The organism is Streptomyces sp. NPDC059255 (genome assembly GCF_042752355.1).
Lineage (GTDB): Bacteria > Actinomycetota > Actinomycetes > Streptomycetales > Streptomycetaceae > Streptomyces.
Window position 1 is genome coordinate 1 of the sequence record NZ_JBHYZP010000011.1, and the last position, 55,181, is coordinate 55,181.

Annotated in this window: 54 protein-coding genes (1 of these 54 running past the window's edge); 26 read left to right on the top strand and 28 right to left on the bottom strand. The window is 71.5% G+C overall.

Annotation, left to right across the window (positions count from 1 at the left end):
• Positions 1-129: 129 nt before the first annotated feature.
• The 3 genes from ACFXKG_RS15585 to ACFXKG_RS15595 all read right to left on the bottom strand — a co-directional run bounded on the left by ACFXKG_RS15585 (position 130) and on the right by ACFXKG_RS15595 (position 3,959).
• A complete protein-coding gene (locus tag ACFXKG_RS15585) occupies positions 130-2,397 on the bottom strand; it encodes an ATP-binding protein (RefSeq protein ID WP_384838039.1) in 2,268 nt (755 codons plus the stop codon).
• A complete protein-coding gene (locus tag ACFXKG_RS15590) occupies positions 2,394-3,068 on the bottom strand; it encodes a DUF4255 domain-containing protein (RefSeq protein WP_384838042.1) in 675 nt (224 codons plus the stop codon). The genes ACFXKG_RS15585 and ACFXKG_RS15590 overlap by 4 nt, the downstream gene beginning before the upstream one ends.
• Before the next feature lie 252 nt (positions 3,069-3,320).
• On the bottom strand, positions 3,321-3,959 hold the full coding sequence (locus ACFXKG_RS15595) for a LuxR C-terminal-related transcriptional regulator (protein WP_384838045.1): 639 nt from the start codon (positions 3,957-3,959) through the stop codon (positions 3,321-3,323).
• Between the two features lie 116 nt (positions 3,960-4,075).
• Here ACFXKG_RS15595 and ACFXKG_RS15600 point away from each other — a divergent pair, with 116 nt between their 5' ends.
• Entirely contained in the window at positions 4,076-7,000 is a 2,925-nt protein-coding gene (locus ACFXKG_RS15600; RefSeq protein WP_384838048.1) for a LuxR C-terminal-related transcriptional regulator, read from the top strand.
• A 332-nt stretch (positions 7,001-7,332) separates the two neighbouring features.
• Here ACFXKG_RS15600 and ACFXKG_RS15605 read toward each other — a convergent pair whose 3' ends face one another.
• From ACFXKG_RS15605 to ACFXKG_RS15615, 3 genes are all read right to left on the bottom strand, one after another.
• The gene (locus ACFXKG_RS15605; protein WP_384838051.1) at positions 7,333-8,109 is read right to left on the bottom strand and encodes a hypothetical protein; all 777 of its coding nucleotides are present in this window, start codon (positions 8,107-8,109) and stop codon (positions 7,333-7,335) included.
• Between the two features lie 139 nt (positions 8,110-8,248).
• The gene (locus tag ACFXKG_RS15610) at positions 8,249-8,701 is read right to left on the bottom strand and encodes a hypothetical protein (protein WP_384838052.1); all 453 of its coding nucleotides are present in this window, start codon (positions 8,699-8,701) and stop codon (positions 8,249-8,251) included.
• Positions 8,702-8,816: 115 nt separating this feature from the next.
• Complete coding sequence (locus ACFXKG_RS15615; RefSeq protein ID WP_382895673.1) at positions 8,817-8,939, bottom strand: hypothetical protein; 123 nt, start codon at positions 8,937-8,939, stop codon at positions 8,817-8,819.
• A 330-nt stretch (positions 8,940-9,269) separates the two neighbouring features.
• Here ACFXKG_RS15615 and ACFXKG_RS15620 point away from each other — a divergent pair, with 330 nt between their 5' ends.
• From ACFXKG_RS15620 to ACFXKG_RS15630, 3 genes are read left to right on the top strand one after another with little or no spacing between them, the layout of a single operon-like run.
• Entirely contained in the window at positions 9,270-9,527 is a 258-nt protein-coding gene (locus ACFXKG_RS15620) for a hypothetical protein (RefSeq protein WP_384838055.1), read from the top strand.
• A complete protein-coding gene (locus ACFXKG_RS15625; RefSeq protein ID WP_384838058.1) occupies positions 9,502-10,035 on the top strand; it encodes a DUF6879 family protein in 534 nt (177 codons plus the stop codon). The genes ACFXKG_RS15620 and ACFXKG_RS15625 overlap by 26 nt, the downstream gene beginning before the upstream one ends.
• Positions 10,036-10,062: 27 nt before the next feature.
• On the top strand, positions 10,063-10,926 hold the full coding sequence (locus ACFXKG_RS15630; RefSeq protein WP_384838061.1) for a helix-turn-helix domain-containing protein: 864 nt from the start codon (positions 10,063-10,065) through the stop codon (positions 10,924-10,926).
• On the opposite strand, the gene ACFXKG_RS15635 is transcribed toward ACFXKG_RS15630, so the two are convergent.
• Complete coding sequence (locus tag ACFXKG_RS15635) at positions 10,826-11,785, bottom strand: AraC family transcriptional regulator N-terminal domain-containing protein (protein ID WP_384838064.1); 960 nt, start codon at positions 11,783-11,785, stop codon at positions 10,826-10,828. The genes ACFXKG_RS15630 and ACFXKG_RS15635 overlap by 101 nt on opposite strands.
• A gap of 87 nt (positions 11,786-11,872) precedes the next feature.
• On the opposite strand from ACFXKG_RS15635, the gene ACFXKG_RS15640 reads away from it, so the two are divergent.
• A complete protein-coding gene (locus ACFXKG_RS15640) occupies positions 11,873-12,883 on the top strand; it encodes an aldo/keto reductase (RefSeq protein ID WP_384838067.1) in 1,011 nt (336 codons plus the stop codon).
• Between the two features lie 192 nt (positions 12,884-13,075).
• Here the strand turns inward: ACFXKG_RS15640 and ACFXKG_RS15645 are convergent, their stop codons facing one another.
• Both ACFXKG_RS15645 and ACFXKG_RS15650 read right to left on the bottom strand, forming a co-directional pair.
• Entirely contained in the window at positions 13,076-13,507 is a 432-nt protein-coding gene (locus tag ACFXKG_RS15645) for an ester cyclase (RefSeq protein WP_384838070.1), read from the bottom strand.
• Between the two features lie 184 nt (positions 13,508-13,691).
• Positions 13,692-14,942, bottom strand: coding sequence for an ROK family protein (locus ACFXKG_RS15650; RefSeq protein ID WP_384838073.1), 1,251 nt, complete (start codon positions 14,940-14,942; stop codon positions 13,692-13,694).
• 189 nt (positions 14,943-15,131) lie between these two features.
• On the opposite strand from ACFXKG_RS15650, the gene ACFXKG_RS15655 reads away from it, so the two are divergent.
• Genes ACFXKG_RS15655 through ACFXKG_RS15670 form a run of 4 tightly spaced genes read left to right on the top strand, consistent with a single transcriptional unit; the run spans position 15,132 to position 19,738 of the window.
• Positions 15,132-16,100 carry a carbohydrate ABC transporter permease gene (locus ACFXKG_RS15655; RefSeq protein ID WP_384838076.1) on the top strand — a complete coding sequence of 323 codons (969 nt, stop codon included), beginning with the start codon at positions 15,132-15,134 and terminating at the stop codon, positions 16,098-16,100.
• A 40-nt stretch (positions 16,101-16,140) separates the two neighbouring features.
• A complete protein-coding gene (locus ACFXKG_RS15660; RefSeq protein ID WP_384838463.1) occupies positions 16,141-17,082 on the top strand; it encodes a carbohydrate ABC transporter permease in 942 nt (313 codons plus the stop codon).
• A 26-nt stretch (positions 17,083-17,108) separates the two neighbouring features.
• Entirely contained in the window at positions 17,109-18,482 is a 1,374-nt protein-coding gene (locus ACFXKG_RS15665; RefSeq protein WP_384838080.1) for an ABC transporter substrate-binding protein, read from the top strand.
• 56 nt (positions 18,483-18,538) lie between these two features.
• Positions 18,539-19,738, top strand: coding sequence for a Gfo/Idh/MocA family protein (locus ACFXKG_RS15670; RefSeq protein ID WP_384838082.1), 1,200 nt, complete (start codon positions 18,539-18,541; stop codon positions 19,736-19,738).
• A 93-nt stretch (positions 19,739-19,831) separates the two neighbouring features.
• Here ACFXKG_RS15670 and ACFXKG_RS15675 read toward each other — a convergent pair whose 3' ends face one another.
• Positions 19,832-20,239 (bottom strand): RidA family protein, encoded by a 408-nt coding sequence (locus ACFXKG_RS15675; protein ID WP_384838085.1) that lies wholly within the window; start codon positions 20,237-20,239, stop codon positions 19,832-19,834.
• Between the two features lie 109 nt (positions 20,240-20,348).
• On the opposite strand from ACFXKG_RS15675, the gene ACFXKG_RS15680 reads away from it, so the two are divergent.
• Positions 20,349-20,729: a winged helix-turn-helix transcriptional regulator gene (locus ACFXKG_RS15680; protein WP_384838088.1), complete on the top strand. Its 381-nt coding sequence runs from the start codon at positions 20,349-20,351 to the stop codon at positions 20,727-20,729.
• A 26-nt stretch (positions 20,730-20,755) separates the two neighbouring features.
• Here the strand turns inward: ACFXKG_RS15680 and ACFXKG_RS15685 are convergent, their stop codons facing one another.
• The 5 genes from ACFXKG_RS15685 to ACFXKG_RS15705 form a co-directional block, all read right to left on the bottom strand.
• Positions 20,756-21,040 carry a hypothetical protein gene (locus ACFXKG_RS15685; RefSeq protein ID WP_384838091.1) on the bottom strand — a complete coding sequence of 95 codons (285 nt, stop codon included), beginning with the start codon at positions 21,038-21,040 and terminating at the stop codon, positions 20,756-20,758.
• Positions 21,041-21,152: 112 nt separating this feature from the next.
• Positions 21,153-22,574, bottom strand: a complete 1,422-nt coding sequence (locus ACFXKG_RS15690; RefSeq protein ID WP_384838094.1) for a PTS ascorbate transporter subunit IIC — start codon at positions 22,572-22,574, stop codon at positions 21,153-21,155.
• 424 nt (positions 22,575-22,998) lie between these two features.
• Positions 22,999-23,283: a PTS sugar transporter subunit IIB gene (locus tag ACFXKG_RS15695; RefSeq protein ID WP_382895699.1), complete on the bottom strand. Its 285-nt coding sequence runs from the start codon at positions 23,281-23,283 to the stop codon at positions 22,999-23,001.
• Positions 23,280-23,744: a PTS sugar transporter subunit IIA gene (locus ACFXKG_RS15700; protein WP_384838097.1), complete on the bottom strand. Its 465-nt coding sequence runs from the start codon at positions 23,742-23,744 to the stop codon at positions 23,280-23,282. Before ACFXKG_RS15700 ends, ACFXKG_RS15695 begins: the two co-directional genes overlap by 4 nt.
• 29 nt (positions 23,745-23,773) lie before the next feature.
• Positions 23,774-24,502: a GntR family transcriptional regulator gene (locus ACFXKG_RS15705; RefSeq protein WP_384838099.1), complete on the bottom strand. Its 729-nt coding sequence runs from the start codon at positions 24,500-24,502 to the stop codon at positions 23,774-23,776.
• A gap of 192 nt (positions 24,503-24,694) precedes the next feature.
• Here ACFXKG_RS15705 and ACFXKG_RS15710 point away from each other — a divergent pair, with 192 nt between their 5' ends.
• Both ACFXKG_RS15710 and ACFXKG_RS15715 read left to right on the top strand, forming a co-directional pair.
• The gene (locus ACFXKG_RS15710; protein ID WP_384838102.1) at positions 24,695-26,833 is read left to right on the top strand and encodes a transketolase family protein; all 2,139 of its coding nucleotides are present in this window, start codon (positions 24,695-24,697) and stop codon (positions 26,831-26,833) included.
• Positions 26,830-27,498 (top strand): HAD family hydrolase, encoded by a 669-nt coding sequence (locus tag ACFXKG_RS15715; RefSeq protein ID WP_384838105.1) that lies wholly within the window; start codon positions 26,830-26,832, stop codon positions 27,496-27,498. The genes ACFXKG_RS15710 and ACFXKG_RS15715 overlap by 4 nt, the downstream gene beginning before the upstream one ends.
• Positions 27,499-27,855: 357 nt before the next feature.
• On the opposite strand, the gene ACFXKG_RS15720 is transcribed toward ACFXKG_RS15715, so the two are convergent.
• Positions 27,856-31,146, bottom strand: coding sequence for a BTAD domain-containing putative transcriptional regulator (locus tag ACFXKG_RS15720; RefSeq protein WP_384838108.1), 3,291 nt, complete (start codon positions 31,144-31,146; stop codon positions 27,856-27,858).
• A gap of 165 nt (positions 31,147-31,311) precedes the next feature.
• Between ACFXKG_RS15720 and ACFXKG_RS15725 the strand changes: the two genes are divergently transcribed.
• Positions 31,312-33,465 carry an ATP-binding protein gene (locus ACFXKG_RS15725; protein ID WP_384838111.1) on the top strand — a complete coding sequence of 718 codons (2,154 nt, stop codon included), beginning with the start codon at positions 31,312-31,314 and terminating at the stop codon, positions 33,463-33,465.
• Here the strand turns inward: ACFXKG_RS15725 and ACFXKG_RS15730 are convergent.
• Both ACFXKG_RS15730 and ACFXKG_RS15735 read right to left on the bottom strand, forming a co-directional pair.
• Positions 33,437-34,045 carry a hypothetical protein gene (locus tag ACFXKG_RS15730; RefSeq protein WP_384838114.1) on the bottom strand — a complete coding sequence of 203 codons (609 nt, stop codon included), beginning with the start codon at positions 34,043-34,045 and terminating at the stop codon, positions 33,437-33,439. The genes ACFXKG_RS15725 and ACFXKG_RS15730 overlap by 29 nt on opposite strands.
• On the bottom strand, positions 34,042-35,217 hold the full coding sequence (locus ACFXKG_RS15735; RefSeq protein ID WP_384838466.1) for a hypothetical protein: 1,176 nt from the start codon (positions 35,215-35,217) through the stop codon (positions 34,042-34,044). The genes ACFXKG_RS15730 and ACFXKG_RS15735 overlap by 4 nt, the downstream gene beginning before the upstream one ends.
• Before the next feature lie 289 nt (positions 35,218-35,506).
• Between ACFXKG_RS15735 and ACFXKG_RS15740 the strand changes: the two genes are divergently transcribed.
• From ACFXKG_RS15740 to ACFXKG_RS15750, 3 genes are all read left to right on the top strand, one after another.
• A complete protein-coding gene (locus tag ACFXKG_RS15740) occupies positions 35,507-36,544 on the top strand; it encodes a PucR family transcriptional regulator (RefSeq protein WP_384838469.1) in 1,038 nt (345 codons plus the stop codon).
• Between the two features lie 172 nt (positions 36,545-36,716).
• The gene (locus ACFXKG_RS15745) at positions 36,717-37,232 is read left to right on the top strand and encodes a hypothetical protein (RefSeq protein WP_384838116.1); all 516 of its coding nucleotides are present in this window, start codon (positions 36,717-36,719) and stop codon (positions 37,230-37,232) included.
• Positions 37,233-37,392: 160 nt separating this feature from the next.
• Positions 37,393-38,859: a flotillin family protein gene (locus ACFXKG_RS15750; RefSeq protein ID WP_384838119.1), complete on the top strand. Its 1,467-nt coding sequence runs from the start codon at positions 37,393-37,395 to the stop codon at positions 38,857-38,859.
• Positions 38,860-38,983: 124 nt separating this feature from the next.
• Here the strand turns inward: ACFXKG_RS15750 and cynS are convergent, their stop codons facing one another.
• From cynS to ACFXKG_RS15765, 3 genes are all read right to left on the bottom strand, one after another.
• Complete coding sequence (cynS, locus tag ACFXKG_RS15755; protein ID WP_384838121.1) at positions 38,984-39,427, bottom strand: cyanase; 444 nt, start codon at positions 39,425-39,427, stop codon at positions 38,984-38,986.
• A gap of 245 nt (positions 39,428-39,672) precedes the next feature.
• On the bottom strand, positions 39,673-39,855 hold the full coding sequence (locus ACFXKG_RS15760) for a CsbD family protein (RefSeq protein WP_384838123.1): 183 nt from the start codon (positions 39,853-39,855) through the stop codon (positions 39,673-39,675).
• Between the two features lie 203 nt (positions 39,856-40,058).
• Positions 40,059-40,919: a helix-turn-helix transcriptional regulator gene (locus ACFXKG_RS15765; protein WP_384838126.1), complete on the bottom strand. Its 861-nt coding sequence runs from the start codon at positions 40,917-40,919 to the stop codon at positions 40,059-40,061.
• A 518-nt stretch (positions 40,920-41,437) separates the two neighbouring features.
• Between ACFXKG_RS15765 and ACFXKG_RS15770 the strand changes: the two genes are divergently transcribed.
• The 4 genes from ACFXKG_RS15770 to ACFXKG_RS15785 all read left to right on the top strand — a co-directional run bounded on the left by ACFXKG_RS15770 (position 41,438) and on the right by ACFXKG_RS15785 (position 44,385).
• Positions 41,438-42,277, top strand: coding sequence for a glycosyltransferase family 2 protein (locus tag ACFXKG_RS15770; RefSeq protein ID WP_384838472.1), 840 nt, complete (start codon positions 41,438-41,440; stop codon positions 42,275-42,277).
• A 240-nt stretch (positions 42,278-42,517) separates the two neighbouring features.
• Positions 42,518-42,907 carry an alpha/beta hydrolase family protein gene (locus ACFXKG_RS15775; RefSeq protein WP_384838129.1) on the top strand — a complete coding sequence of 130 codons (390 nt, stop codon included), beginning with the start codon at positions 42,518-42,520 and terminating at the stop codon, positions 42,905-42,907.
• Positions 42,895-43,467 carry a dihydrofolate reductase family protein gene (locus ACFXKG_RS15780; RefSeq protein WP_384838132.1) on the top strand — a complete coding sequence of 191 codons (573 nt, stop codon included), beginning with the start codon at positions 42,895-42,897 and terminating at the stop codon, positions 43,465-43,467. The genes ACFXKG_RS15775 and ACFXKG_RS15780 overlap by 13 nt, the downstream gene beginning before the upstream one ends.
• 66 nt (positions 43,468-43,533) lie before the next feature.
• Entirely contained in the window at positions 43,534-44,385 is an 852-nt protein-coding gene (locus ACFXKG_RS15785) for a LysR substrate-binding domain-containing protein (RefSeq protein WP_384838135.1), read from the top strand.
• 77 nt (positions 44,386-44,462) lie between these two features.
• Here ACFXKG_RS15785 and ACFXKG_RS15790 read toward each other — a convergent pair whose 3' ends face one another.
• A complete protein-coding gene (locus ACFXKG_RS15790; RefSeq protein ID WP_384838138.1) occupies positions 44,463-45,098 on the bottom strand; it encodes a TOPRIM nucleotidyl transferase/hydrolase domain-containing protein in 636 nt (211 codons plus the stop codon).
• Between the two features lie 146 nt (positions 45,099-45,244).
• Between ACFXKG_RS15790 and ACFXKG_RS15795 the strand changes: the two genes are divergently transcribed.
• From ACFXKG_RS15795 to ACFXKG_RS15805, 3 genes are all read left to right on the top strand, one after another.
• Positions 45,245-45,637 (top strand): hypothetical protein, encoded by a 393-nt coding sequence (locus ACFXKG_RS15795; protein ID WP_384838140.1) that lies wholly within the window; start codon positions 45,245-45,247, stop codon positions 45,635-45,637.
• Positions 45,638-45,740: 103 nt separating this feature from the next.
• Positions 45,741-46,157 (top strand): hypothetical protein, encoded by a 417-nt coding sequence (locus ACFXKG_RS15800; protein WP_384838142.1) that lies wholly within the window; start codon positions 45,741-45,743, stop codon positions 46,155-46,157.
• Between the two features lie 258 nt (positions 46,158-46,415).
• A complete protein-coding gene (locus ACFXKG_RS15805; RefSeq protein WP_384838145.1) occupies positions 46,416-46,877 on the top strand; it encodes a pyridoxamine 5'-phosphate oxidase family protein in 462 nt (153 codons plus the stop codon).
• Positions 46,878-47,009: 132 nt separating this feature from the next.
• Here ACFXKG_RS15805 and ACFXKG_RS15810 read toward each other — a convergent pair whose 3' ends face one another.
• The 3 genes from ACFXKG_RS15810 to ACFXKG_RS15820 all read right to left on the bottom strand — a co-directional run bounded on the left by ACFXKG_RS15810 (position 47,010) and on the right by ACFXKG_RS15820 (position 48,897).
• A complete protein-coding gene (locus tag ACFXKG_RS15810; RefSeq protein ID WP_384838148.1) occupies positions 47,010-47,495 on the bottom strand; it encodes a GNAT family N-acetyltransferase in 486 nt (161 codons plus the stop codon).
• Between the two features lie 245 nt (positions 47,496-47,740).
• Positions 47,741-48,199, bottom strand: a complete 459-nt coding sequence (locus ACFXKG_RS15815) for a hypothetical protein (protein ID WP_384838151.1) — start codon at positions 48,197-48,199, stop codon at positions 47,741-47,743.
• Complete coding sequence (locus tag ACFXKG_RS15820) at positions 48,196-48,897, bottom strand: SigE family RNA polymerase sigma factor (protein ID WP_384838154.1); 702 nt, start codon at positions 48,895-48,897, stop codon at positions 48,196-48,198. The genes ACFXKG_RS15815 and ACFXKG_RS15820 overlap by 4 nt, the downstream gene beginning before the upstream one ends.
• A 224-nt stretch (positions 48,898-49,121) precedes the next feature.
• Between ACFXKG_RS15820 and ACFXKG_RS15825 the strand changes: the two genes are divergently transcribed.
• The 3 genes from ACFXKG_RS15825 (at position 49,122) to ACFXKG_RS15835 (ending at position 51,509) form a co-directional block, all read left to right on the top strand.
• A complete protein-coding gene (locus ACFXKG_RS15825; RefSeq protein ID WP_384838155.1) occupies positions 49,122-49,508 on the top strand; it encodes a hypothetical protein in 387 nt (128 codons plus the stop codon).
• A gap of 228 nt (positions 49,509-49,736) precedes the next feature.
• Entirely contained in the window at positions 49,737-50,381 is a 645-nt protein-coding gene (locus ACFXKG_RS15830; protein ID WP_384838157.1) for a LysE family translocator, read from the top strand.
• A 135-nt stretch (positions 50,382-50,516) separates the two neighbouring features.
• On the top strand, positions 50,517-51,509 hold the full coding sequence (locus ACFXKG_RS15835; protein ID WP_384838160.1) for an ABC transporter substrate-binding protein: 993 nt from the start codon (positions 50,517-50,519) through the stop codon (positions 51,507-51,509).
• A 44-nt stretch (positions 51,510-51,553) separates the two neighbouring features.
• Here the strand turns inward: ACFXKG_RS15835 and ACFXKG_RS15840 are convergent, their stop codons facing one another.
• The 3 genes from ACFXKG_RS15840 to ACFXKG_RS15850 all read right to left on the bottom strand — a co-directional run.
• Positions 51,554-51,928: a ferric iron reductase gene (locus ACFXKG_RS15840; protein WP_384838163.1), complete on the bottom strand. Its 375-nt coding sequence runs from the start codon at positions 51,926-51,928 to the stop codon at positions 51,554-51,556.
• Positions 51,925-53,307 (bottom strand): lysine N(6)-hydroxylase/L-ornithine N(5)-oxygenase family protein, encoded by a 1,383-nt coding sequence (locus tag ACFXKG_RS15845; RefSeq protein ID WP_384838166.1) that lies wholly within the window; start codon positions 53,305-53,307, stop codon positions 51,925-51,927. Before ACFXKG_RS15845 ends, ACFXKG_RS15840 begins: the two co-directional genes overlap by 4 nt.
• 82 nt (positions 53,308-53,389) lie before the next feature.
• Positions 53,390-55,181 carry the 3' portion of a pyridoxal phosphate-dependent decarboxylase family protein gene (locus ACFXKG_RS15850; protein WP_384838169.1) on the bottom strand. 47 nt of this gene lie beyond the right edge of the window, so only the last 1,792 of its 1,839 coding nucleotides appear in the window; its start codon lies off the right edge, out of view; the stop codon is at positions 53,390-53,392.

Consider the following 55,181-nt stretch of genomic DNA (forward strand, 5'->3'; position numbering starts at 1 on the left):
GAGTTCTCACTCCGGCCGCCGCCCCTTCCGCCACTGCCCGGGTGTCCGAATCTCCGGGTTCCGGGTCTCCGGGCCTCCGGGTTCCGGGTTCCGGGTCTCCAGGTGTCCGAATCTCCGGGTGTCCGGGTGCTACCAGTCCCCGCCGTCCAGCACCAGCCGTCCCGCCTTGCGGTACTCGCGCTGCGCGCCCGTCAGCAGGTCGCCGGTGGCGACGGGTTCGCCCCGTCCCGCCGCCGCGTACGCCGCCGTCACCACCGCGCTGCGGATCGAACCGCCCGCCAGCTCGAAGTCCTTCGCGCACGGGGTCGGATCGATGTCGTCGGCGCACGGGACATGCTTGAGGCTGTGGCGCCAGAGCGCGAGGCGCTGCTCGGGGTCGGGGAACGGGAAGTCGATGACCAGGTCCAGGCGGCGCGTGAACGCCTCGTCGATGTTGCCGCGCAGGTTGGTGGTGAGCAGAGCGATACCGTCGAAGGACTCCAGCCGCTGGAGAAGGTAGGCGCTCGACATGTTCGCGTACCGGTCGTGCGCGTCCTTCACCTCCGAGCGCTTGCCGAAGACGGCGTCGGCCTCGTCGAAGAGCAGCACCGCGTCCGTACGGTCGGCCTCCGTGAAGATCCGCTCCAGGTTCTTCTCCGTCTCGCCGATGTACTTGTCCACGATCGACGAGAGCTGTACGACGTAGAGGTCCAGGCCGAGTTCGGCGGCGACCACCTCCGCGGAGAGGGTCTTTCCCGTACCGGACCCGCCCGCGAACAGCGCCAGCACGCCCCGTCCGCGCCCGCCGCCCGCGCTGAGCCGCCAGTCGCCGAGGACCCGATCACGGTGGCGGGAGCGCAGGGCCAGTTCCCGCAACTGTCCCAGCGGCCGGTCGGGCAGGACGAGATCGTCCCAGGTGACGTCGGGGCGGATCCGCCGCGCGTGCTGTTCGAGGCCCGACGCCGACTGCTGACGCGCGGCGAGCCGGACATGCTCCGCCGACAGCGGGGTACCGTCGAAGTCGGCGAGGTCGAGCGCGGTGCGCGCCGCGCGGTTGATCCCCTCGTTGCCGAGCCGGTAGGCGGCGACGACGGGCGCCAGATCGAATTCCAGCTCCGTCCCGGCCCCCGAGAGCCCGGCCAGCGCGTCCGTCCACGCCTCCAGGTTGCCCGCCCGCTGCCGGGGCGTGTCCAGCACCAGGGGCTCGCCGCCGGGCTCCCCGCCGTTGTACCAGCGCGGGTCGTACGGACGGGTGCTCGTGAACACCACCGTCACATCGGCGACCGCCAGCGTCCGCACCAGCTCGTGCGGCTGTTCCGGGAGCGAGGTGACGACGACGGCCGAGCCGGACAGCCGCGCCTCGCGGAGGAGTTCCGCGTACGGAATGTCCGCCTTCGACGGGGTCTCCCCCTGCGGCCGCTCGCCCTGCGACCACTCCCACGCACCCGGCAGGAGATGCATCGCCGGGATCCCGGCCGCGTCCAGGGCGGCAGTGGCGCAGGCCAGGCCCTCGCCCTCGCGGTGTTCCCGCAGATAGACCGTGCCGTGACTCTCGGTGAGGCGCCTGACCAGCCGGGAGACCACCAGGCCGGCGCCCGAACCCGGATCGTCGCCGGGTCCGTACGCGGACGGGCGGCCCTCCCTGAAGGGCAAGGGCCGCACTATCCTGTCCAGCGCCGCGTCCGGGGTGTCGTCACCCAGCAGATGCGCCACCACCCGGTCGGGGACTTGCAGGTTGCGGCTGAGGAAGGGGCGCTCCGGATCCTCCACCACGATCAGCCCCAGTGCGACCAGCGGGGCCGACGCCTGGAACCTGGACCGTCCGGCGGGCGAGTACGCCGGGATCCCGCACAGTTCGAGCGCGAGCCCGGTGGTGGCCCGGCGGCGGCTGACGTCGTCGTTGAGATAGCCGTACAGCGCCTCGAAGGTGCGGTCGAGGTCGGGCGCGAGGGCGATCAGCAGGATCGTGGCGTCGAGTTCGCTCAGGCGCAGCCGCCGCGCGAGCTGATGCAGCCGGTCGCTCCATGCGGCGGTTTCCTCCACGGAGGCCCGTGCGTCGGCGGGGGCCGGCGCGCCGACGGGGACCTGTCCGTCGGCGGGGGCCGGTCCGTCGGCAGGGGCCGGCGCGTCAGCGGGGGCCGGTCCGTCGGCAGGCACCGGTCCGCCGGCCGAGACCGGTTCAGCCTCTTCGGGGGCAGAGCCCTCCGGCTCTCCCGGCCTTCCTGTGTCCTCCGGCCCTCCGGGCCCTCCTGTGCCTCCCGGCGGCGAGAGCAGTCGCCAGACCGCCTCCTCCGACAGGTACAGCCCCCGCAGGGGATCCGCCGCCGTCGGGTCGTCGGCGCTGCGGAGTTCGACCAGCCGCGCCACCCGCTCACGCAGCCCGGTCACCCTTCCGAGCAGCGGAGACACCGCGTTCATCCCTTCTCCCCCGGGCCCACACCGAACTTCGTCGGCCCGTCCTTCTTCTTCAGGTGCCGGGGAAGGTGATGCCGCTCGCTCCGGGCGGTCTCCGGGCCACCCATGTCCCTGACCCGTACGCCCACTCCCTCGACGACCGGCGGGCCCGGATCGAACTCGCGGTAGGACGGGAAGGGCACGGTGATCACCACGTCGAGCGACGGCTTGAGTTCGCCGCCGAGCGCCGACCAGATGTCGGCGAGCGAGCGCGCCTCGGTGTGCAGACCCGCGACGGACACCGGGACGTTGAGACCGAGTTCGGCGAGCCCACCGGTCAGTTCCGCCGGGGCGAGCAGCTCATGGGGCAGGAGCGTGGCCAGCACGGCCGAGAGCAGCCGGTGTTCGTCCTCCGGACGCTTGGTCCAGGCGGTGACGAGATACGCGAGCCGGAACCAGCGCGGTGGCGGTCGCCGTTTCACCACGATGCCCTGCTCGTCACGGACGGCGCCCGCGCCGCGCTCGCGCCGCCGGGTGTCCTCGCGGATGTCGTAGAGATACGCGTCGATGGTCGGGGCGTTCTGACGCGCCGCCCAGTCACGGGTCGGGGCCTCGAAGGTGACCTCGACGCCCGAACCGGCGAGGGCTCCTCCGGTCAGCAAGCCCTTGAGGACATCGTCCACCTCGTGGATCACGGTCGCAGCCCTTCACGTCGTACATCGTCGCGGGTCGGCCGGCACCGCCGCCCGCCGAGGGGGTGACAGCCCGTTCGGAGAACAGTCCGCGGCCCTCGGACGAACAGTCCGCGGCCCTCGGCGCGCCGGTGTGACGGCACGGCACACCCCAGGCAATCGTGGACCGCGGAGCATCCGCTCCACGAGGCACGCACGGGACGATCAAGGGGCAGGCTCCTCTGCCCCCGGGAACCTTGACTCAGGTCCGAACCATCAGATGTAGCCTTCCCGCAAGGCATAGGCCACGGCGTGGGCACGGTTGCGGAGTTGCAGACGGGTCGTCAGACCGTGCATGACATTTTTGACCGTGCGTTCGGAGTACGACAGTTTGCTGGCAATCTCCCCGGTATCCATCCCCTCGGCCACCAGCCGGAGGACGTCCACCTCGCGCGGCGCCAGACCCGACGCGGGGGCGCCCGGCACGTTGGTGGTGCCGCGCTGCAACGTGCCGACCTGGGTGATCAGGCGCCCCAGCAGGTCGGACGGCAGGTCTCCGTCACCGCGTGAGGCGGCCAGGACGGCCTGGAGGAGCCGGTGTCCGGTGGCCTCGCGGCGCCAGACGATCGCGCCGACTCCGCACTCGATCACCTGGAGCAGTTCGGCCTCACGGATCAGACTGGTGACGAGGACGGCCCGGGTGCCGTCCGCCCTGACCAGCCGGCGCAGCCGGGACAGGGTGGGTTCGTCCAGCGCCTCGGCGAGCAGCACCGCGACCGTTCCCGGCCGTCCGGTGGCTTCTTCGACGAGCTCTATCTCCGGCTGCCTGCGGAGCTGGCTGGCCGCTCCGGCGAGGGAGAGCGGGTCCGATGCGTGGACCTCGACCGGGATTCTGGCCGGGGTACGGAGAACCATTCCCTTACGTCCTTGCGTTAGCGGAACAATCTCTTCCCACCGTCCCTCTCTCAGGGCAAGGGCCGCAACCGTGGCCCACCACGAGACCGACCACGAGATCGGCGGGAGGTCCACCCATGACCGCGGCATCGGACGCGCCCCTGGGCGCCGGGCCGGGCACCGGCCCGGACCACACCACCACCCCGTTCCCGAGGACACCCCCACCCCCACCCATGTCCCCTTCCATACCCTCCCCTTCCTCCCCCTGGCCGAGGCTGCTCGAACGCGAGGCCGCGCTCGACCTCCTCGCCTTCGAGGCGGGGCGCGCGCTGGACGGTTCCGGCCGGCTGGTCGTGTTCCGCGGCCCGACCGGCACGGGCCGCAGCACGCTGCTCGAAGCCGCGGCGGCACTGGGCACGAAGCTCGGCATGCGGGTGCTGCGGGCGCACGCCTCCCCCGGCGGCGCCGAGGGGCCCTTCACCCTCGTACGCCAACTCCTGTCCGTGCCCGACCGCTTCGCCCCTGACGAGGACAGCCCGGGGGCGCTGTCCTCGGCCCGGCTGTGGCAGGTGCTGTGCGGGTACGCGGCCCTGTCGCCGCTGCTGGTCGCCGTGGACGACGTCCATCTCGCCGACCAGGAGTCCCGGCGCTGGCTGACGGAGAGCGCCCGCAGGCTGACCGGGCTGCCGGTGCTGATGGTGGTGACCGAACGCGGCCAGTACGACATCGCGCCCCCGTCACCGGGCCTGGCCCACGCGCTGCCGCCCGCGACGGTCGGCTCGCACGCGCTGGCGCCGCTGAGCCGGGCGGCAGCCGAGCGGCTGATACGCGGCGCCCCTGCCGGGACCGGGGAGCAGGCCGCAGCCGCGTCCGAGGAGTGGGTGGAGGGCTGCGTACGGGCGGGCGCGGGCAACCCGCTGCTGCTGGGGGCGCTGCTGGACGATCTGCGGGCGGTCTTCCCGGACGCGCACGGAGATACGGAGGCGAAGCTGCCGACGAGCACCGCCGAGCTGTATCCGGGAGCCTTCGTCGCGGCCGTGTCGTGGTGGCTGGAGAGCGCGGGGTCCGGCACGGCGACCGTGGCCAGGACGCTGGCGGAGCTGGCGGGCGACGACGACACCGACGACGTGGGCGGCCTGCTCGCCGAGGTGACCTGGGCCGACCCGTCCCGTGTCGCCGGCTGGCTCACCGCCATGGTCCGGCTCGGCGTGCTGCGCCGCGACCCCGTCCACGGCGGCCCCCGCTTCGCCCACCCGCTGCTGCGCGAAGCCGTGCTCGACGGCTGGCCCCGCTCGCACCGCCAGGCCGTGCACCGGCGCGCCGCCGAGCTGCGCCGCCGCCGGGGCGACCGGGTCGGCGCCGTGGCCGCGCATCTGCTGCGTACGCCGTCGGACGGTTCGGCGTGGGTGCCGGGGACCCTGCTGGACGCCGCGTCCGCCGCGGCGCGGGAGGGCAGGACCGCCGACGCGGTCGCCTTCCTCCGCCGCGCGCTGGACGAACCGCTGCCGCGCGAGCGCCGGGCGGCGGTGCTGGCCGAGCTGGGCGCGCTGGAGTTCGCCACCGTACGGTCGTCGGGGATATCCCGGCTCGCCGAGGCGCTACGGCTTCAGGAGCGGCCGCGGGAGCGCGTGATGACGGCGGTCACGCTGGGCACGGCGCTGGCCCAGGGGGGCGAGCCGCACGCGGCGTTCGACGTACTGCGCGGGCTGGGCGCCCTGGAGGACGAGCCCGTCCTGGCCCGTACGGTGCAGACCGCGGCCGCGCTCCTCTCCGACCACGACCGGGAGATACGGCGCCGCGTCTACGCCCGGCTGCGCGAGACCGCGGCGAACTCCCCGGAGGGGATGAGTCCGGCCGTACGGACCCTGCTCATCCGGTACGAGGCGACGGCCGGGCTGATCTCCGCCGACTGGGCCATGCGGCAGATCCGGCGGCTGCTGACCGCGCCGGAGGATCCGCTGCTGGTGCCGTACCTGCTGGGTACGGCGGCCGCCGTGGCCCAGTGGGCGGACGCCCGGGACGACGCGGAACGGCTGGTCAGGGCCGGGCTGACGGAGCACCGGCTGTCGCCGCTGCACCCGATCCACCCGTCCCTGGTGAACGTGCGGGTGGACACCGCCGCCGCGGGCGGGCAGTACGCGCGAGTGCTGGAGGAGACGGCCGGCGTGGTCCCGCCACCGCCGGACGCGCCGCGCGCCGGGCCCAGCAACTTCCTGGCGCACCGGGTGCTGGCGCTCGTGGAGCACCACCGTACGGCGGAGGCGGAACGGCTGGTCACGGGCGTCAACGTCAGCGAGGCGCACGACAGTTGGGAGCTGAACCGCTTCCTGTACGCGCGCGGCGTGCTGCGCGCCGCCACCGGCGACCACGCGGGCGCGCTCGCCGACTTCCTGGAGTGCGGCAGCCGCCAGACCGGCCGGGACATCGAGAGCCCGGTCGTCACGCCGTGGCGCTCGGCCGCCGCCGAGTGCTATCTCGCGCTGGGCCAGCCGCAGGAGGCGCTGGCGATCGCGGAGGTGGAGTACCGGTACGCGACCGTGTGGAACACCCCCCGGGTACGGGGCCGGGCGCTGCGCGTCCTGGGCGCCGCCACGGGCGGCAGGCGCGGCCTGGAACTCACCGGCGAGGCCGTCGAGGCCCTGCGCAACACCCCGCTGGACACCGAACTCGCCCAGGCCCTCGTCGCGCACGGCCGCCAGCTCGTCGCCGCGGGCCGCCCGGGCCGGGCCCGCCCGCTGCTCCGCGAGGCGGCATCGACGGCCGAACGCCTGGCGGCGCCGCGCCTGCTGACCATGGCGGAGACGGCACTGCGGGCCAGCGGCGCCCGCCGCAGGAACACCCCGCTCACCGGCACGAATTCCCTCACGGCGAGCGAACGCCGGATCGCGGCACTGGCGGCGGACGGCAGCACGAACGCGGAGATCTCCGAACTGCTGCACCTGGCCAAACGCACCGTCGAGACCCATCTGACCAGCACCTACCGGAAGTTGGGCATCCGCAGAAGAGCGGAACTCAAATCGGCCCTGGCCCCGCTGCCGCCGCACCCCACGGAATCCCCCTAGGCGCGCGGGCCGATAACTCGGCCGGCGGGATTCGTACAGCGGGATTCGTACAGCGAGGCTCGGACAGCGGGGTTGTGAGCGCGAGGTGGTGAGCGCGGGTTGTACGCGACCGGGGACGTGGCGCGCCGTACCGGGCTGAGCGTCAGCGCCATCAGGGTTGGCCCCGGAGTCTCCGCGGGCCCAGGACATCGCCACCCGCCTGCCGACCTCGATCGCCGAGTTCGACGCCGGGTTGAGCGGGCTGAGCCGGATCCCCGAAGAGCCCCTCCCGGTGCTGACGTTCGCGGTTCCGCACCGCACCGCACCGCACCGCACCGTGCTGCGCCGCCGTGTCAGCCTGCTGTGCCGCGGGGCTCGTCGCGGTCCCAGAGCATCCCGGCGACCGTGGCCGGCAGTGCTGTCGCGGCCCAGATGACCACGGTCGCCACCACCGCCGTCCAGGCGTCCCAGACCTGGCCCGCGAGGATCGCCACGGCGATCGGCAGGGCCACCACGCCTACGCATTTCGCCGGACCGAACGGGACCCGGGGTGCGAAGGGGCGGCCCGCGGCGAGGCGGCGGGCCCGACCGGCGCCCCGGAACGTGGCGATGAAGGCCAGGATCGCCAGCCACGCGGCGGCCAGCGCGACCCCGACGAGCATCGTGGCCTTCTCGTCCGGCAGGCCGGGCAGCGTCTCGCCGAGCCCGTCGTGGCCGACGGAGACCTGGACGTTCCGCCAGGTGGTGACCTCCACCTCGTCCCCGGGCTTGATGCGCTCCGACAGGTCGCCGTGCGTATCGAGGTCCAGCGGCCGGTCCGCGGGAGCGGGAACCGGGCCCCGCAACCGCACCTGGAAGACCATCGCCCTGCCGCTCTTGACCGGCTCGGCGGAGAGCACCGTTCCGCGGATCGTGCGCAGGCAGTCCGCCGTGTCCTCCGGCGCCGCCTCGCTGCCGCAGGGCCGTGCGCCCTGGAACGCCTCCTCATCGGCGACCCGTTCGCGTACCGGAACACCCGCGGCGGCGGAGAGCCCCAGCAACACCACCCCGAGCAGCGCCCACGCCACCGCCCGCAGCCACGCCACCCGTGGCCGGACCGGTTCCGCCCGCCAGCCTGTCCGCACCGTCATCCCCGTCATCCCCGTTGCCCCCTCCGGTCTGCGAGCATTGAGCCACACAGCGCCGATCGGGCGACAGGGTGGAGTACGGCAGCGGCGTACCGCCGTGAGGCTGCCGGGATCCGGCAACCTCACACGACCGGGACGGCGATCACCCCTTCCGTGCCGCCTCCCCGGAATACGGGCACACCCCTCGCGCCTGACGCGCCCGCGCCGGATCGTCGAACGAGAAGCGGCCGACGTGAAGGCGGTCGTGCCCGTACATGTTCCGCCCGAGTTCCGTCGTCCCGTCGAGCTCCAGCGACCAGGCGGCACCGTACAGTTCGAGCCCGCCGGGCTTGGGCAGGCCGCGCCCGCTCCACCCGACACAGATCAACCAGCACGCCTCGGCGAAACCGGCCCCGGCGGCCGAACCGTAGAGCCGGGCGGGATCGTGCCGCGCGGCAGTCCCCATGAGTGACAGATCCGGCGCGGCGGGGGTGGGTACATGGCCGATGACGGCGGTGTCGCCGACATGGCCGGTGGTGGTGTAGGCGAGAACGGCATACCGGTCGGGCCAGGTGTGCAGCAGCGCCAGTACGGTCACCCGTCCGGTCCCCGTCATGATCCGTCCCACGTTCTCCCTCTCTGATGAAGGAGCACCCCGGTCAGGGCGGGTCCCGGCCTGACCGGGGCGCTCCTCGCTGGTTCACCGGCCTCAGGCCACAGGGCCCGCGAGCTCAGGCCGCGTTGTCTCCGCAGCCCGAGGACGGATTGGACCCGCCACCATCGCCGTCCTCGATATCGGTGTTGTCCGGGTCCGCCTGGACGAGCGGCCCGATTCGTGCGTGGATGATGGCCATGTGCCGTTCCCTTCTTCACGACGGGCGGTGCACGGACCCGCTTCGGTCGCTGTCCTGCCAGGGAAAGAGCGGCCGGAGCGGGCATCGAACGGCGCGCGACGCCTGAGCAGCCCTTGGCCCGCGTCACAGGCCGACCCCACCCTTTGCGTCGATATGCGCGTTCATGTCCGGGACCGTAGACGCCCGGGTCGCGCCATCTCAAGCAATGTGCATGGATGTGCGCACAGCGATTTCACGTAACGGTATGGCGGCTGCACGTCCTTGACGAGCCGTCAGTTCGGCTTGAGAATCGTGCACATTGGCACACAGCCCGAGAAGGAGTAGGCGACCATGGACTTACAGTTCATCGGCATCGACCCTGAAACAGGGAACGTAGGTTCACCCACCGCGTGGGTGGACAACAGCACGGCAGACATCCTGATGCAGAGCTACACCGCGGACGACGCCACGTGCCGCGCTTGCGCGGAGAACACCGCCCCCGGACACGCCAAAGGGATCCCGGCCGGCGAGACCGTCATCCGTATCCCCGTCCATCTGGTGCCCCTGCTGAGGAAGGCGTGCGATGTCGCAGAACAAGCCCGACTTTAAGGAGCTCCTGGCCGCCACTCAGCGCTCCGCCGTCCATCTGGAGATGCGCGACGTCTACGGCGTGGGCGACGAGTCCGCCGACTTCAGCGAGTGGAAGCGTTCCGGCCGACGGGACACCGACCCCGCGTCCGAGTACTGGGCTCCCTGGGTCGACCTGATCAGTGGTGCCACCGCCCGAGGGGTCGTCGTACGGCGTGCTCGCGTCGTCTCCGAACCGGTCACCGACTACATCCGGTACGAGCACGCCGGGGCCGGGGTCAATGTGCACGCGGGTGAGCAAGTGCGATGGCTGGCCAGGCGCAATGCCGCCACGCTGTTGCTTCCCGGCAGTGATCTGTGGATCTTCGACAGCGCGACCGTGATGTTCAACCACTTCGGCGGAGAAGGGGATTGGGCGGAGCCCCGGATGGAGCTACGGTCGGAGGCGGACGTCGTCAAGCAGTGTGTCGACGCCTTCGAAGCCGTATGGGAGCGCGCCGTCCCGCACGGCGCGTACGAGATCCGCTGACAAACGAAGACCGGTAGGCCAGTTCCCGTGCCCATATCCCCGTCCTCCTCCGCCCAAGCCGCCCGCAAGAACGTCGCCCGGCGGCTGCGCGACCTCAGGAGGGACGCGGGACTCACGGGTACGGAGCTGGCCTCTGCGTGTGGCTGGCACCACGCGAAGACCTCGCGCATGGAAAACGCGCGGACTCCGCCGTCACCGACCGATATCCGCCTGTGGTGCCGGGCCTGCGCGGCCGAGGACCAGGCGGAGGACCTGATCGCCGCGTCCCTGCACGCGGAATCGCTCTACACGGAGTGGCGGCGCCGGGCCCGTACGGGTCTCCGCCAGATCCAGGAGAGCTACACGCAGCTGTACAGGTCCACCAAGGTGTTCCGTGTGTACACGACTGGCCTGATCCCCGGCATGTTGCAGAGGGAGGGTTACGCGCGAGTCCTGCTCAGCACGAACGCACAGCTCCTGGACGTTCCGGACGACGGTGCCGAGGCGGCAGCGGCCCGCGTGAAGCGGTCTCAGATCATCCACGAGGCCGGACATCGCTTCGTACTCCTGGTGGAAGAACACGTACTCCGCTTCCAACTGGGCGACAGCGACACGATGGCCGCCCAGCTCGGTCATCTCCTCGGCGCGGGCGCCCTTCCCTCCGTTTCGTTGGGAGTGATCCCGATGAACACGGCGCAACGGCCGTTGTGGGTGCAGGAGACGTTCAGCGTCTTCGACGACACTCTGGTCAATGTGGAACTGCTGTCGGCGCAGGTGAACATCACCCAGCCATCCGAAATCGCCCTCTATCTCAAGGCGTTCGAGGAGCTTCAGGCCCTGGCCGTGTACGGCGCCCAGGCGCGGGCGCTGATCGTGCGGGCGATCGAGGCCCTGGACCGGGACGACCGGTGAGTCGGGCGCGGAGCCGGGTGGCGTCCTGTCCCGGGGGCAGGCCGTAGGCGCTGCGGTACTCGCGGCTGAACTGGGTGGCGCTCACATATCCGACCGCCTGTGCGATCTGGGCCGCGGTGGCGTCGCCCGCGACCAGGCGCCGCCGGGCCTCCTGCAGCCGCAGGTGCTTCTGGTACTTGAGCGGGCTCATACCTGTGGCCGCTTTGAAGTGCCGGTGCAGGCCGGCCGGGCTCAGGTGCGCGACCGCGGCGATCGCGTCGATGCTGAGCGGCTCGGTGTAGTGCTCGCAGATCCACCGGGCCACCCGGCGCACCCGGCTCGTGGTCGAGTCGGCGAGCAACCACTGGCGCAGGACGGCGCCGAGAGAGCTACGGAGCAGCCGGTAGAGGATCTCGCTCTCGATCCGGGGGGCCAGGGGGCCGATGTCCTCGGGGGTGTCGAGGAGTTCGGCCCAGCGGGTGACCGCGTCGACGAGTTCCGGGGGCATCTCCGCGCTGATCTGCCCCGCCGCGGCCGACGGGACGGCCGGGCCGGTCTCGTCCAGTTCGATGAGCAGGCCGGCGAGCACCTGCTCGTCCAGCCGCATGAGGACGGACCGGTAGGGCACCTCTTCCAGGCAGACGGCGGCGGGCAGGTCGACCGTGGTGAGAAGCATGTCGCCGGCGCGTGCGACCAGGCCGAGGTCTCCTGCGGTGGTGCGCTTCGCGCCGTCGGCGATGAAGCAGATCATCGGCTCGTACAGCAGGTCGGTGGGCTCGACGGGTTCGTGCACCGCGACGAGGGAGAGCCTGGGGATCTTGCCGTCCGAGTCGGGTACCCCGCAGTGCCGGTCGATGACCGTGGCCAGGCGATCGAGCACCGCACGCTCCGTTCCTGAGGGGATCAGGCAATTCTATGCGACCCGTGCCCCATGCCCGCCGGGCTCCGGTTCTCTAGCGTCGAGGGCATGGCACACGACACGACGAACCTCCCCCGCCGGACTCTGGGCGGCCAGGGGCTCCAGGCCGGGGCGATCGGCCTGGGCACCATGGGCATGACCATGGCCTACGGGGCCCCGGACGAACAGAGCGGCATCGCCACGATCCGCCGCGCCCACGAACTCGGCGTCACCCTCTTCGACACCGCGGAGCTGTACGGCCTGGGCACCGGCAGCAATGAACAGCTCCTCGGCCGCGCGGTGAAGGACTTCCGCGACGACATCCTGCTCGCCACCAAGTTCGGCTTCGACCTCAGCGACCCGGCCAGGATCGGTGCCGCTTTCGACAGCCGTCCCGAGCACATCCGCGAGGTCGCCGAGAGCAGCCTCCGCCACCTCGGCACCGACCGCCTCGACGTGCTCTACCAGCACCGCGTGGACCCGGACGTACCCGTCGAGGACGTGGCCGGCACGGTCGGGGAACTGATCGCCGAAGGCAAGGTGCGTTACTTCGGGCTGAGCGAAGCCGGCCCCGACACCATCCGGCGGGCCCACGCGGTCCACCCGGTCTCGGTGCTGCAGACGGAGTACTCGGTGTTCGAGCGGGCCGTGGAGGCCGACGTCCTGCCGGTGGTCCGGGAACTGGGCATCGGCTTCGTGCCGTACTCGCCCCTCGGCCGCGGCTTCCTCACCGACGCCGTCAAACCGGCCGCCGACTACCCCGCCGACGACATGCGCAGCCAGGACGACCGCTGGCAGCCCGGCAACTACGAGAAGAACCTCGCCGCGGTCCGCGAGCTGACCGCCCTGGCGGAGGGCAAGGGCATCGCGGTCACCCAGCTGGCCCTGGCCTGGCTGCTCGCGCAGGGCGACGACATCGTGCCCATCCCGGGCACCCGCAGCCCACGACGCCTGGAGGAGAACGTGGCCGCCGCCCAGGTCACCCTCTCGCCCGAGGACCTCCGCCGTATCGAGGAGATCCTGCCGCACGGGGCGGCCGGCTCCCGCTACTCCGCGGCCATGATGCCGGACTGGCGGTAACCGACGGCCCGGGCCCCTGGCCCGGCCGAACCAGCCGAACCGCCGGGCCGGTCCCGTCCGGACCCGTCCGGACCCGTCCGGACCAGCCGCTCCCTCCCCACTGCCCGCGGGGAGGGAGCGGTTCCGCGGGTGCATCTGCTCCCCAGGTACCTCGGCTCAGGGCCTACGTCGCGCAGGGCTATGACCGCGTCCTCACGGAGCGCTCCCGGGAATCACGCCGAGCTGCCGCATCTGCGCGAAGACATCGACGACGCCCCAGACCTCGGCGATCCGGCCGCCCGCGAAGCGGAAGATGAAGATCTCGTCGTATCTGACGGACCTACCGGTGGGCGGGAGGTCCCGGTACTCGCCCCGGTGGGTTCCGGTCACCGTGTTTCTGACGACGACCTTGTCCCCCTCGGCGATCACGTCCTCGATCTCGACATGGAGGTCGGGGAACGCGCGAAGGAGCACCGTCCACACGTGCTTGAGCGCCTGCGCCCCCGTCGCGCCCATCGGTACGGGCGCGTGGAAGAGCAGGTCCGGCGCGACGACCTCGTCGATGGTCTGCGCGATGGCCTCCGCGTCACCGCTGTTCAGGACGGAGTGGAAGCGGCTGAACGTCGCTTTGTTGCTGGCTGTCATGGGGGAACTCCTCCGCCGTGCCGGTGGTTTCACATCCCTGACGGGACGGCCCCTCCCCGATGTGACATCGGCGAACGTGCACCTGCTCCGTACAACCGCCGGTCCGTCACTGCGACGTCTTCGGCACGTCCGTCACTGCGACGTCTTCGGCCGGTCCGTCACTGCGACGTCTTCGGCCGGCCCGTCACTGCGACGTCTTCGGCCGGCCCAGGACCAGGATCTGGATCGCCAGGACCGCCGCGCCCCGCGCCCAGTCGTTGAAGTCGGAGATCTTGGTCTCCAGCGCGACCGGTTCCGCGAGCGGGTGGCGGTTGGCGGCGATCGCCTCGTCGATCGCCGGGTTCGCCACCTCGACCAGGCCCACGCCCTCCCCCGCGAGGAGAATCTTCTGCGGCATGGCGAAGTTGGCGATCTGCGCCACCACCGTGCCGAGCGCACGCGCCGCCTCGTCGATCACGCGGGCCGCCAGGGGGTCCCCCGCGGCGGCGAGCGTGAGGATCTCGTCGTACGTGTGCTCCCGGCCGGTGGCCGCCGCGACCTGGTAGCGGATGCTCGGGATGGAGAGCAGCGAGACGGCGCTGCCGCGGTCGCCGTCCGGAGTGAGGGGGCCGTGGGGGTTGACGATCCAGCGGCGCCCGATGCCCCGGCCGTCGTCGCCGGAGCGGACCAACCGGCCGCCGATGACCAGGCCATACCCGACCCCGGCGCCGATGGTGAGGACCGCGAAGCGGTCCAGGCCGCGCCCCGCGCCGAACCACGCCTCCGACTCGACCAGCGCCGCCACGTCGTTCTCGACGACGACGGGCAGGTCCGTGCGCTGTTCGAGGAGGTCGGCGAAGGGGGCGCCCTCCCAGCCGAGGAAGGGGGAGGTGACCACGCGGTCGGGGCCGATGACATGCCCCCCGATGCCGACGCCGATCCCGGCCAGACGCGGGAACTCCACCGCGAAGTCCGTGGTCATCGCGTCCAGGAGGTCGGCCACGTCCACCGGATCGCGGGTCCGGAGGGAACGGGCGCGGGCGGCGACGACATCGCTCCTGAGGTTGGTCACCACCCCGTAGACCGTGTCCTCGGTGATCTTGAACCCGGCGAAGAAGCGGGAGTCCGCGACGACGTCCAGCGGCTGGGAGGGGCGGCCCTGCCGCGTGGCGGGGGAGGGAGAGGGGGGAGGGGAAGGGGGAGGCGAAAGGGAAGGCGAAGGGTAGAACGCCGGGGGCGGGTCCTCCACCAACAGGCCCGACTCGATCAGCGGCTTGGTGAGCCGGGTGAGGCTGCCCGCCGACAGGTTCAGCTTCCTGGCGATCTCGCTGCGCGACACCGGTCCGTGCGTCAGCACCTCGATCGCCACCGCGCGCTCGGCGGGGCTCAGCGGTGCCCAACTGGCGGAAAGCATGCCCGTGTTCCCCTTGTTCCGGTCGCTCGCAGTGGAGTCCATGACGGTGCTCCCGGTTCATCGTAGCCAGGACCAGTACCCTCATTTTATTTCACCACGGAAGAAACTGAACCCCCGCACCGAAACTTCTGCGCCTTGAACTCGCATCAGCACACCCCTTGACGCGGTGATTCTTTCAGTACGAAAGTAACCCCCACCTCCGAGGACGAGTCATGGACAAGGGAGTCTCTGATGACTGTCGCCTCACACGGCGCACCATCGGGCCGCGCGGCGCCCGGCACCACGGTGATGCCGAAGACCGCGCAGACCAGGAACACCGACGGCGGCGGGCGCGGGGACGGGCTCCTCGCGGCGGTCTTCATCGCCCCCGCCCTGCTCGGCTTCCTGGTCTTCCTGCTCTGGCCCACCCTGCGCGGCATCTACCTGAGCTTCACCCGCTACAACCTGCTGACGCCCGCCGAATGGGCGGGCCTGGACAACTACCGCCGGATGATCGACGACCCCATCTTCTGGGGATCCCTGCGCGTCACCCTTGAGTACGTCTTCATCAACATCGGCGTCCAGACGGTCGCCGCCCTCTGCATCGCCGTCCTCATGCAGCGGCTGACCAATTCCTCCCTCCTGCGCTCCGTCGTCCTCACCCCGTACCTGGTCTCCAACGTCGTCGCCGGCGTCGTCTTCCTCTGGATCCTCGACACCCAGACCGGCATCGGCAACGAGATCCTGGGGGCGCTCGGCTTCGACCGCATCGCCTTCCTCGCGAGCCAGGAATGGGTCATCCCGAGCGTCGCGCTGATCAACGTGTGGCGCCACGTCGGCTACACGGCCCTGCTGCTCTTCGCCGGGCTCCAGGCCATCCCCGGCGATGTGTACGAGGCCGCGCGGGTGGACGGCGCCGGTGAGGTGCGGATGTTCTGGCGGATCTCGCTGCCGCTGCTGCGGCCGGTCCTCGCGGTGGTCCTGATCATGACGGTCATCGGCTCGTTCCAGGTCTTCGACACCGTGGCGGTGGCCACGACCGGCCCCGGCGGCCCCGCCAACGCCAGCAATGTCCTCCAGCTCTACATCTACGACTCGGCGTTCGGGCGCTTCCAGTTCGGCTACGCCTCCGCCATGTCCGTGGCGCTGCTGGCCGTCCTCAGCGTGATCACGATCATCCAGTACCGGGTCACCCGGGCCGGCGAGACGGACCTCGGCTGATGCGCCCGCCCCCGTACGAAGGAGTTGTGCCGTGGCTGTCCTGACGCCCGCGCAGTCCGACGCCCCCGCGCCCGCGCCCGTATCCCGGCCCGCGACGCCGGGGCGCCGCCGGCCCTCGCCCGGCCGGATCGCGGCCTGGGCGGTGATGGTCGCGGTCGTGCTCATCACCGTGCTGCCCTTCTACTGGATCGCGCGTACGGCCCTCTCCTCGAACTCCGCGCTCACCACCGACCCGGCCAACCCGCTTCCCGTGGACTTCAGCTGGGGCGGATTCGAGCGGGTCTTCGGGCTGCAGAGCACGGAGGAGGCGCTCGCCCAGGGCGGTTCCGGCGGCTCCCTGAACTTCTGGCGCTATCTCCTCAACTCGACCCTCGTGGCAACACTGGTGACGGTCTGTCAGCTCACGTTCTCCGCCATGGCCGCCTACGCCTTCGCCCGGCTGCGCTGGCGCGGCCGGGACCGGGTCTTCGGGCTCTTCCTCGCCGGGCTGATGGTGCCGTCCATCTTCACGCTCCTGCCGAACTTCGTCCTGGTGAAGGAACTCGGCCTGGTGGACACCCTCCTCGGGATCGCCCTGCCGACGATGTTCATGACGCCGTTCGCGGTCTTCTTCCTGCGGCAGTTCTTCATGAACCTGCCCCGGGAGCTGGAGGAGGCCGCGCTGCTGGACGGCGCGGGGAAGGTACGGATCTTCTTCCGGCTCGCCCTGCCCATGGCGTCCGCGCCGATGGCCACCCTGGGCGTCCTCACGTACATCACGGCGTGGAACGACTACTTCTGGCCGCTGATGGTCTCGTACGGCGACAGCTCGCGCGTCCTGACCGTGGCCCTGTCGGTCTTCCGGTCGCAGACCCCGCAGACGGGCACGGACTGGGCCGGGCTGATGGCCGCGACGCTGGTCGCCGCGCTGCCGATGCTCGTGCTCTTCGGCGCCTTCGCGCGGCGGATCGTCAACTCCATCGGCTTCAGCGGACTCAAGTGAGGCGGTACCCAGTGAAATGGCATCAAGTGACCAGTTCACGCCGGCTGTCCCGGAGGTCGGCCGCCCTCGTCGGTGCCGTGTCCCTCTCGCTCCTCGCCGCCGGGTGCGGCGCGCAGGACTCGTCGTCCTCCACCTCGCGAGACAACACGGTCTCGTACTGGCTCTGGGACGCCAACCAGCTGCCCGGATACGAGGCGTGCGCCAAGGGGTTCGAGAAGGAGAACCCGGGCGTCCGGGTCGACCTCTCCCAGACCGGCTGGGACGACTACTGGACCAAGCTCACCGCGAGCATGATCGCGGGCACCGAGCCGGACGTCTTCACCGACCACATCACCAAGTTCGCGCAATTCGTCGACCTGGACGTGCTCGCGCCCCTCGACGAACTGCCCGCCACCCGAGGCATCGAGGACTCCGACTACCAGCCCGGTCTCGCCGCCTCCTGGGTCGGCCAGGACGGCCACCGCTACGGCGCGCCCAAGGACTGGGACACCATCGCGATGTTCTACGACAAGAAGAAGACCGACGCCGCGGGCATCTCCGCGGAGACCCTCAACTCCCTCGACTGGAACCCGGTCGACGGCGGCAGCTTCGAGAAGACCGTCGCCCGTCTCACCGTCGACACCAAAGGCCGGCGCGGCGACGAGCCCGGCTTCGACAGGAACAGCGTCAGGACGTACGGGCTCGCCAGCAACGACGCGGGCGAGGGCGACGGCCAGACGCAGTGGAGCGCCTTCGCCGCCTCGGCGGGGTGGAGCTACACCGACAAGAAGGCGTGGGGAACGCGCTACAACTACGACGACAAGGCCTTCCAGTCCACGATCGACTGGTACTTCGGCCTCGCGAAGAAGGGCTACCTCGCCCCGTACACCGTCTTCTCCCAGTCCAACCAGGCCGACGTGCAGCTCGGTTCGGGCAAGGCGGCGATCGCGCTGCACGGCTCCTGGATGACCAAGACCATCTACGGCTTCAAGGGCATCGACGCGCGCACCGCCCTGACCCCCGTCGGCCCCTCCGGCAAGCGCGCCACGATGCAGAACGGCCTCGCCGACTCCCTCACCAAGCGCGGCGCGAAGAAGCCCGCCGCCCAGAAGTGGGTGGCGTATCTCGCCTCCGACGCCTGCCAGACGGTGATCGGGCGGCAGGGCGGCGTCTTCCCGGCCACCAAGGCGGGTACGGACGCGGCGATCGCGGCCTACCGGAAGGAGGGCATCGACGTCACGGCCTTCACGCGGCCGGTCGCGGACGGGACGACGTTCTCGTTCCCGATCACCAACTACGCGGCGGACGTGGCCGGGCTCATGCGCCCCGCCATGCAGGACGTGTACGCCAACGGCGCGCCGGTGGGAAGTCTCACCACGACCAACCGGCAGATCAACCTCATCCTCTCGCAGGACGGCTGAGACACACTCCCGGCCGCCTGCCCTCTCGACGCAACAACAACCATGAAAGGTGTGTCATGTCCTTCTCCCTCGGCATTGTCGGCGCCGGCCAGTTCGCGGGGCAGTTCGCGAAGCTCTGGCGCCTCCACCCCGGCGTCGGCGACATCTTCGCGACCGACCTGCTCCCCGAGCGGGCCGAGAAGCTGGTCTCCGAGTACGACCTCGCCGGCACCCTGCCGTCCTTCGACGCCCTGCTCGACTCGGACGTCGACGCGGTGGCGGTCTTCACCCAGCGCTGGACGCACGGCCCGCTCGTCGTCCGGGCACTGCGCGCCGGGAAGCATGTGTACTCGGCGGTGCCGATGGCCGTCTCCGAGGAGGAGATCGCCGCGATCATCGAGGCCGTACGGGAGACCGGCCTGACGTACATGATGGGCGAGACCAGCCAGTACAACCCGGCCACCGTGTACGCCCGTGACCAGGTCGCGGACGGCGCCTTCGGCCGGATCTTCCACGCCGAGGGCGACTACGTCCACGACATGGACCTGGGCTTCTACGAGGCGTACCAGTACAGCGGCGGCGAGGAGTGGAAGTCGACCGCCAGCTACCCGCCCCTCCTCTACCCGACCCACTCGGTGGGCGGGGTGCTCGGCGCCTGGCGGACGCACGCGGTGAGCGTCTCGGCGATCGGGGTCAGGGACGAGCGGGGGGACGGGGTCTTCGACAAGGACGTCAGCCAGTTCGACAACGACTTCTCCAACGCGACGGCGCTGTTCGAGGTCGCGGGCGGCGGTTCCTTCCGTATCAACGAGTTCCGGCGCGTGGGCTACCCGTCTCACATCCGGGAGTCGCGCTTCCGGTTCTTCGGTACGGAGGGGAGCCTGGAGCAGCTCGCCACGGTCAGCCTGTGGCAGGACAAGGAGGGCGTCCAGGACGTCACGGACCACCTCCGGCCCAAGCCGACCCTCTCCCCCGACGACCCGTCGCTCGAACATGTCGCACCCGCGCTGCGGGACGCCTTCACGTCGGGCTCGGCGCCGGTGCACGACCGGTCCCGGCTGCCGGAGGAGTTCAGCAACGTCTCCAACGGCCATGAGGGAAGCCACCACTTCCTCGCGGACGACTTCGTGACCGCCGTCGGTACGGGCACCCTGCCGCCGGTCAACGCGTGGGTCGCGGCGCGCTACACCCTGCCGGGGATCGTCGCGCACGCGTCGGCGCTGAAGGGCGGGGAACGGCTCCCGATCCCCGACTTCGGGGACGCGCCCGAGCGGTAGGAGCGGGGGGAGCGGGAGCAGCGTCGGCAAGAGGATCGCGTACGGGGATCGCGTACGGCGTGAGCCGGCCGGGAAGGGCCGGCTCACGCCCGCTCAGTCGAGGACCGCGGTGGCTTCGACCTCGACCAGGAGATCGGGTGCGGCCAGGGCGGCGACCCCTATCCCGGTGAGCGGCGGGACCGGGGTGACCCCCAGCTTCGCCGCCGCCCGGGCGACCCCCGCCTCGACCAGCGGCATCTTGTCCGGGGTCCAGTCGACGAGGTAGACGGTCAACTTCGTCACGTCGTCGAAGGAGGCACCGGCCCCGGCCAGCGCGGTGCCGACGTTGAGATAGCACTGCTCGACCTGCGCGGTGAGGTCGCCCGCGCCGACGGTGGCCCCGTCGGCGTCCCAGGCGACCTGTCCGGCGACGGAGACCAGCCTCGATCCCGTCGCGACCGACACCTGGCGGTAGAGATCGATCTTCGGCAGTCCGTCGGGGTTCATCAGGGTGATGGTCATGCCGCCCACCTCTTCTGTGGTCTCTCGTGGTCTCTTGTGGTTACTCGGAAACCGTAGGAGAGTGAGCGCTGACATGGAAGAACGCACTTTTCGGTGACTGGGGAACCTGATGGTGACCAAGCAGTACAGCGGCTCGCCCGACGAGGCCGACCTCAGGCGCGCGGACTCTCTGGCGCGGGAGATCTTCTCGGACATCGCCAACAAGTGGGCGCTCCTGATCATCGAGGCCCTCGGTGAGCGCACGCTGCGCTTCAGCGAACTGCGCGACGAGGTGGAGGGCATCAGCCACAAGATGCTCACCCAGAACCTGCGCCTGCTGGAGCGCAACGGCCTGGCCGTGCGGACGGTGCACCCCACGGTGCCGCCGCGGGTCGAGTACACCCTGACCGAGCCGGGCCGGGCCCTGCGGTCGACCGTCGACGCCATGTGCGACTGGACCCACCGGTACCTCGCCCACATCGAGGCGTCCCGCAGCGGCTTCGACGCCTGACGGGCGGTGCCTCCCGTACGCGCGGCTCAGCCCGCGGGCTCTCGCTCCTCGGACGTCGACGCCCGGACCCGCGCCAGCCGGTCCGCGAGCGCGCGCAGCCCGTCGAGGCGGTGGGCGTCGTACGCGAGCGAGAGACAGGGTCCCCTGCGCGGAATGATCGTCACGCGCGGCCGCGCCCCGTCGCTGAACTGCAGCCGGGGCTCCTGCCAGATGTGATAGCGGTGGGTCCCGGAGAGACCGAACACCTCCAGCACACTGCCGTCGAAGACGAGCAAGGCGTTGTCATTCGCTTGCGCTTCGTACCAGAGCATGCACGGGAGGCTAGACGAACGGCGGCCGGGCCCGGCAAGCGGGTCCGCCCCTCCCGGGATCCCGGGAGGGGCGGACGCGGTCGGGAGTCGGGCAGAGGCACCGACACCGGGATCAACTCACCGGCTGCCGCGCCGCCTCCGCGTCCCCGTCCGCCTCCGTCGCCGTCGCCGACTGCGCGGCGGCCTTCGCGGCCTCCCGGCGGGTGGTGAGCGCGCTGCCGACGAAGACCGCCACCAGCGAGGCGAGGATCAGCACGATCACCGCGGCGTGGCCGAACCGTACGGCGCTGCCGAGCAGGAAGCCGGAGACACCGAAGTCCGCGTCGGAGAAGGTCGAGTTGGCCAGGCCGACGTCGCCCAGGAAGGGCAGGACGAGCAGCGGCAGGAAGGTGATCATCAGCCCGTTGGTCATGGCGCCGAGCACCGCGCCGCGCCGGCCGCCGGTCGCGTTGCCGATGACGCCGGAGGCGGCGCCCGTCATGAAGTGCGCGACGATGCCGGGGATGATGATCGTGCCGCCGACCGCGACGAGCACGCCCATGCCGATCAGGCCGCCGGCGAAGCTGGCGAGGAAGCCGATGAGCACGGCGTTCGGGGCGAAGGTGAAGACGATCGGGACGTCGAGCGCGGGCTTGGCGTTGGGGACCAGCTTCTCGGAGATGCCCTTGAACGCGGGGATGATCTCGGCGAGTACGACCCGGACACCGGCCAGGATGATGAAGACACCGGCGGAGAACTTCCCGGCCTGCATGACCGCCCAGAGCAGGAACCACTGACCGCCGCTCAGCTTGTCCTCGACGTAACCGGCGCCCGCGATCAGCGTCACGAGCAGGTAGATGACGCCCATCGACACGGCGATGACGACGGTGGTGTCCCGCAGGAAGCCGAGGTTCTTGGGGATCTTCAGGTCCTCGGTGGACTTCTTGGTGTCGCCGAGGAGCTTGCCGACCAGACCGCTGGTGGCGATGCCGAAGTTGCCGGTGTGGCCGAGGGCCACGTTGTCCTGCTGGGTGACGCGCCGCATCCACGGCTGCACCAGCGCGGGCGAGAGGGTGGTGACCAGGCCCTGGGCGAGGGCGCCCCAGAGGACGGCCTGCCAGGCGCTGAAGCCGTTGGCGATGAGGATCACGGCGATCATCGCGGAGAGGTAGAGCGCGACGTGGCCGGACATGTAGATGAACTTGAACCGGGTGAAGCGCGCCAGCAGGACGTTGACGACCATGCCGAAGAAGAAGATCAGGGCGGCCTGCGAGCCGTAGTCGGTGAGGACCTTGCCGACGATGGCCTCGTTGTTCGGTACGACGCCCTGGACGCCGAAGGCGTGCGTGAACATCTCGCCGAAGGGGGTGAGGGCGTCCGAGACGACGCCCGCGCCCGCGGCCAGCACCAGGAATCCGACGAACGCCTTGATCGTGCCCTTGAGGGTGTCGGAGAGGGACTTGCGCTGGAGTACGAGCCCCAGCAGAGCGATCAGCCCGATGATGACGGATGGCTCACGGAATATGTCGAGCAGGGTGTTCAGAACGCTGTTCATGGCGGAAACGCCTCTCCACGGGCACGGCGGAGCCGTGATCGGTGTGGTGGGTCACTGTGATCGCTGCGGTGGTCCACAAGGGGGGTGGCTCACAACGGGGCAGGACGTCGGCGGTGGGTCTCCGCTGCACCGGACGCATGGCACATGGCACGTGAGCACATGGCGCGTGAGCACATGGCACGTGGGCACATGGCGTACGGGCGCATGGCGCATGGTCCGGTCGAGGACGTTCCTGGGACGGTGGTGCGGTACGGGTGGATGGTGCGGGTCGGTGGTGCGGTCGGTGCGGCGAGGTCCGGCGGTGTGCTGCGGGCCGCGCCGCACACCGGAACGCGGAAGAAGCGGTCGTACGGATGCTCGGAACAGCCCGATGCTCGGAGCAGCCGATACTCAGCGCAGCCCGTAGCCCGGAAGAGCCCGTCGCTCAGAGCAGTCCGTGCCGCCCGGCCGCGGACTTGACCGCGTCGCGCAGCTCGTCCTTGTCGATGATGCTGTTGAGCACCACGACATCACCGAGCCCCTGCGCGGCCTCCTCCAGATCCTTGGCGACGAAGAACACATCGGCGCTCTCGGGACCGGCCGAGCTGATGTCGGTGTGTTCCACCGTGACATCCGGGAGCTGGAGCTCCCGCACGATGTCCTCGATGTTCATCCGCACCATGAAACTGCTGCCGAGCCCGGTGCTGCACATGGCCAGGAACTTCGTCATTTCGAAGCACGCTCCTCGAATCGAGTGATCAGCTGGGTGACGTCGGCGGCGGAGCGCGCGTCGCGCAGTGCTTCGCGGGTCTCCGTGTCCGACAGGATGCGGGCCAGTGACGCCATGGCCTGGGTGTGCGCGGCGGTGTCGGCCGCCGCGAAGCAGAAGTAGAGGTCGACCGCGTGCTCGGGCAGGTCCAGCAGCGGCGCCGGCCGCTCGGTGAGCCGCAGCATCGAGATCGCGGTCCGTACGGCACCGGCCTCGGGCCGGGCGTGGGCCAGGGCGATCCCGTACCCGAGGTTGATGTACGTACCGCCCGCGGCAATCGATTCGATCATGGCGTCGACGTAGCCGGGGGTGATGTCACCGGCGACGAGAAGGGGTTCGGCGACCTGGGCGACGGCCTGGCGCCAGTCCAGGACCTCATTGGAGAAACGTATCTTCTCCTCGGTCAGCAGTTCGCTGAGCATGTGCGGCACACTCCGTACGGTTACGTTGACTACTCGGCGTCGGCGATGATGTCGAAGGACAGCTCCGCCGTCTCCGGCAGGAACTTCGACGTCCCGTGGATCACGGGTTTCCGGTTGAGATCGAACACCCGCGAGGTCGCGAGCAGCAGGGGCGCCCCCGCCTCGACCCCCAGCAGTTCCGCCTCACGCCGGTCGCACGTGTGCAGCCCGACGACGATCTCGTTCCGCGCGAGCAGCACGTCGTGGTGCGCCCGCAGGTACGCGTAGAGCGAGGTGGTGGCGAAGTCCGCGGTCAGGACGTCCGCGAACCGCTCCTCCTCGACGTACGACTCCGCGAGGTGGTGCACCACACCGTTGACCCGGCGCAGCCGCTCCAGCCGTACGACCGACGCGGCCGGGCTGATGTCCAGCGCGGCGCCGAGGCGCGCGCCCGCCCGCATGCGCTTCTGGACGAGCACCTCGGAGGTGACGGTGTGGCCCTGCCGGCTCATCTGGGTGAAGAAGCCGGTGACCTCGCTGACGAACCGCTCGCGGTGCTTCAGCGCGTACCGCGGCCGGGTGACGAAGGTGCCCCGGCCGTGTTCACGGATGAGGTGTCCGTCATTGACCAACTCCTCGACCGCGCGACGCAGTGTGATGCGGCTCACCGCGTACTCCTCGCAGAGTGCGGCCTCCGGAGGAAGCTGCCCGCCCACGGGGAGACCGCTCACCCGGCGCAGCAGGTGATCCCGCACCTGTGCGTACTTGTGCTCGGCCATCCGTGGTCTCCTCGTCGAGTCCCTGCGTCATCAAGACGTCATAATGACCAGAACCCCAGAAGACGTCAATAGGCAATTTTCGCGTTACCCGCGGGATGCCTGACCTGAGGCTTTATCAGCTCAGGGGAGGTCTTCGGCGGTGGGTTACGTTGTCCGAAGTCATCATGACGACATGATCTCCAAGGAGCTGCCGTGACCGCCCGCCCCACCGCCTCTTCCCCTTCCCCTTCGACCTCCGTCTCGGTCCCCGTCTTCGGCGAGGCGGACCGGCGGGCCGTGGCCGTGGCGCGCGCCCTCGCGATGGACGCCGTGGAGGCCGCCGGGTCGGGGCATCCCGGCACCGCGCTCGCCCTCGCGCCCGTCGCGCATCTGCTGTTCCAGCGGCACATACGCCACGACCCGGCGGACGCCGCGTGGGAGGGTCGCGACCGGTTCGTCCTGTCCTGCGGGCACGCCAGCATCCTTCAGTACACGCAGCTCCATCTCGCCGGTTACGGACTGGAGTTGGCCGACCTGCGGCGCTTCCGCCAACTCGGCTCGCTGACCCCGGGGCACCCCGAACTCGGCCACACCACCGGCGTCGAGATGACGACAGGACCGCTCGGCCAGGGCGTCGCCACCGCCGTCGGCATGGCGATGGCGCTCAAGCGCGACGAGTCCCGGCTGGCCGGCGGGGTCCCGGACCGCACGGTCTGGGTCCTGTGCTCCGACGGCGATCTCCAGGAGGGCATCTCCTACGAGGCGGGCGCGCTCGCCGGCCGGCACCGCCTGGACAACCTCGTCGTCGTCTGGGACGACAACAGCATCCAGATCGAGGGCTCCACCGACCTGACGACCCGTGAGGACACGGCGGCGCGCTTCGCCGCGCAGGGCTGGTTCGTCCAGCGGGTGGGGCTCGGCGCGGACGGCGACATCGACACCGGCGCCCTCGACGCCGCGCTCACCGCCGCCTCCACCGGCGAGGAGCACGGCGGCCGGCCCAGCCTCATCGTGCTGAAGTCGCAGATCGCCTGGCCCGCGCCGAACGCCGTCAACACCCCCGCCGCACACGGCGCCCCGCTCGGCGCGGCCGAAGTCGCCGCGACCAAGGCACTGTTGGGCGTGGCGGAGGAGCCGTTCACCGTCCCGGCGGACGTCCTGGAACACACCAGGGGCGCCCTCGCCCGGGGTGCCGCGCTGCACCGCGCCTGGGACAAGGCGCTGGAGCAGTGGGCCCTGGCCCACCCCGAACGCGCCGCCGCCCGCGCCCACGCGATCCGCCCGCTCGACCCGGCCGAGACCGCCGACGCGCTGCCCGCGTTCCCGCCCGGCTCCGTGATCGCGCCGCGCGACGCGTCGGGCGCCGTCATCCAGGCGCTGGCGGAGCGCCTGCCGCGGCTCTGGGGCGGCAGCGCCGACCTGGGCGACTCGAACCGTACGACGATCAAGGCCGGCGGCTCCTTCCTCCCCGCCGACGAGCAGACCGGCGAGGGGACTTCGGGCCACGCCGCGACTTCCGACCTCTCCGGTACTTCGGGCCTCGCCGGGCGCAACATCCACTGGGGCGTACGGGAGCACGCGATGGCCGCCGCGCTGAACGGCATCGCCATCGTCGGCTACGACACCCCCTTCGCGGGGACATTCCTGACCTTCTCGGATTACGAACGCCCATCGCTGCGCCTCGCCTCCCTGATGCGGCTGCCGGTCGTCCACGTCTGGTCGCACGACTCGGTGGCGCTCGGCGCCGACGGCCCCACCCACCAGCCGGTCGAGCACCTCGCCTCGCTGCGCGCCATGCCCGGCCTCTCCGTGGTCCGCCCGGCCGACGCCACGGAGACCGCGGCCGGCTGGCTCGCCGCGCTCGGCCACCGGGGCCCGGTCGGCCTCGTCCTGGCCCGCCAGGGCCTGCCGGTGCTGGACACGGACCCGGCGGCCGTACGGGAGGGCGTGGCGCGCGGCGCGTACGTGGTGGCCGACGCACCCGGCGCCCCGGACGTCCTGCTGCTGGCGAGCGGCAGCGAGGTCGCGCTCGCGCTGGCGGCCCGGGAGGAACTGGCCGGCCGGGGGATCGCCGCCCGCGTGGTCTCCGTACCGTGCAAGGACTGGTTCACCGAGCAGGACGCCGCGTACCGCGACACGGTCCTGCCGCCGGCCGTCCGCGCCCGGGTGGTGGTCGAGGCGGCGACGGTCTTCGGCTGGCACGACCTGATCGGGGACGCCGGACGGGCCGTCACCGTCGACGGGTTCGGCACCTCGGCGTCGGCGTCGGACGCCATGACGGCGATGGGCATGACCCGGGACGCGGTCGTCACGGCGGCCCTCGACTCGCTCGGCGCGGCGGGGTCCCGTTGATTCCCGCGCGGGGCACCGGCCTCGTCGTCTTCGACTGCGACGGCGTCCTGGTCGACACCGAGCGCATCGGCCCTGCCATCGTCGCCGAACTGGCCACGGAGGCGGGGTGGCCGCTCACCCCCGACGAGGTGCGCGAACGCTTCCTGGGCCGCCCCGAGCCGTACCTCTACGAACAGGTACGGGCCCACGCCCGCGCTCCCCTGGGCCCCGAGTGGCTGGACCTCTACCGCGCCCGCGTCCGCGACGCGTTCACGGCCCGCCCGTTCACCATGCCCGGCGTACGGGAGCTGCTGGACGCGCTCGACGCCCGGCAACTCCCGTACTGCGTCGCGTCAAGCGGCGGCCACGACCGCATCGAGCACTCGCTCACGGTCACGGGCCTGTGGAATCGTTTCGCCGGCCGCGTCTTCAGCGCCGAGGACGTCCCCCGCGGCAAACCCGCCCCGGACCTCTTCCTCCACGCGGCCCACACCCTGGCCGTCCCCCCGGCCGCCTGCCTGGTCATCGAGGACAGCCCGGCCGGCGTCACCGCGGCCCTGGCAGCGGGGATGCCGGTCATCGGTTACGCGGGCGGCCCCACCCCACGCGAGGCTCTGGCCCATGCGAGCCGCGGGGTGATCGACGACCTCCGGGTGCTCGTGGAGAAGGGACCGAACGGCCTGTAGGCCTGCCGGGCCGGCGCCCCGGCAGGCGCCGGCGTCAAAGTCGATCATGATCGGGCGCCTGTAGGCAGTGACGGCCGCCGCGGCCGTCACTGTGCCGGGCTTTCCGGCGGATATCACGGTGGGCCGTTCGGCTGCCGCCGCATTCGTCGCTCCTGTCATCCCGAGTCCGATCCCGGCGGTGACAACGATGACATTCATGGCGACGATAGAAAGCTTGCGCTTCATGGAGGAGTTTTCCCTCTGCCTTCCTGGCGTTATCCTAGTGGATCTTCGGAAGGCTAGCGCATGTTTTCGAAGAGGAGAAATCAGCTCCTTTCCCATGGACCGGCCGGCAAGCCGATTCTCCTACCACGCGGCTTATTTGATAGTTGAAGTATTGAGAGCCTGCTCGACTTCGCCCAGTCGGGCCCGGATCCGACCCGCTTCCTCGGCGTCGACACCTTCCACGGCGGCGAGCAATTGGACCAGCTGCGACCGAGCCTCCGCTCCGTCGCCCGCCGCGAGCCGCACCTCCGCCAGGACCGTACGGGAACCGACCTCTTCGTCGAGGTCCTGCGTCCTGACGGCCGTGGCGACCGCCTCTTCCAGGCGCTCCGCCGCCGCGTCGAGCCGACCGCACGCGAAGTCGACCTGCGCGAGCCGGCGTAGAGCCTGCCCCACCTGGTGGGACGCGCCGATCGCGCGAGCCGTCTCCAGGGCATCCAGGTAATATCCGGACGCCTTGTCGCCGTCACCGGCCCTGCGGTACACCTCGCCCACGCCGATCAGCGTGTCGGCCTGACTTTTCCGGTCGCCGAGCGCCTGGAATTCGGCCAAGGACTCCCGGTACAAAGAGAGAGCGCTTTCAGATTCCGCCGACTCCATGAGCAGATCCGCGAGGCTTCCCCGAGCGGTCGCCCGGTCGTACCGATTCCCGGTGGATTCCAGCACGGAAATAGCTTCCTCATAGGAACGGCGAGCAGCTTCCCGATCCCCCACGCGTATTTGTAAGTCGCCCAAATTATTCAAGGTCTTGCCGACCGACACGCGGTCTCCCGCAGCAGCGAAGGACTCAAGAGCATTCTTGAAATGCCCCAGCGCCCGATCATACTGAAGCAGGTACAGCAGGGATACGGCAACATTGTTATAAGCGCGCCCTTTGTCCCATATATCACCTGACAGGGACGTGATGGCGAAGGAGCCCTGAAAGTGGACCAGTGCGCTCCGATTCTCTCCCATGTGCCAGCTCAGTACGCCCTGAATCCGAAGGATCTCCGCCTCCGCCTCGCGGTCCCCCGTAGTCCGCGCGATCTCCAGCGCCCGCCGGTCGGTCTCCCCGGCCTCCGCATAGCCGCCGATGTTCGCCTGGGTGGCGCCGAGACAGATCAGGGCACGGCAGAGCGCACGCCGGTCGGCCGTGCCGGTCCAGTGGGTGACGGCATGCTCAAGAACGGTGGCGGCGTCCTGCCAGTGGCACTCGGCGTCCAGGAAACCAGCGATCCCGTAGGCCAGTTGGGCCGCCAACTCCGGATGCCCATGGGTCCGCGCACACTTCTCGGCCGCCAGCAGATTGCCCCGTTCGACGACGAACCAGGACCTGGCCGCGTCCTCGTCGGCGCTTTTGCCCACCCCGGTGACGGAGCCCGCCCGACCGGGGATCCGCAGGCGACGCGGGTACAGCAGGCGGTCGGCGCGATCAGCCGCTTCGGCGTAGAAGTCGATCACACGGCGCAGCGCGCTTCCGCAGTCCTGTTCGCCGTCCTCGGCCATCGCCAGACCGCGGGCGTACTCCGCCAAGAGATCATGGAACCGATACCTGTCCGGTTCGGGTTCCCTGAGCAGATGGCAGGCCAACAGGTCTTCGATCAATCGCTCGGTCACCGCTTCCGGGAGACCCAGAAGCGCCGCGGCCACGTCCACCGTGAACTCGGCACCCGGGTGCAGCCCCAGACGACGGAACGCAACGCGCTGCGGTCCCGTCAGCGTGCGGTACGAGAGATCGAACGCCAGTCGCAAACTCTGATCGGCGTCGCGGATTTCCGCGAGCCGGCCCGAAGGCCGGCCCAGTCGCTCGGCGAGGGTGGCGAGCGTCCAGGAGGGGCGGGCGCGGAAGCGGTTGGCGACCAGTTCGATCGCCAGCGGCAGGTAGCCGCATATCCGGACGATCCGCTCCGTCTGCTCGACGTCCCGCGTACGGTCCTCCCCGGCGAACCGCCGGAAGAGCGCGATCGCGTCGGCGGCCGGCAGCACGTCCAGGTGGATCGGCAGCGCGTACGGAAGCCCCGCGAGATGCCGACGGCTGGTGATGATCGTCAAGGACGCCGATCCCCCGGGCAGCAAGGGGCGGACCTGTTCCGCACTGGCCGCGTCGTCGAGGACGATGACCGCTCGGCGCTCCGCCAGCATGGTTCGCCAGAGCGCCGTGCGGCCCTCCAGTTCCATGGGGATCTCGTCGGCGGGCGCACCGAGCAGGCGCAGCAGTGTGGCCAGAGCCTCGGCGGGGTTCAGCGGCTCCTGGGCCGGGGAGTGGGCCCGTAGATCGAGGTAGAGCTGCGCGGCCGGAAACCGTCCGGCGAGATGGCGTGCCATATGTACGGCGATGGCCGTTTTACCGACCCCTGCCATTCCGCTGACCGTCTCCAGGGTGATGACCGGCGCGTCCGTCGCCACCGTGTCGATCACGGCGCCCAGCGCCCGCAACTCCGGCCCCCGGCCGACCAGCGGTGACTGATGCGGCAGATTTCTGGGCGGCAACGGCTCCCGTACCGGCGACGGCGCCGGGACCGAACCGGTCGATTTGGACGACGCGGACGGCGTGGACGGCGTGGACGGCGTGGACGGCGTGGCCGACGACGAGCGGAGTGGCGAGGAGGCCCCGTCGGTCCGTGCCCCGGCCGTCACCCGCCCCGGCGCGCCCAGCACGCCCCGTACCAGCTCCGCCGGCGCCACCCGGTCGAGGATCCCCCGGTGGATCCGGTTCAGCTCCACGCCGGGGCGGGAGCCGTACTCCGACAGCAGCAGCCGGCGGATCCGCTCGTGGACCCGTAACGCCTCCGTGTATCTCCCGCAGCCGTACCGCGCCAGCATCAGCTGGGCCGCGATCGCCTCGTCGCCCGGGTGCTGGTCGGCCAGCGCGGAGAGTTCGTCGGCCAGGTCGGTGAAGCGGCCCGTTCGCAGGGCGGCGGCGTTACGGGACACCGTGGCCGCGAGGCGGCGCTCCGCCAGAGTTCCGCGTACGCGCACGGCCCACTCGCCCGGCAGCCCGGCCAGCGCCTCACCCTGCCAGAGCTGTTCCGCGCCGGCGAGCAGGGCCAGCGCCTGCTCGTCGTCCCCGCCGGTGACCAGCGTGGCCGCCCGCGCCACAAGTCGCTGGAAACGGAACCAGTCGACGTGCTGGGCGTCCACCTCCAGCACATACGTGTGCGCACGGCCGATGATCTGCGGGGCCCCCGGCGCGTCCCCGGCCAGGCGCAGCCGTCTTCGCACCCGGGAGATGTACGTGTGCGTGTTCGCACGCGCGTGCTCCGGCGCGTCGTCGTTCTCCCACAGCCGGCCCATGAGCGTGTCGATGGAGACGGGACGCCCCACGTCCAGCGCGAGCGTGGCGAGCGCCGCCCTCTCCTTGTCCGATCCCAGCTCCAGCCGCTGCCCGTCCAGCCGGAGTTCCACAGGCCCGAGTAAGTGGAAATCCACCAGCGCCCCCCGCTGGTTCGTCCAATTTCATCCGAGCATGGCACGAAGAGGAGAGGCCCGCCAGACAGCCTCCGTGTGCCCTGCATCGTTCGGGTCACGGTCTGGGTAGGAACCCGGACAGCGAGCGACGGGGGCGAGCGGATGAATACGGCGCGCGACGAGAACCGGGGCAACACCATAGGCGGCTCCGCCCAGTTGTACGGACCCTCGGTCCAGGCCGGGACCGTACAGGGCGGAATCCATCTGCACGCGGCCCCTGTGGACGGGGAACGCCCACCGACACCACGGCAGCTCCTGCCCGTGCCCTCGCACTTCACCGGCCGGCGCACCGACCTGGCCGCTCTCGACGCCCTGCGCGCGGGCGACGGGGACCGGCCGCTGATCGTCGTCACCGGCCCGGCCGGGATCGGCAAGACGACCCTGGTGTCGCGCTGGCTCCGGGAACTCCAACCAGATTTCCCGGACGGCCAGTTGTACGCCGACCTGCGCGGCCACTCGGTCGGCGACCCGGTGCGGCCCAGCGAGGTCCTGGCGCACTTCCTCCGGGCTCTCGGCGCCCGGTCGGTCCCCACCGATCCGGCCGAGCTGGCCTCGCTCTGGCGGTCCCGCTCCGCCGCGCTGCGGATCGCCGTGGTGCTCGACAACGCGCTGACCGCGGCGCAGGTGAAACCTCTGCTCACCGGTGGTCCCGACACCCTCGTCGTCGTGACCAGCCGCCGCCGGCTCCCCGGACTCCGGCTCGACGGGGCCCGGTTCCACCCGCTCGGGGTACTCGGTCCGGCCGCGGGCGTGGAGTTGCTGTCGCAGGGCATCGGCGCCGAGCGGGTCGCCGGTGAACCGCGCTCCGCCCAGCAGGTGGTGGCCCTCTGTGCCGGGCTGCCCCTCGCGCTCTGTCTCGCCTCCGCACGGCTGGCGTCGCGCCCCAGACAGCCGCTCAGGACCCTCGCGCACGCACTCGCACACGAAGCGGGCCGGCTGGCCGCGCTCGACGCCGCAGGAGAAGGAGAAGCCACCGTGCGCAAGGCACTGGACGTGTCGTACGCGGTGCTGAGCACCGAGTCCGCGCTCCTCTACCGGCGCCTCGGCGTGCTCCCCGTACGTACCTTCGACGCGTGGACGGCCGCCGCGGTCTGCGCCGAGTCGCTGGAGTGGGCCGAGCGCCGGCTCGACGAACTGATCGAGGCCAATCTGGTCGAGGACATCGGTCCGGACACCTGCCGCTTCCACGACCTGGTCCGTATCCACGCCCGGGACCGCGCGGTCGCGGACGACACCGGAGCCGTCCGCGAGGAGGCGCTGCGCCGGGTCTGTGTCTGGTATCTGCGGACGGCGACGGAGGCCCAGAAGCGGCTGACACCGGCCCAGTTCACGTTACGGAGCACCTACGGCCCGCCACCTGGAACGGACCCGGGAACGGGAACGGACCCGCTGCCGTACGCGGACGACGTCGGCGCGCTCGGCTGGCTGGACGCCCACCGGATGAATCTGATGGCCGCCGTACGGACCTCGGCGGAGCGCGGCTGGTATGCAATGTCCTGGCAACTGGTGGACAGTCTCTGGCCGCTGTTCCTCCGGTTGCGCCACTACGACCTGTGGATCGAGGCCCACGAGATCGGCCGGGACGCCGCCCGGCACGCCGGCGACAAGGACGGCGAACGGCAGATGCTCAACTCCGGGGCGATCGGACTGAGCGCCGCCGGACGGACCGACGACGCCGCCGCGTGGTACGCCGCCTCCCTCGGGGCCGCGCGGGAGGCGGGCGACGTACGGGACGAGGGGCAGGCCCTCCTGGGCCTCGGCTCCTGCCACCGCGAGGCGGGACGCCCGGCCGAGGCGGCCCCGTACCTGCGTCGCGCCATCGAGGTCTGGGAAGGGTGCGGCTATCCGCGCGGCGCCGCGCTGGCCCGGATCGTGCTCGGTGAACTCGCCCTCGCGGACGGCGACCACGCGGGCGCCCTCGCTCTCTTCGGCCGGGCCCGCGAAGGTCTGCTCGCCGTGCGCGACCCGCACGACGCGGCCCGCGCCCTCGCGTTCCTGGGCCGGGCCCGCGCCGCCGCCGGCGCGTACGCGGCGGGGGTGGCCGAACTGGAGGAGGCTCTCGCCGTGTTCACCGCCTCCGGGGCCACGCACTGGCAGGCACGCACGCTGGAGATGCTCGGCGACAGCGCCCGGGAACACGGCGGGACCGGCGAGGCCGGCGATCACCACGCCCGAGCACTCGCCCTGTACGAGACGACCAGCCCGGCCGACGCGCGCAGGCTCCGGCTCAGCCTCCGTTCCCCTGGCACCGGTTGAGGCGCGGCTCGCACAGCTCGCGCAGCGTGTGGCCCGCCACCAGCCAGCCGTGCAGACAGGACGGGACCAGCGACCAGCCCGGAGTCGTACGACCGGAGGGCGTCCCGTACGGGGTCCCGTACGGCAGGAAGGCACCGGACGGCACGAGGACTCCGGGCGACGGGAAGACACCCGGCGGCAGGAGGACACCGCCCCGATCGCCGTCGTCCCCGGCCGCCGCCCAGCCGCCACCGGGGAGCGGCGCCGCGATCAGCCGGGCTCCGGGGTGGGAGGCCCGGGTCTCCGCGAGCCACCGCAGCGCGTCGGTGGCCGGCCGCGTCCGGCCCGTCTGGAGCACATCGGCGCACTCCAGCCGGCCCGGATCCCGGCAGGCGTCGGCGTCGACGGCCAGATGCTCGTCGAGCGGCGGAGCGCACGCTCCCTCCCGAGCGCGGCCGGGGCAGCCCCCGGCGGGGGCGATACGGGCGACGAGCGCCCGGCCGGGCAGCGCCGGCACCGTACCGCCCCCGGGCCCCCGGAGCCCCGTACCGCCCGGGTCGGCCCAGTCGACGGCGACGAAGTGCGCGACGAAGCCCCTCACGCCGACACCTCCCGCCGCCCCGGCCCCGGCCCCGTGCGCCAGGTGTCCGGGAGGCTCGGGTCCGGCAGCGGGACCGTCGCCGGCTCGTGCGCCGGCTGTCCGAGGCCCAGGACCCGGTACATCAGGCGCCGCATGTTCCGGTTGAAGCGGCCGGGCTCCGAGGTGATGCGCGCGGAGATCGCCGCGTGTTCGTCCCGCCGGTACTCGGCCGCCGCGTAGTCGAGCTGGTCGGCGAGCGGATGGGCCGGGGAGAGCGCGGGAGCGGCGAGCGCGAGCGCGGCGGCCGGCGACGCCGGGTTGATCTCGGCCTCCGGCGACGAGGCCAGCAGCACCGGGGCTCCCGTGAGCGTTCCGTACACGGTGGCCGAGCCGTGGTCACCGATGATGGCATCCGCGGCGATCAGCACACTGCGCCAGTCGGCCTCGGGCGGCACCAGTCCGATCCCGCGCTGGACGCACCGCGCCAGCCACGCCTTGACCTGCCACGGCCCGTGTCCCGACCAGACGTTGGGGTGCACGAGGACGGCCGTACGGTAGCGCGCGGGCGGCAGCTCCCCGATCAGCCGCGGCAGCAGCGTCTCGAACCCGCCGAACGCCGACCTGGGCCCCCACGTCGAGAGGACGGCCACCAGCTTCTGCTTCTTGCCGACGCCGAGCGCACGGCGGTACGCGGCCCGCAGCGGCAGGCTCGCCATGATCCTGTCGTGCACCGGGTCGCCGACGACATGGGCGACCGGCAGCGCCTCCGGGCAGTACCGGTGGAGTTCGCGCAGATCGTCGTGGTGCGGCACGACGACGGCGGCGGGCATCACCCCGCCCGGGATCAGGTCGCGCCGTCGCAGCCCGGCCACACCCGCGTCCGGGCCGCCGGTCAGCCGCTTCACGTAGTTGGCGCCGTGCGGCAGCGTGATGAGCGGGGCGCGCACCTGCTCGACGCCGCGCGGCCCCGCCGTGAGGGCGAGGTCGAACCTCGTCCTCGTGGCCTCGTCCCACGGCAGCAGCGGGCTCCCGAGCCGCCCGAGGAACTGCGGCACCTCGCCGCCGAAGGCGTGCGGCGGCGCCGTGAACACCACCTGTACGCGGAAGTCCGACTCCAGCAGCGCCAGGACGTCGAGCAGGCGCTTCGCGTACGTGACGGTGTGTGCCACGGCCAGGACCCTCTTGCGCTCCACCAGGGTCAGCCACTCGCGGCTCTCCGCCGGCACCGGCTTGACGGACGTACTCGACACAGACATGTCTCCCCCGAAGTGTGTGTGCGTGCGTGCATGTGAGCGTGTGGATGGGTGAGTGCTCGTGCTCCCCGTGTGCGTGTGCTCCCCTTCACTGCCCCGCCCCGCGGACGGAAGCCTTGCCGGACCCTTGCGGAATCCTTGCTAGAAAGGCAGAGGCCGGTTCCGGTCATCTCAAGTCGCCGACAGACCGGGAGCGGGCGTGACAGGGCACGGGATACCCGACGAGTACATGGACGGGTACGCCCGGATCCTGGTGGCCGTCGCCGCCACCGGCCGGCGGCTCAGCCGGGAGGAGCTGCTCGCCCGGCGGGAGCTGGGGGAGCAGGCCGCCGAGGCCGGGTTCGCGCTGCGGGCGCTCGTCGGGGCGCATCTGGCGGCGGCGCGCGCGCACTGGCCCGCCACCGGGGCCGACAGCGGCGCCGCGGACAGTGTGCTCGCCGCCGTCGAGCAGGCCGTGGACGCGTTCGCCGAGGGGTACGAGCGGGCGCAGCGGCTCGCGGTGCGCCAGGAGGCCGCCGCGCGGCGGGAGTTCATCGACGACCTGCTGTACGGGCGCAGCGATCTGGGGCGGCTGGCGGAGCGCGCCGAGCGGTTCGGGCTGCGGCTGTCGTACGAGCACGCCGTGGCGGTGGCGGAGGGCTGGGTCGCGTACGACGAGGAGGACGCCGTACCGCGCTCCGTGGAGCAGGCCCTGATCGGGCGGTTCGGGGACCGCAGTGTGCTGCTGACGACCAAGGCGGGGCGGCTGGTGTGCATCGCGCCCGGTGATCAGGGCGAGGTCCTCTCGTACTTCGCCAAGCAGGCCTTCGCGGCCACGGACGGCGGCCGGGTCGCCGTCGGCCGGCCGCAGCCGGGGGTGGGCGGGGTGGTGCAGTCGTACGAGGAGGCGCTGAGCGTGCTCGACCTCGCCGAACGGCTCGATCTGGAGGGGCCCGTGCTGCGCGCCGCCGATCTGCTGGTCTATCCGGTCCTGACCCGCGACCGGCAGGCCATGGCGGACCTGGTCCTCAACACGCTCGGGCCGCTGGAGTCGGCGCGCGGCGGTGCCGAGCCGCTGCTCGAAACGCTCTCCGTCTACTTCGACGCGGGGTGTGTGGCGGCGGAGGCGGCGCGGCGGCTGTCGTTGAGCGTGCGGGCGCTGACGTACCGGCTGGAACGGATCCACCGGCTCACCGGCGCCGACCCGGGCGATCCGGTGCACCGTTACACCTTGCAGACCGCGGTGATCGGGGCCAGGCTCATGGACTGGCCGGCCAAAACCTTCTGAAACCTTCTGAATCCTTCCGGGACCGATCAGGGCGCCGCGGGGAACTTCCGCACACCTACCGGCATTAAGAACGCGTTAAGACTGCCGGAAAACGGCAATGTCGGGTTCCGGCCAACTATGCGACGATGGGGCCCTGGCCGAGGACATCGCGCCAGTGGGGGAGGTTGATCCGATGACCTTGTTTCTCGGTATCGGCATCGCGGGGATCGTGCTGCTCGTCCTTTCGCTGATCTTCGACGGGGTGCTCGAAGGGCTCTTCGACGGGGCCGGGGTCCTGGACGGGCTCTTCGACGGTCTGCTGTCGCTGCCCGTGATCGCCGGGTTCGTCTCGATGCTCGGCTTCGGTGGCGCACTCGTCCTCGGCACCACTCAACTCGGCACCGGCCCGGCCGTCGCTGTGGGGGCGGCGGCCGGTGTCGGTGCCGGCTGGCTGACGTGGAAGTTCAGCAGGGCGCTGATGCGTGACCAGACGGCCGTCACTCCGCGCGGCGACGACCTCGTGGGGTCGTCGGGCACGGTGGTCACGGCGATTCCGGCCACCGGCTACGGCGAGGTGCTGCTGCGGCTCGGCGGACAGCCGATGAAGTTCTCCGCCAAGAGCGTGGAGCCGGTGGCGTACGGCACGGAGATCTGGGTGGAGGCGACGCTCTCCGCGAGCTCCGTCTCCGTACGGCCCGTCCAGCGCTGACCGGACCGTCCGGGTCGTCTGCGGGCGTCCCCCGTTTTGTACAGCGCGCGGCACATGCGGCGCATACGGCTCATGTCGCACCCGCGGCGTCCGCCGCCGCACCGCCGCCGCGCGAACCGTTCCGATCTGCCGTCCCCCGGGAGGCAAGGGAGAGAGCCCCATGAGTCCAGTCGTCATCGCCGTGCTGGGGATCGTCGTACTCGTCGTTCTGCTGGCCCTGGCCGTCATCACGCGTTACAAGGTGGCGGGCCCCAGCCAGGCGTTCATCGTCACCGGCCGACGCGGCAAGAAGTCGACCGACCCGAACACCGGCCGCGTCTCCATCGACAACAGCGGCCAGAAGGTCGTGGTGGGCGGCGGCGTCTTCGTCGTGCCGTTCGTCCAGCAGAAGTTCACCCTGGACCTGTCCAGCCGCCACATCCCGATCGCGGTGCGCGGCGCGGTCACCCTGCGCGGGGTGAAGGCCAACCTCGAAGGCGTCGCCATCGTCAAGGTCGGCGGCACGGAGGACTCCATCCGCGCCGCGGCCCAGCGCTTCCTCCAGCAGCAGGGCGGCATCGTCGGCTTCACCCAGGAAGTCCTCTCGGGCGCGCTGCGTTCCATCGTCGGCCGGATGTCGGTCGAGGACATCATCCGTGACCGCGCGGCCTTCGCCGGCCAGGTCGCGGAGGAGGCGGAGGCGAGCCTCTCCGGGCAGGGCCTGGTGCTGGACGCCTTCCAGATCCAGGACATCACCACCGAGGGCTCGTACCTGGAGGACCTCGGCCGTCCCGAGGCCGCCCGCGCCAAGCAGGAGGCCGACATCGCGGAGGCGGTCTCGCGGCGCGCCGCCGAGCAGGCGCGGCTGAAGGCCGAGGAAGAGATCGCGATCGCCCAGCGGACCTTCCAGCTCAAGCAGGCCGAGATCAAGGCCGAGACGGACGAGGCGGTGGCCCGCGCCGCCGCGGCGGGTCCGCTGGCCCAGGCGGCACGCGAGCAGGACGTGCTCATGGAGCAGGAGAAGGTCGCCGAGCGCCAGGCCGCGCTGACCGACCGCGAGCTGGACACGAAGGTGCGTAAGCCCGCCGACGCCGCGCGCTATCAGGCCGAGCAGGAGGCCGAGGCCCGCCGGATCGCCCTGGTCAAGCAGGCCGAGGCGGACGCCGAGCGCTCCCGCCTCACCGGTGAGGGCGAGAAGGCGCACCGCGCCGCGCTCGCCGCCGCCGTACGGATCGAGGGTGAGTCGGAGGCCGCGGCGATCCTCGCGAAGGGCGCGGCCGAGGCGGAGGCGATGCACAAGAAGGCGGACGCGTTCGCGCGGTACGGCGACGCGGCCGTCCTCCAGATGCTCGTCGAGGTGCTGCCGTCGGTGGTGGAGAAGGCGTCCGAGCCGCTGAGCGCGGTGGACAAGATGACGGTCATCTCCACGGACGGCGCGAGCCAGCTCGCCCGTACGGTCGCGGACAACGTCGCCCAGGGCGTCGAACTCCTCAGCTCCACCACGGGGGTCGACCTCGCGGAGCTGCTGAAGGGCGTGACGGCGGGCAAGTCCCTGACGGGGGCGGCCACATCCGCGGCGGCCCCGGCGGCGAACGGCACGGCGCCGAAGGGCACGGGTCCGGACGGCCGTATCGAGGTCACGGACTGACGTTCCGTACGTACCGTTCCGCACGCGGCGTTCCGTACGCGGCACGCGGCAGGCGGCACGCGGTTGCGGTAAGGGAAAGGCCCGGTCGGCGGGAAAGCCGGCCGGGCCTTTGTCCTCGGCAGCGCTACCACTGATACGGGAGGTACTTCCCGTCGAGCGTGATGACCACCCGGTCACCCGCAGGGTCGGGCACGCGCTTCACATCCAGCCGGAAGTTGATGGCGCTCATGATGCCGTCGCCGCACTCCTCGTGGATCAGCTCCTTGATGGTCGGCCCGTACACCTGGATGACCTCGTAGAGCCGGTAGACGGTCGGATCGACGGGCACGGCCGAGTCGAGCGCGCCGCGCGTGGGCTGGAGCCGGAACGCCTGGACCACGTCCGCGCCGAGATCGAGCAGCGACGCGGCGGCCTCGGCCTGCTCCGCACTCATCGGATGCTGGCCGAGCAGCGCGGCGGTGGTCCAGGCCACGGGCCGGCCGACCGCCTCGGCGAGCTGCGCCCACGTCAGACCGAGTTCGGCCTTGGCGCCACGGACTGCTTCGGCTGCTTGCTGTTTGGTGAGCATGGGGGAAACGTAGGAGGACATACCCGCCCGCGCAACGGCGCCGTGCGCACACGAGTCGCGGGGCCGACGGCCGCGGGGCCGACAGCCGCGGGCTGCGGCCGGGGGCCGGGACCGCCACGGCCCGGGGAGCCGTACAGGGCGATGGCCCGGCCGTCCGGGTCACCGAGGTGACGCCTGGCGGCCGGGCCATCGCCCGTGGACTCTGCACCGGCAGCCGCCTCCGCCGAAGGGGCCGGGCCACGCGCTCACCGCTCGAACGCGTCCTTGGCCTTGTGGCCGGCCTCGCGCAGGTCGCCCTTGGCGCGCTCGGCCCTGCCCTCGGCGGTCAGCCGCTCGTTGCCGACCGCTCGACCGACGGTCTCCTTGATCGCGCCCTTGACCTGGTCGGCCTTCGCGGAGGTCTTCGAGGAATTCTTGTCGGCGGTCATGTCGCGCTCCCTACAGTGTCGAAATCGCTGACACCGGCCCGCCTGCCCGAGCACTCCAGGGGCAAACCCGGCCATCGGGCGACAAGAAGCATGGGGGCCGTGGGGGGCCTGGGGGCCCGAGGGGGGCCTGGGGGCCCGAGGGGGGCCTGGGGGCCCGAGGGGGTCCGGGAGACCCGGAGGGGAATCCGCGGAGTCCCGCCCGGTCACAGCTCCCGGCGGAAGTCGGCGAGGATCTGCTTCGTCCGCTGCGCCGACTCCGCGTGCGCGGCCATGCGGTCCATCGCCTCCTTGTGCTGCGACACCTCGCGGGTACCGTCGAGGTAGAGCGCACCGGTCAGATACTCGACGTAGACCATGTCGGGCATCTCGGGGACCGTGAAGCGGAAGAGGACGAACGGGCTGTACGTGCCGGGGTGGTGTCCGGCGGCGAACGGGGCCATCTGGAGTGTCACGTTCGGCAGTTCGGCGGCCTCCAGCAGCCGGTCGATCTGGGCGCGCATCGCGGCCGGCGATCCGACGCGGCGCCGCAGCACCGTCTCGTCCAGGATCGCCCAGAAGGCGGGCGCGCCGGGTCTGGTCAGCAGCGTCTGTCTCTCCATGCGGAGCGCGACATGGCGCTCGACGCGGGCCGGGTCGCTGCGTCCGACCTCGCCGTAGGTCAGGATCGTCCGGGCGTACTCCTCGGTCTGGAGGAGCCCCGGCACGAAGTGCGGCTCGTAGCAGCGGATGGTCCTGGCGGCCTCTTCGAGGCTGACATGGCCGCCGAACCAGCCCGGCAGTATGTCGTGGAAGCGCTGCCACCAGCCCGGCCGGTTGGCCTCCTCGGCAAGGTGGAGGAAGCCCGTCACCTCGTCCTCGGGGACGCCGTACGCGGCCAGCAGGAGCTGCACGTACGGGATCTTGAGCGCGACCTCGGCCATCTCCATCCGGCGGATGGTGGCCGGCGCGACGCGCAGCAGCCTGGCGGCCTGGTCCCGGCCGAGACCGGCCCTTTCGCGGAACGCCTGGAGCTGCTTGCTCAGGACGAGTTGGCCGATCGTCGGCGCGGACCGCGGCTCACTCATGCCCCACCCCCGTGCTCCGGCATGCGGGCAGTGTGCCACAGGGGAGTGATCGTGGACACAGTGACGACGGAGATGAATTCGGGCTGTGGTCGACCGGTGATATCCGTGAACTTCCCGGGGTTGTTGAGGTCGTTCCGGACAGCGGCCGACCCCTGGGGCGGGCCCTGGAGGCGGGCCCTGGCGACACGCCCGCCGTACGTGTCACCCGGTCCCGGCGCCCTCGTCGTATGTGTGACCGAGCACAGTGCCGTGGCTCCGCCCCCACAGGCCGCCTGGTGCGGGCGTCACGGGCGGCAAGATGAACCTCCGGCGTCCGCCGGAACATCTTCGGGTGTCCGGGGAGTGGAGAGCGCCGGTTAGCATCGACGCACGGTCTTCGCGCCGCCCCCCGTCGGCCCGTGTGTCTTCCGCTGTTCCCCTGTTGTCCGTCTGTCCGTCTGTCTGTCCGTCGTAGAGCGAACGAGTGCTGGAGTGATCTGGACGTGTCCCGACCGCGTGTGGGTGTGGCCGTACTGACCATGGGAACCCGGCCCGTCGAGCTGCGTGCCCTGCTGGACTCCGTGGCCAAGCAGCGGGAGCCCGCCACCCGGATCGTCGTCGTCGGCAACGGCGCCCCGCTGCCGGAGCTGCCCGCGGGCGTCATCGGGATCGAGCTGCCGGAGAACCTGGGCGTCTCCGGCGGGCGCAACGTCGCCATGGAGAAGCTCCGCGAGGCCGGTGACGTGGACGTCCTCGTGGACCTGGACGACGACGGGCTGCTCATCGAGGCCGACGTGTTCACTCGTATCGCCGATCTGTACGAGGGCCGGCCCCGGCTCGGCATCGTCAGCTTCCGGATCGCGGACGAGACCGGCTTCACCCAGCGGCGCCACATCCCCCGGCTGCGCGCGAAGGACCCGATGCGCGCCGGCGAGGTGACCACCTTCCTCGGCGGCGGGCACGCGCTGTCCATGGCGATGCTGGCGGAGACCGGCGGGTGGCCGGACGAGTTCTTCTTCACGCACGAGGAGACCGACCTCGCGTGGCGCGCGCTGGACGCGGGCTGGACGATCCGTTACGAGCCGGAGCTGGTCCTCCAGCACCCGCGCACCTCCCCCGCCCGGCACGCCGAGTTCTACCGGATGACCGCCCGCAACCGGGTCTGGCTGGCGCGCCGCCATCTGCCCGCGGTCCTGGTGCCGCTCTACCTCGCCACGTGGATCCTGCTCACGGTGGCGCGTACGCGGTCGGTGAGCGGGCTGCGCGCCTGGTTCGGCGGATTCGCCGAGGGCGTACGGACGGCGTGCGGGACGCGGCGCCCGATCCGGTGGCGCACGGTGGGCCGGATGACGGCACTGGGCCGCCCGCCGGTGATCTAGAGCCTCTCGTACGGGTCCGGGGAGCGCGGGGAATCGCCGGGCCTCCGCCCGGCCGGGCCTGCTCTCCCTCCGCCCTGCCCTGCCCGCTCCCTCCCGGCGGAGCCGGATATGTGCCGCCTCCGCTCACTCGGCGAAACCGACGCCCGTACGCGACGGACACCCGTACGCGATTGACGCCCGCACGTGACCGACGCCCCTACTTGACCGTGCCCCAAGGGCACGGTTCGGACCGGTGCCGACATGCTCGCCCGTTCGCCCATCACCATGGTCGACCGGATCCGTACCCCGCTGCTGCTCGCCCAGGGCGCCAACGACGCCCGCGTCCACCGGGCGATCGAGCGGCATTTCACGAAGCACCTCGCGAAGCGCCCCGGAGACAGCGACGGCCACGAGAACGGCGAGACCCGCGAGGACGAGAAGGTCCACAACGGTCATGACGATCTTTCCCGTTCTTCGTCCCCTTCCCCTTCCCGTTCCTCGTCCCCCTCCCTCTCCCCCCTCCCGGCTCCCGGCTCCCGGCTCACCGACAATTATCCTCGTCTTGACAAATTTTTTTGTCGGGTGGATTCTGAGTGCCTCGCAGAGATGAACCGCACGCCAGAATCCGAGGAACCAGCATGCGTACGCTGATCAGCTCCGCCTTCATCTCGCTCGACGGCGTCATGGAGGCCCCGGGCGGCGAACCCGGCTACCGCAACTCCGGCTGGACCTTCAAGGACGTCGAATTCGTCCCGGAAGCGTTCACCATCAAGGAACGGGAGCAGCAGGAGTCCACCGCGATCCTGCTGGGCCGGGCCAGCTACGAGGCGTTCAGCCCGGTATGGCCCGACATGGACGACTTCGCCCGCTACAAGATCATGCCGAAGTACGTCGTCTCCACCACCCTCACCGAGGACAGGCTCGTCCCGAACTGGGGCGAGACCACCATCCTGCGCACCCTCGACGAGGTCGCCGCCCTCAAGGAGACCGACGGCGGCCCGATCATCGTCCACGGCAGCGTCGCCCTCAACCACAGCCTCGCGGACGCGGGCCTGATCGACCGCTACCACCTGCTCGTCTACCCGCTGCTGCTCGGCGCGGGCAAGCGCCTGTTCCCCGCCACCGACAAGGACACCCAGAAGCTCAAGCTCGTCGAGCACGCCGTGTACGCCAACGGCCTGCAGATGAACATCCTCGACGTCGTCCGCTGACCGGACACCGCGGCCGTCCAAGACCGATGAGGTCGCGCCGATAACCCGCGGGTATCGTGCCTGGGCATGGAGTTACGCACGCTGCGCTATTTCGTGGCCGTCGCCGAGGAACTCCACTTCGGCCGGGCCGCCGCCCGGCTGCACATGAGCCAGCCGCCGCTGAGCCGGGCGATCAGGCGACTGGAGACCGACCTCGGCGCCACGCTGCTGCACCGCTCCGCGGCGGGCGTCGCACTCACCCCGGCCGGGGCGATCCTGCTGGACGAGGCACGCACCCTGCTCGACCGGGCCGACCGCGTACGCGTACGCGTGGCCGCCGCGGTCGGCGCCGCGACCCTCACCGTCGGCATCCTGGGCGACGGCACCGACCGGGGCGCCGCGCGGCTGGCCGCCGCGTACCGGAGGCGTCACCCGGGTGTCGAGGTCGTCATCCGCGAGACCGACCTGACCGATCCGACCTGCGGGCTGCGCGCCGGTCTGGTCGATGTCGCCCTGACACGCGGGCCGTTCGACGAGACGGGCCTGACGGTCCACGAGCTGCGGACCGACCCGGTGGGCGCGGTGCTGCGCGCCGACGATCCGCTGGCCCGCCACGCACACCTGAAACTGGCCGACCTGGCCGACCGGCGCTGGTTCCGGTTCCCGGAGGGCACCGATCCGCTCTGGCATTCGTACTGGAACGGCGGAGTGCCACGCGAGGGTCCGGTGGTACGGGCCGTCCAGGAGTGCGTGCAGGCAGTGATCTGGAACGGTACGGTCGGACTGACCCCGTTCGGGCACGACCACCCCCGGGAGCTGGCCGTGGTGCCGCTGCTCGACATGGCGCCGAGCCGTGTGGTGGCGGCGTGGAACGAAGGTGACGAGAACCCGCTGATCCCCTCGTTCATCCGGACGGCGACGACCGCGTACCGCGCCTGAACGCTTCCGCGGGGCGCCGCCGGCGTCTCCCGTATACGTAGAAGTCCCTTACTGCACAACGGAGTTACGGGGCCCGCTCAGAGGGCGGCGAGCAGGCCGTCGAGCGGCGCGGGGACCCGGTCCGGGTCGAGGGCGTCGACGAGGACGTGGCCGTACCGGATCTTGCGGCCCTTCTTCGTACCGAAGAAACGCCGCAACTGCTGCTGTGCGGTGCGGCCCTGCTGCGCGGGCTGGCGCAGGAAGGTCTGCAGGGGGCGCAGGTCGCCCTCCGCCCGGACGAGCTCCTCCACCCGGGTCGCCCCCAGCGCGCGGATGAGCTCGTCCTCCAGATCCGCCGCACAGACGAAGATCCCGGCCTGTGCCGCACCGGCCCGTTCCAAGCCGCGGGCGTAGTAGGGACGTTCCGCCTCGTCGCAGAGCCCGGTGAGGCGGAGACCCAGGCCGGGTGGCCCGAGGAGGCCGGCGAAACGCCCGACGCTCATCGCACCGCCCATCGAGAGTACGCAGACCCCTTCGGCCGCCAGGTCCCGCCCGCGGCTCGCGGCCAGCGTGTCCACCGCCGCGACATCGCTCGGCCCTTCGAGCAGAACCGCCGTCCGAACCCCCAGCCGAGCCGCCAGCTCCCGCGCGGTCCCACCCGGACCACCGGGACCACCAGGACCACCGGCTGCCCACGCGGTGACCGCATCCCGGAACGCCCCCATGTCAGCCATAGGAGAAGTCTCCGCCCTTTCCCGCCACCGAGGTAAGGATTTTCCACCGAGCCCCCCGCCCACGATTCCGCGCCGCCAGGCCATTCCCCCCGGAGACCTCAAGCGAAGCGCACAACCCGGTGTACGCGGGCTTCTACTGGTCTCAGGTGGAGGACGAACCGGCGGTGGCCCGCGTGAGCATGGTCGTCCTGCCGCTCGCCGATCCTGCCCGGATCGTCGCGGCCGACTGGACCGACGGGTACAACGGCTACGAACCGGCACCGATGGACGAATACGCCGTCCTGTGCGGCGCCCCGTTCGACCCGATGCGCGTCAGCGGCCGCGATGCCGAGGACGATCTCCGCGAGGCCGAGCGGATCATCACGGCCGGTGACGGCGAGGGCCGTCGGGTCAACTACGCCGAGATCGTCACCGATCCGGACCGCCGTGGCAACGCCCTGTTCTTCCCGGTCGACGGGGAGGAACGAAACGGCTACGAGGCACAGGAGGATGACGGAACGGTCGTCTGCCTCGCCTTCACCGCCTTCGACCGGGACTAGGCCGTTTCGTTCGGATCACCGAACGCTTGGCATGTGATGTCGAGTGCGGCGCCTCCGGCGGCCTCTGTAGCCTGGCGGCGCTGTACGTCGGGGGGAGCTGACCGTGGAGAACATCCTTTCTGTGGCCATCGGGGCCGCTATCGGCCTCATAGGAGCGGTGTTCGGTTCGTGGTTCACCGCGCGCCGACAGGACCGCATGTGGCTCCGCGAACAGAAGCTCAAAGCCGGGGTCGGCTTCAACACGGCCATAGTTCAGCTACTGGACCACCTGAAGGAGACACGGCTGGGTGACGACGGTCCCGGAGCCAACGAGTTGGCGAACCAGATGCAGGAAGCACGCTCAGCCCTCTACCTGCTCTGTGCCGACGACACCGTCGACCTCGCCGATACTCTCGCGCATCGGGTCTGGAGCACCCGGCCCACCGACGGCAGCGACGACCGCCGGGCCGAGTTCCGAGAAACATTGGACCTCCTGCGTCGCTTCACCCACCAGCTCCGGCAAGAGATCGCCAGGTCATAGTCCCCGTTGGATCACCGGTCGGACCAGAGGAAGACGCCTGGGATGTGGAGTCCGGCCAGGTAGATGGCGACGGTCTTCTCCGGCCTGCCGCGCAAGAACTGCTGGACGATCGCGGAGCGGGTCGGGGAATCCGGCCGCCGGCCACCCTGAGCACCGAAGTCGGTCGCCCCGGGCCAAAAGCCGAGGGGGCATCGGTCGCCGGGAGTAGGTCCTGCGCCTCAGGCGTGCTGCACGCCCGCTTGGCTAGGGTCGGTTCTCATGGAGACCACGGGAGTCGTTCGCCGCCGGACGGCAGAGCGTATACGCGATGTTCTGGAGCGGCTTGTCACCGAGCGGGATGTATGGGTGTCGACGGCTCATCCTGATCACGGGCCGCACCAGGTGCCGTTGTGGTTCCTGTGGGATGGGCGAGCAGTGTGGATGTGCACCGGCGCCACTTCCGTGACTGCGCGGAACGTCCGCGAAGAGCCGCGCGTGCGCCTGGCGCTGCCGGACACCTTCGACGTGGTGCTCCTCCAGGGTGAGGCGGAGTGCTTCCCGGACCAGGAGGTGCCCGGGGACGCGGCGGAGGCGTTCACCGACAAGTTCGAGTGGGACCCACGCGGGGAAGAGGGTTCCTTCCTGTATGTACGCGTGGTCCCGAGGACTGTGCGCGCTTGGCGCGGCGAGCCGGAACTACGCGGGAGAGTCGTCATGCGCGACGGGATGTGGCTGGAGTAACGGCCGTCCCTCGCCGGCACGCCTCTCTCGGATCACGATCTACAGCTGGAGTACGAGGCGCTGTCCGATCGGGCCCCACAGGCCACCCCGACCACCCGAAGTCCTGGCCGCTCAACGCCGCGAACCTTCCCGTCAAGCGGGTGGAACCCGGCGGGCAGGAACCTCGAAGACGAGTTCACGACCGTCCTCCTCATCCCACTGCTCTCCGACCTCGACGAAGCCGAAGCCCGAGATCGTGGCCAGAGATGCCACGTTGTCGGGGCTGATCGTCGCCCGCACAGTCGTGACCGTGGCTTCGGCCGCTGCCCGGCGGAGCAACTCGATCAGCGCGGATCGGGCATATCCCTGGCGCCGGAAGTCGGGAGCGACGGAGTAGCCGATCTCGACCATGCCGATCTGATCAGGCGGTCCGTGGAACCCGGCATGCCCGACGACGAGACCGTTGTCGCCGACGATCGCCTGTCGCACCATCCACCGCGCCCGGCCGGGATCGGCGGCCATCTGGTCGAGCCGGAACCGCCATAGCCACCGCGCTCTGTCGGTCACGAAGTACTCGGTCAGCGAAACCCCGGCCACCCTGCCGGCTTCGGGCAGGTCACCATCGAGCAGAGCGGACATCGCTCCGCCGGACAGCTCGACAAAACGTACACATCTCGGGCTCCGCGTGAACGGTCCCCCGCAATCGGCTTCATCTGTCACCTACGGATGCTCGCCGACCAACCCACAGGGCGTCCAACGGTTTCGGCGCCAGGGACCCGTACGAGACGCCGCCCACCGGTACACCCACCAGTACCACCAGCACGTCGGCATCCTCACCGGGACCTACGCGCCCACACCCGAACAGACACTGAACAGGGTCCGGTTCACGGCTGGTCGGAAGTGGGGGGCGCGGGGGCGCCGGCCGGTACTTCGGTCTCGCTCCTCGGGACCGGTTGTACCGCCGAGGGGTCGGCGGACGGCGGGATCGGGATCGGGACCGGTACGCGCGACGGGTCCGGGTCCGGGGTGCGCGGGGACTCCGTCGGCTGCGTCGACTCGGTGGGGCCGGCCGGCTCCTGTGTCCGGCCCTGGTCCCTCGGTACGAGGACGAGTACGGCACACGCCACCACCGCGGCCAGGCCGAACGCCAGCAGCGCGGTGCGGCGCAGCCGTACCGGGACCGGGAAGCGCCGGCGCGGATACGTGGACGGCGGGGAGGCGCGGCGCAGGTCTCCGGGTCCGACCGTACGGGCCCCGGCCTCCAGCGCCTCCCGCAGCCTGCGTTCGAGCGCGTCGGGGCCGGGGCCCGGCCGCTCGCGGCGCGTGGGGGTCGTCGGGGTCATGCGGCTATCTCCAGCTTCCGGCCCAGGGCGTCCAGGGCCCGGCTCGCGGTGGACTTGACGGTGCCGCGCGACACGCCGAGGGCGTCGGCGATCTGGGCCTCGGTGAGATGGGACCAGTACCGCAGGACCAGCACCTCGCGCTGGCGCCGGGTGAGCGAGCGGAGCGCTTCGAGCACCTCCCGGTGCTCCTCGTGCAGCAGTACGTACTCCTCGGCGGCCGGGGCGTGGCCCTCCCGTTCGGGCACGTGCGCGCGTACGGTCCGGCGGCGGCGCAGCACGGAGCGCGCCGCGTTGACCACGCACGTACGGAGATACGCCTCCGGGTCGTCCAGGCCGGTAAGCCGTTCCCCGTACCTGCGGAACAGCGCGGCGAAGGCGTCCTGCACCACGTCCTCGGCCGTGGGGAGGTCGTCCACGAGGAGCAGGGCCAGCCGGACGAGTTGGAGCCGGCGGTGGTGGTAGAGGTCGTCGATGGTCGGGGCGCCGTTCCCCATACCGACGCCGATGCCGACGCCCTTACCGATGCCCGTACCGGTGCCGGGGCCCACGCCCGGGGTGGTGTGCGCCCGTTGCTCCCGTGGCCGGGAAAGGCTGCGCAGGAGCGCCCGCCATCTCCGGCGCGGCGGGGCCGGGGCCGAGACCGGGGCCGTACACACCGGACCGGCCTGACCGAACGGGTACGCCGCCGCTGTCGTCATGGGGCTCCTGCGCTGAGGGGGGTGAGGTGGTGGAGGTGGTGGAGGTGGGGCCGCCGGGTGATCGGGCCGGCAGCCCCTGTCGGGTGTGGAGCGGCCATGACCGCCGCTCCACACCCGGCTACCCCCGTGCGGCCTGCGGGTACGGGACCCCGTTCGCGTCCGCGGGGACCGGGACGGGGGCCGGGGCCTCGGTCGGCGGAACCGGCACCGGAACCGGGGCCTCCGTGGGCGGAACCGGCGCCGGGGCCGGGGCCTCGGTCGGCGGAACCGGCACCGGAACCGGGGCCTCCGTGGGCGGAACCGGGACCGGAGCCGGGGCCTCGGTCGGCGGAACCGGCACCGGAACCGGGGCCTCGGTCGGCGGAACCGGCACCGGAACCGGGGCCTCGGTCGGCGGAACCGGCGCCGGGACCTCCGTCGGCTCCGCCGGGACGGGGGCCGGGGCCTCCGTCGGCGCGACGGGGGCCGGTACGGGCGTCGCCGTGCCCGACGACTGGGCGGCGGCCATCGCGCCGCCCGCGGAGAGCGCGACCACGGCCGCGGAGGCCCCCAGCACCATGCGCATCCGGCCGCGGAGGGCGGCTCCTCGTACGGGGCGCGGGGAGCGGTGACGGTTGGACATGTGTTCCTCGAATCAACTCGGGTGGTGACTGGACTCGGGTACTGACCGGACTGGAGGCGCCTCCACCCGGACAGACGTGCGGCCCCGCCCGAGGTTGCGGGTCGGACGAGAATTGTTTTCCCGGGATCTGGATGCAGCCCCGGATGTAGCAGCGCTACATCCATCCATGAAGAACTGTTCGCTGGTGCTGAAGAGACTCGTCTTCGATGCTGGACGCATGATCGGAACGAACGCGGTCCTCGGCGTCACCGTGGTAGCCCTCGGCATGGTGCTCACTCCCGGGCCGAACATGATGTACCTGGTCTCCCGGAGCATCACGCAGGGCCGGCGCGCGGGGGCGATCTCCCTCGCCGGGGTCGCCGTCGGCTTCCTCGTCTACCTCAGCGCCGCCAACCTGGGCCTGTCGCTCGTCTTCCTCGCCGTCCCCGGGCTGTACCTGGCCGTGAAGCTCGCGGGAGCCGGCTACCTGGCCTGGCTCGCCTGGAAGGCGCTGAAGCCCGGCGGTCTCTCCGTCTTCGCCCCGCAGGAACTCGCGCCTGACTCCGCCCGGCGGCTGTTCTCGATGGGGCTGCTCACCAATCTGCTCAACCCGAAGATCGCCGTCATGTACCTCTCGCTCATCCCGCAGTTCATCGACATCGGGGCGGGACACGTCCTGTTCCAGGGGTTCGTCCTCGGCGGTGTCCAGATCGCGGTGAGCCTGGCCGTGAATCTGCTCATCGTGCTCGCCGCCGGGACCGTCGCGGTCTTCCTCGCCCGGCGCCCCGGGTGGCTGCGCGTCCAGCGGTACGTCATGGGCACGGTCCTGGGCGCCCTCGCCGTCAAACTGGCGACGGACCGCACGCCCGCCGTGACCACGTGATCCGACGTGAACCGGCGTGAACCGGCGTAATCCCGCGTGATCCGAAAGGACTTGTTGCACGCGGGACCCGATGGTTAGGTTTGCCTTACTTGGTCCGGGGCAGAATCCGGGCTGCCGTCGAGGAGGCCCACCACCGTGCCGACCACCGTGTCCACCGCCCTCACCCGCCGTATCACCGTGGCAGCCGCCGCCACCGCGCTCGCCGTCACCCTCACCTCCTGCGGCAGCGACGACGAACCGGCGGGCAAGGGCCAGGGCACCGACGCGGGCGCCGGCACGCACACCGTCGAGACCGTCATGGGCGACGTCCAGGTGAAGGACGCGCCCGGCCGGGTCGTCGTCCTCGACACCGACGCGCTCGACTCCGCCGTCACCCTCGGGATCACCCCGGTCGGCGCCACCACCGTCGTCGACCGGGCCCCCTTCTCCACGTACCTCCCCGCCGACCGGCTGAAGGGCGTCAAGTCCGTCGGGCTGATCGCACAGCCCAACCTCGAAGCGATCAACGCGCTGAAGCCGGACCTGATCCTGAGCAGCAAGGTCCGCGACGAGAAGAACTACAAGGCGCTCTCCGCGATCGCCCCCACCGTCTTCTCCGACACCACCGGCCCCTCCTGGCGGCAGAACTTCGAGCTGCACGCGGACGCGCTCGGCAGGAAGAACGAGGCGAAGAAGGTCGTCTCGGAGTACGAGGCGCACGTCAAACGGGTGACCGAGGCGCTCGGCGGGGCCGCGGAGGCACAGCGGCTCAAGGTCGGCTTCGTACGGTTCATCGAGGGCGCGGACACCCGGCTCTACCTCAACGACACGTTCGTCGGCTCCCTCTTCAAGGACCTCCGGGTCGGCCGCCCCGCCAACCAGGACAAGGACGGCTTCGCGCTCGACATCAGCCCGGAGCAGATCGACCGGGCCGACGCGGACGTCATCTTCTACTCCGTCTACGGGGACGCGAAGAAGTCCAAGGAGACGGAGACCACCGCGGGTCCGCTCTGGAAGAACCTGGACGCGGTGAAGAAGAAGACGGCCTTCAAGGTCAACGACAACCTGTGGATGCTCGGCATCGGCTACACCGGCGCCGGCCAGGTCCTCGACGCCGTGGAGAAGAGCTATCTCTCCGCGGATCGGTGACGGTCCGGTGACGGACCGGTAGGGCCGGGCCCGACAAGGTGCTGTCAGGCCGCCCGCGCCGGCGGGTTGCGGACCGTTCCGTGGCGGGCGCCGCCCCCGAAGCGTTCGCGGTTGGGGGTGGCCCGTGCGAACGACGGGGCGAGCAGCCCGAACGCCCCGGAACGGCCCGCCAGTTCGGGGAAGCGGGCGCGGTAGCGGTCGATCTCGGCCCGCACCAGCGCCCAGAACTCCCCCTCCGGTACGCCGAGACGGCCCGCCGCCAGCGGTCCGAGGAAGCGGAAGTGCCCGGTGAAGACCGTGCCGAGCAGCGAGTGCCCCAGCTCCTCCGCCGTCCGGCGCGGCGTACCGGCGGGGTGGTCCCGGGCCGCCGGCCGACGCCGCCCCGCTTCCGCCCATGCGTCGTACAGGGGACGGTTCATCGGGGACTCCCCTCCGGCCCCCCGGGAGACCCCGGGCCCGGGGCTCCGAAGGTCGTCCACGCCGCCCGCTCCGGCACCCGCAGCACCGTACGCCCCGCCACCGCGTTGAGGATCGTCGCCGCCCGCCACGCGCCCAGGGTCAGATCCGGGGCGCCGACGCCGTGCGTGTGCAGTTCCGCGTTCTGGACGTAGAGCGTGCCGGAGACCCGCGGGTCGAGCGCCACCCGGTAGTCGCCGTCGATGCGGTAACGGCCCCGCTCGTCCCAGTCCACCAGCTTGGCCAGACCGTCCAGGAAGTCGGGGCGCGCCGCCTCGTACCCGGTGGCCGAGACGACCGCCGACGTACGCACCTCGAACCGCTCGTCCTGCTCCGTGTGGCGGCACGTCAGCACGTAACCGTCGGCGCCCCGCTCCGCCGCCTCGACCGACACGCCCGGATGGAGCGCGGCGCGCGGCTCCGTGCCGCCGATCGTCCGCTCGTACAGCTCGTCGTGGATCTCGCCCAGCGTCTCCTCGCTGACGCCCTTGTAGAGCTGCCACTGCTCCCGTACGAGCCGCTCGCGGCGGGCCTCGGGCAGGGCACGGAAGTAGCGGATGTAGTCGGGCGTGAAGTGCTCCAGGCCGATCTTGGAGTACTCCATGGGCGCGAACGCGGGCGTACGGGCCAGCCAGCGCACGTACGGGCCGCCCGCGCCGCCGCCGTCCTGGTGGCGCAGCAGGTCGAGGACGACCTCGGCGCCGGACTGGCCCGCCCCGACGACCGTCACGTCGTCCAGACCGGCCAGCCGGGCCCGGTGGGCGCGGTACTCCGCGCTGTGCAGCACCCGGGGCCCGTCCCCTGTGCTGCTGTTGGTGTGTGCGTCGAGATACGGGCGCAGGGGCTCCGGGACGACCGGGTTCGTCCCGACCCCCAGGACGACCTGCCGCGCCCGTACGGACGAGACCGTGCCGTCGGCCGAACGGTAGGTCACGAGGAAGACATCGGCGCCCTCGTCCCACGCCAGCTCGGTGACGCGCGCGTCGAAGTGGCAGGACGGCAGGTTCTCGGTGACCCAGCGGCAGTAGTGGTCGTACTCGCGCCGGGGTATGTGGAAGCGCTCGGAGAAGAAGAACGGGAACATCCGGTCGTGTTCGCGCAGATAGTTGAGGTACGACCAGCGGCTGGTCGGATCCGCCATGGTCACCAGGTCGGCGAGGAAGGGGACCTGGAGGATCGTTCCTTCCAGCAGCAGTCCCGGATGCCAGGAGAAGGCGGGCCTGGCGTCGAGGAAGAGCGTGCGCGGCCCCCCGGGAACGCCGTCCGCGAGGGCGGCCAGGGAGAGGTTGAACGGGCCGATCCCGACACCGACCAGGTCGTACACATCGTGAGAGGTCGTCAACGCAATTCCTCCATAGGGGAGTTGATGAACCCGGTGAGGGGCGGCGCCGGAGTCCGCGCTCCGGCGGTCTCCGGTGCCGGCCTCACCCCACCACACCTGCCTCTTGCACCTCTTCCGTCTCTCCTGCCCCTTGCGCCTCTTCCGCTTCCGCCCCTTGCGCCTCTTCCGCTTCCGCCCCTTGCACCTCTTCCGCCTGCCCGGCGGCGACGACCGCCGCCAGCAGCCGGTCGACGTCGTCGGCCGTGGCGTGCGGGTTGAGCAGGGTGAGCTTGAGCCGTACGCGGCCGGGGCCCTCGCCCGGCAGCTCCGTACGGCCGACGACGGCACGGCCCTCGCGCAGCAGCCGGCGCCGCAGCGCGGCGTTGATCGCGTCGCTCCGCGCCCCGTCCGCGACCTCGTCCCCCGCAGTCGGCACGTAGCGGAACAGGAAGGCGGTCAGCACCGGTTCGGAGTGCAGCTCCAGCCGCGGATGGTCCCGTACGCCCCGGGCGCCCGCGACCGCCAGCTCCCGGCAGGCGTCGACCAGCCGCCCGAGCCCGTCCCTGCCCAGCGCCCGCAGCGTGACCGCGATCTTGAAGGCGTCGGCGCGCCGGGTCGTACGGAGCGACAGGCCGAGCAGGCTCGGGTAGCCGGCCTCCTCGTCGTCCACCGGGTTGAGGTAGACCGCCCGGCGCGCGAGCGAGGCGTACGTCTCCGACTCGCGGACCAGGAAGATCCCGGCCGCGGCCGGCTGCCAGCCGAGCTTGTGCCAGTCCAGGGAGACGGAGTCGGCGAGCGCGAGCCCGTCCAGCAGCGGCGCGAGCCGGTCGGAGAGCAGGGCGCCGCCGCCGTACGCCGCGTCGACGTGCAGCCAGGCGCCGTGCGCGGCGGCGAGGGCGGCACACGCGCGCAGCGGGTCGATGGCGCCGGTGTCGGTGGTGCCCGCGGTGGCGACGACGGCGACGGGCAGTTCGCCGCGCTCGGCGCAGCCGTCGAGCGCGGCGGCCAGCGCGGCCGGATCCATGCGCAGTTCGTGGTCGACGGGGACGGCGAGCACCGCGTCCTCGCCGAGCCCGAGGAGGGCGGCGGCGCGCTGTACGGAGAAGTGCGCGGCGGCGGAGGCGAGGATGCGCGGCCGCCCGGCGGGGCCCGGCCCGGCCGCGCCCGGAGGTTTTGCCACGCCGGAGAGTTCGATCTGGCGGCCGGTCGCGGCGCCGAGGACCCGGTCCCTGGCGAGCATCAGGCCCATCAGGTTCGACTCCGTACCCCCGGAGGTGAGCACCCCGGCGGCGCGCGCGTCGTCGTACCCGACGAGCCGTGCCATCTCTTGGAGCAGCAGCGTCTCCAGGGTGGTCGCCGCGGGCGCCTGGTCCCAGGAGTCCTGGGAGGGGTTGAGCGCGGAGACGGCGAGATCGGCGGCGACGGCGATCGCGAGGGGCGGGCAGTGCAGATGCGCGGCGCACGCGGGGTCGGCCGGGTCGGCGCTGCCGTGGGCGAGGAGTTCGGTGAGCCGCGCCAGCGCGGCGGCGCCACCGGGCCCCGCGCCGGCCGCCGGCCCGCCCGCTGTCACGTCCTCCGTCGCGGAAACGCTCGCGGACGCGCTCGCGGACGCGCTCGCGGACGCGCTCGCGAGGGCTTCCGCGACCGAGGCCGCGATGGCCTCGGGGCGGCCGGGCGCGACGGGTCCGTCGCGCCGCTTGGCGCCCTCGGTGAGGGCGGCGAGGACGGTCGCGACCAGGGGTTCCAGGGCGTGGGAGCCACCGGGCCCGCCGGAGAGCGGCGCCCAGCCGCTCTCCCCGCCCACCTCTGCCACCTCGGCCGCCTCGGCCGCCTCGGCCGCCTCACCCACCTCGCCCGCCACCCGCGCCCGCATTTCCGTCCGCTTCGCCGTCCGC

Excerpts from the sequence above, each read along its gene's own strand:
- ACFXKG_RS15805 (WP_384838145.1), top strand. The coding sequence starts at position 46,416 with ATGGAGACCACGGGAGTCGTTCGCCGCCGGACGGCAGAGCGTATACGC.
- cynS (WP_384838121.1), bottom strand. The coding sequence starts at position 39,427 with ATGCTCACCAAACAGCAAGCAGCCGAAGCAGTCCGTGGCGCCAAGGCC.
- ACFXKG_RS15770 (WP_384838472.1), top strand. The coding sequence starts at position 41,438 with ATGGGAACCCGGCCCGTCGAGCTGCGTGCCCTGCTGGACTCCGTGGCC.
- ACFXKG_RS15750 (WP_384838119.1), top strand. The coding sequence starts at position 37,393 with ATGAGTCCAGTCGTCATCGCCGTGCTGGGGATCGTCGTACTCGTCGTT.
- ACFXKG_RS15600 (WP_384838048.1), top strand. The coding sequence starts at position 4,076 with ATGACCGCGGCATCGGACGCGCCCCTGGGCGCCGGGCCGGGCACCGGC.
- ACFXKG_RS15765 (WP_384838126.1), bottom strand. The coding sequence starts at position 40,919 with ATGAGTGAGCCGCGGTCCGCGCCGACGATCGGCCAACTCGTCCTGAGC.
- ACFXKG_RS15690 (WP_384838094.1), bottom strand. The coding sequence starts at position 22,574 with ATGAACAGCGTTCTGAACACCCTGCTCGACATATTCCGTGAGCCATCC.
- ACFXKG_RS15830 (WP_384838157.1), top strand. The coding sequence starts at position 49,737 with ATGATCGGAACGAACGCGGTCCTCGGCGTCACCGTGGTAGCCCTCGGC.
- ACFXKG_RS15780 (WP_384838132.1), top strand. The coding sequence starts at position 42,895 with ATGCGTACGCTGATCAGCTCCGCCTTCATCTCGCTCGACGGCGTCATG.
- ACFXKG_RS15650 (WP_384838073.1), bottom strand. The coding sequence starts at position 14,942 with ATGGACTCCACTGCGAGCGACCGGAACAAGGGGAACACGGGCATGCTT.
- ACFXKG_RS15675 (WP_384838085.1), bottom strand. The coding sequence starts at position 20,239 with ATGACCATCACCCTGATGAACCCCGACGGACTGCCGAAGATCGATCTC.
- ACFXKG_RS15680 (WP_384838088.1), top strand. The coding sequence starts at position 20,349 with ATGGTGACCAAGCAGTACAGCGGCTCGCCCGACGAGGCCGACCTCAGG.
- ACFXKG_RS15840 (WP_384838163.1), bottom strand. The coding sequence starts at position 51,928 with ATGAACCGTCCCCTGTACGACGCATGGGCGGAAGCGGGGCGGCGTCGG.
- ACFXKG_RS15705 (WP_384838099.1), bottom strand. The coding sequence starts at position 24,502 with ATGGCCGAGCACAAGTACGCACAGGTGCGGGATCACCTGCTGCGCCGG.
- ACFXKG_RS15595 (WP_384838045.1), bottom strand. The coding sequence starts at position 3,959 with ATGGTTCTCCGTACCCCGGCCAGAATCCCGGTCGAGGTCCACGCATCG.
- ACFXKG_RS15620 (WP_384838055.1), top strand. The coding sequence starts at position 9,270 with ATGGACTTACAGTTCATCGGCATCGACCCTGAAACAGGGAACGTAGGT.
- ACFXKG_RS15695 (WP_382895699.1), bottom strand. The coding sequence starts at position 23,283 with ATGACGAAGTTCCTGGCCATGTGCAGCACCGGGCTCGGCAGCAGTTTC.
- ACFXKG_RS15820 (WP_384838154.1), bottom strand. The coding sequence starts at position 48,897 with ATGACGACAGCGGCGGCGTACCCGTTCGGTCAGGCCGGTCCGGTGTGT.
- ACFXKG_RS15760 (WP_384838123.1), bottom strand. The coding sequence starts at position 39,855 with ATGACCGCCGACAAGAATTCCTCGAAGACCTCCGCGAAGGCCGACCAG.
- ACFXKG_RS15670 (WP_384838082.1), top strand. The coding sequence starts at position 18,539 with ATGTCCTTCTCCCTCGGCATTGTCGGCGCCGGCCAGTTCGCGGGGCAG.
- ACFXKG_RS15625 (WP_384838058.1), top strand. The coding sequence starts at position 9,502 with ATGTCGCAGAACAAGCCCGACTTTAAGGAGCTCCTGGCCGCCACTCAG.
- ACFXKG_RS15815 (WP_384838151.1), bottom strand. The coding sequence starts at position 48,199 with ATGACCCCGACGACCCCCACGCGCCGCGAGCGGCCGGGCCCCGGCCCC.
- ACFXKG_RS15775 (WP_384838129.1), top strand. The coding sequence starts at position 42,518 with ATGCTCGCCCGTTCGCCCATCACCATGGTCGACCGGATCCGTACCCCG.
- ACFXKG_RS15610 (WP_384838052.1), bottom strand. The coding sequence starts at position 8,701 with ATGACGGGGACCGGACGGGTGACCGTACTGGCGCTGCTGCACACCTGG.
- ACFXKG_RS15740 (WP_384838469.1), top strand. The coding sequence starts at position 35,507 with ATGGACGGGTACGCCCGGATCCTGGTGGCCGTCGCCGCCACCGGCCGG.
- ACFXKG_RS15725 (WP_384838111.1), top strand. The coding sequence starts at position 31,312 with ATGAATACGGCGCGCGACGAGAACCGGGGCAACACCATAGGCGGCTCC.
- ACFXKG_RS15605 (WP_384838051.1), bottom strand. The coding sequence starts at position 8,109 with ATGACGGTGCGGACAGGCTGGCGGGCGGAACCGGTCCGGCCACGGGTG.
- ACFXKG_RS15785 (WP_384838135.1), top strand. The coding sequence starts at position 43,534 with ATGGAGTTACGCACGCTGCGCTATTTCGTGGCCGTCGCCGAGGAACTC.
- ACFXKG_RS15685 (WP_384838091.1), bottom strand. The coding sequence starts at position 21,040 with ATGCTCTGGTACGAAGCGCAAGCGAATGACAACGCCTTGCTCGTCTTC.
- ACFXKG_RS15645 (WP_384838070.1), bottom strand. The coding sequence starts at position 13,507 with ATGACAGCCAGCAACAAAGCGACGTTCAGCCGCTTCCACTCCGTCCTG.
- ACFXKG_RS15700 (WP_384838097.1), bottom strand. The coding sequence starts at position 23,744 with ATGCTCAGCGAACTGCTGACCGAGGAGAAGATACGTTTCTCCAATGAG.
- ACFXKG_RS15790 (WP_384838138.1), bottom strand. The coding sequence starts at position 45,098 with ATGGCTGACATGGGGGCGTTCCGGGATGCGGTCACCGCGTGGGCAGCC.
- ACFXKG_RS15615 (WP_382895673.1), bottom strand. The coding sequence starts at position 8,939 with ATGGCCATCATCCACGCACGAATCGGGCCGCTCGTCCAGGCGGACCCG.
- ACFXKG_RS15745 (WP_384838116.1), top strand. The coding sequence starts at position 36,717 with ATGACCTTGTTTCTCGGTATCGGCATCGCGGGGATCGTGCTGCTCGTC.
- ACFXKG_RS15810 (WP_384838148.1), bottom strand. The coding sequence starts at position 47,495 with ATGTCCGCTCTGCTCGATGGTGACCTGCCCGAAGCCGGCAGGGTGGCC.
- ACFXKG_RS15655 (WP_384838076.1), top strand. The coding sequence starts at position 15,132 with ATGACTGTCGCCTCACACGGCGCACCATCGGGCCGCGCGGCGCCCGGC.
- ACFXKG_RS15585 (WP_384838039.1), bottom strand. The coding sequence starts at position 2,397 with ATGAACGCGGTGTCTCCGCTGCTCGGAAGGGTGACCGGGCTGCGTGAG.
- ACFXKG_RS15640 (WP_384838067.1), top strand. The coding sequence starts at position 11,873 with ATGGCACACGACACGACGAACCTCCCCCGCCGGACTCTGGGCGGCCAG.